This window comes from Phytoactinopolyspora limicola (assembly GCF_011320225.1).
Lineage (GTDB): Bacteria > Actinomycetota > Actinomycetes > Jiangellales > Jiangellaceae > Phytoactinopolyspora > Phytoactinopolyspora limicola.
The window spans coordinates 57672-115342 of the sequence record NZ_JAAOEN010000011.1; the positions used below are offsets into that span (position 1 = coordinate 57672).

Annotated in this window: 52 protein-coding genes and 1 pseudogene (2 of these 53 cut by a window edge); 24 read left to right on the plus strand and 29 right to left on the minus strand. The window is 67.3% G+C overall.

Features of this window, described 5'->3' with window-relative positions:
* Window positions 1–26, minus strand: the beginning of a protein-coding gene (locus G8760_RS21620) for a type IV toxin-antitoxin system AbiEi family antitoxin domain-containing protein (protein ID WP_166354909.1). It extends 1057 nt beyond the left edge of the window; the window shows 26 of its 1083 coding nt (coding positions 1–26); its start codon is at window positions 24–26; its stop codon lies beyond the left edge, outside the window.
* 200 nt (window positions 27–226) lie between these two features.
* Here G8760_RS21620 and G8760_RS21625 point away from each other — a divergent pair, with 200 nt between their 5' ends.
* Window positions 227–1549, plus strand: a complete 1323-nt coding sequence (locus G8760_RS21625) for an MFS transporter (protein WP_166354910.1) — start codon at window positions 227–229, stop codon at window positions 1547–1549.
* A gap of 123 nt (window positions 1550–1672) precedes the next feature.
* Here the strand turns inward: G8760_RS21625 and G8760_RS21630 are convergent, their stop codons facing one another.
* Entirely contained in the window at window positions 1673–2197 is a 525-nt protein-coding gene (locus tag G8760_RS21630) for a hypothetical protein (protein ID WP_207782590.1), read from the minus strand.
* A 172-nt stretch (window positions 2198–2369) separates the two neighbouring features.
* On the opposite strand from G8760_RS21630, the gene G8760_RS21635 reads away from it, so the two are divergent.
* The 4 genes and pseudogenes from G8760_RS21635 to G8760_RS21650 all read left to right on the plus strand — a co-directional run bounded on the left by G8760_RS21635 (window position 2370) and on the right by G8760_RS21650 (window position 3808).
* On the plus strand, window positions 2370–2594 hold the full coding sequence (locus G8760_RS21635; RefSeq protein ID WP_166354912.1) for a hypothetical protein: 225 nt from the start codon (window positions 2370–2372) through the stop codon (window positions 2592–2594).
* Window positions 2570–2878, plus strand: coding sequence for a type II toxin-antitoxin system PemK/MazF family toxin (locus tag G8760_RS21640; protein ID WP_166354913.1), 309 nt, complete (start codon window positions 2570–2572; stop codon window positions 2876–2878). Before G8760_RS21635 ends, G8760_RS21640 begins: the two co-directional genes overlap by 25 nt.
* Before the next feature lie 37 nt (window positions 2879–2915).
* Window positions 2916–3509 (plus strand): annotated as a pseudogene (locus G8760_RS21645) (WYL domain-containing protein); the annotation flags it as partial.
* Complete coding sequence (locus G8760_RS21650; protein WP_166354915.1) at window positions 3506–3808, plus strand: hypothetical protein; 303 nt, start codon at window positions 3506–3508, stop codon at window positions 3806–3808. The pseudogene G8760_RS21645 and the gene G8760_RS21650, both read left to right, overlap by 4 nt.
* Window positions 3809–3874: 66 nt before the next feature.
* On the opposite strand, the gene G8760_RS21655 is transcribed toward G8760_RS21650, so the two are convergent.
* Window positions 3875–4420, minus strand: a complete 546-nt coding sequence (locus G8760_RS21655; RefSeq protein ID WP_166354916.1) for a CGNR zinc finger domain-containing protein — start codon at window positions 4418–4420, stop codon at window positions 3875–3877.
* Between the two features lie 89 nt (window positions 4421–4509).
* Here G8760_RS21655 and G8760_RS21660 point away from each other — a divergent pair, with 89 nt between their 5' ends.
* The 4 genes from G8760_RS21660 to G8760_RS21675 all read left to right on the plus strand — a co-directional run bounded on the left by G8760_RS21660 (window position 4510) and on the right by G8760_RS21675 (window position 8318).
* Window positions 4510–5178 (plus strand): VOC family protein, encoded by a 669-nt coding sequence (locus tag G8760_RS21660; protein WP_166354917.1) that lies wholly within the window; start codon window positions 4510–4512, stop codon window positions 5176–5178.
* A gap of 259 nt (window positions 5179–5437) precedes the next feature.
* Window positions 5438–5695: a hypothetical protein gene (locus G8760_RS21665; protein ID WP_166354918.1), complete on the plus strand. Its 258-nt coding sequence runs from the start codon at window positions 5438–5440 to the stop codon at window positions 5693–5695.
* Window positions 5695–7710: a hypothetical protein gene (locus G8760_RS21670; RefSeq protein ID WP_166354919.1), complete on the plus strand. Its 2016-nt coding sequence runs from the start codon at window positions 5695–5697 to the stop codon at window positions 7708–7710. The genes G8760_RS21665 and G8760_RS21670 overlap by 1 nt, the downstream gene beginning before the upstream one ends.
* A gap of 11 nt (window positions 7711–7721) precedes the next feature.
* On the plus strand, window positions 7722–8318 hold the full coding sequence (locus G8760_RS21675) for a hypothetical protein (RefSeq protein WP_166354920.1): 597 nt from the start codon (window positions 7722–7724) through the stop codon (window positions 8316–8318).
* A 16-nt stretch (window positions 8319–8334) separates the two neighbouring features.
* On the opposite strand, the gene G8760_RS21680 is transcribed toward G8760_RS21675, so the two are convergent.
* Window positions 8335–9729, minus strand: coding sequence for an amidase (locus G8760_RS21680; protein WP_166354921.1), 1395 nt, complete (start codon window positions 9727–9729; stop codon window positions 8335–8337).
* Window positions 9730–9779: 50 nt separating this feature from the next.
* Window positions 9780–10505, minus strand: a complete 726-nt coding sequence (locus G8760_RS21685) for a hypothetical protein (protein ID WP_166354922.1) — start codon at window positions 10503–10505, stop codon at window positions 9780–9782.
* A 161-nt stretch (window positions 10506–10666) separates the two neighbouring features.
* On the opposite strand from G8760_RS21685, the gene G8760_RS21690 reads away from it, so the two are divergent.
* Window positions 10667–11362, plus strand: coding sequence for an HAD family hydrolase (locus tag G8760_RS21690; RefSeq protein WP_166354923.1), 696 nt, complete (start codon window positions 10667–10669; stop codon window positions 11360–11362).
* Here G8760_RS21690 and G8760_RS21695 read toward each other — a convergent pair.
* The 3 genes from G8760_RS21695 to G8760_RS21705 all read right to left on the minus strand — a co-directional run bounded on the left by G8760_RS21695 (window position 11243) and on the right by G8760_RS21705 (window position 13584).
* Window positions 11243–12742 carry a DHA2 family efflux MFS transporter permease subunit gene (locus G8760_RS21695; RefSeq protein WP_207782591.1) on the minus strand — a complete coding sequence of 500 codons (1500 nt, stop codon included), beginning with the start codon at window positions 12740–12742 and terminating at the stop codon, window positions 11243–11245. The two genes, G8760_RS21690 and G8760_RS21695, sit on opposite strands and share 120 nt — an antisense overlap.
* Before the next feature lie 78 nt (window positions 12743–12820).
* Complete coding sequence (locus G8760_RS21700) at window positions 12821–13378, minus strand: TetR/AcrR family transcriptional regulator (protein WP_166354924.1); 558 nt, start codon at window positions 13376–13378, stop codon at window positions 12821–12823.
* A 32-nt stretch (window positions 13379–13410) separates the two neighbouring features.
* Window positions 13411–13584, minus strand: a complete 174-nt coding sequence (locus G8760_RS21705; RefSeq protein ID WP_166354925.1) for a hypothetical protein — start codon at window positions 13582–13584, stop codon at window positions 13411–13413.
* A gap of 104 nt (window positions 13585–13688) precedes the next feature.
* On the opposite strand from G8760_RS21705, the gene G8760_RS21710 reads away from it, so the two are divergent.
* Both G8760_RS21710 and G8760_RS21715 read left to right on the plus strand, forming a co-directional pair.
* Window positions 13689–15467: an alpha/beta fold hydrolase gene (locus tag G8760_RS21710; protein WP_166354926.1), complete on the plus strand. Its 1779-nt coding sequence runs from the start codon at window positions 13689–13691 to the stop codon at window positions 15465–15467.
* A gap of 31 nt (window positions 15468–15498) precedes the next feature.
* On the plus strand, window positions 15499–16683 hold the full coding sequence (locus G8760_RS21715; protein ID WP_166354927.1) for a M20 metallopeptidase family protein: 1185 nt from the start codon (window positions 15499–15501) through the stop codon (window positions 16681–16683).
* A gap of 44 nt (window positions 16684–16727) precedes the next feature.
* On the opposite strand, the gene G8760_RS21720 is transcribed toward G8760_RS21715, so the two are convergent.
* Window positions 16728–18104 (minus strand): FAD-binding oxidoreductase, encoded by a 1377-nt coding sequence (locus tag G8760_RS21720; RefSeq protein ID WP_166354928.1) that lies wholly within the window; start codon window positions 18102–18104, stop codon window positions 16728–16730.
* Window positions 18105–18278: 174 nt separating this feature from the next.
* On the opposite strand from G8760_RS21720, the gene G8760_RS21725 reads away from it, so the two are divergent.
* Genes G8760_RS21725 through G8760_RS21740 form a run of 4 tightly spaced genes read left to right on the plus strand, consistent with a single transcriptional unit; the run spans window position 18279 to window position 23044 of the window.
* Window positions 18279–18731: a MarR family winged helix-turn-helix transcriptional regulator gene (locus G8760_RS21725; protein ID WP_166354929.1), complete on the plus strand. Its 453-nt coding sequence runs from the start codon at window positions 18279–18281 to the stop codon at window positions 18729–18731.
* Between the two features lie 21 nt (window positions 18732–18752).
* Window positions 18753–21818 (plus strand): DEAD/DEAH box helicase, encoded by a 3066-nt coding sequence (locus tag G8760_RS21730; RefSeq protein ID WP_166354930.1) that lies wholly within the window; start codon window positions 18753–18755, stop codon window positions 21816–21818.
* Window positions 21811–22620, plus strand: coding sequence for an SWIM zinc finger family protein (locus tag G8760_RS21735; protein WP_166354931.1), 810 nt, complete (start codon window positions 21811–21813; stop codon window positions 22618–22620). The genes G8760_RS21730 and G8760_RS21735 overlap by 8 nt, the downstream gene beginning before the upstream one ends.
* A 22-nt stretch (window positions 22621–22642) precedes the next feature.
* On the plus strand, window positions 22643–23044 hold the full coding sequence (locus G8760_RS21740) for a MerR family transcriptional regulator (RefSeq protein WP_166354932.1): 402 nt from the start codon (window positions 22643–22645) through the stop codon (window positions 23042–23044).
* Between the two features lie 52 nt (window positions 23045–23096).
* On the opposite strand, the gene G8760_RS21745 is transcribed toward G8760_RS21740, so the two are convergent.
* Window positions 23097–23816, minus strand: a complete 720-nt coding sequence (locus G8760_RS21745) for a TetR/AcrR family transcriptional regulator (RefSeq protein ID WP_166354933.1) — start codon at window positions 23814–23816, stop codon at window positions 23097–23099.
* Between the two features lie 149 nt (window positions 23817–23965).
* Here G8760_RS21745 and G8760_RS21750 point away from each other — a divergent pair, with 149 nt between their 5' ends.
* A complete protein-coding gene (locus G8760_RS21750) occupies window positions 23966–25168 on the plus strand; it encodes an FAD-dependent monooxygenase (RefSeq protein ID WP_166354934.1) in 1203 nt (400 codons plus the stop codon).
* Window positions 25169–25219: 51 nt separating this feature from the next.
* Here G8760_RS21750 and G8760_RS21755 read toward each other — a convergent pair whose 3' ends face one another.
* The 3 genes from G8760_RS21755 to G8760_RS21765 all read right to left on the minus strand — a co-directional run bounded on the left by G8760_RS21755 (window position 25220) and on the right by G8760_RS21765 (window position 27526).
* The gene (locus G8760_RS21755) at window positions 25220–25696 is read right to left on the minus strand and encodes a hypothetical protein (RefSeq protein WP_166354935.1); all 477 of its coding nucleotides are present in this window, start codon (window positions 25694–25696) and stop codon (window positions 25220–25222) included.
* A 90-nt stretch (window positions 25697–25786) separates the two neighbouring features.
* Window positions 25787–26842: a sigma-70 family RNA polymerase sigma factor gene (locus G8760_RS21760; RefSeq protein WP_246222639.1), complete on the minus strand. Its 1056-nt coding sequence runs from the start codon at window positions 26840–26842 to the stop codon at window positions 25787–25789.
* Window positions 26843–27013: 171 nt separating this feature from the next.
* Window positions 27014–27526 (minus strand): TetR/AcrR family transcriptional regulator, encoded by a 513-nt coding sequence (locus G8760_RS21765; protein ID WP_166354936.1) that lies wholly within the window; start codon window positions 27524–27526, stop codon window positions 27014–27016.
* Window positions 27527–27580: 54 nt separating this feature from the next.
* On the opposite strand from G8760_RS21765, the gene G8760_RS21770 reads away from it, so the two are divergent.
* Window positions 27581–27934, plus strand: a complete 354-nt coding sequence (locus G8760_RS21770; RefSeq protein WP_166354937.1) for a VOC family protein — start codon at window positions 27581–27583, stop codon at window positions 27932–27934.
* 352 nt (window positions 27935–28286) lie between these two features.
* On the opposite strand, the gene G8760_RS21775 is transcribed toward G8760_RS21770, so the two are convergent.
* On the minus strand, window positions 28287–29243 hold the full coding sequence (locus G8760_RS21775; protein WP_166354938.1) for a LysR family transcriptional regulator ArgP: 957 nt from the start codon (window positions 29241–29243) through the stop codon (window positions 28287–28289).
* A gap of 91 nt (window positions 29244–29334) precedes the next feature.
* On the opposite strand from G8760_RS21775, the gene G8760_RS21780 reads away from it, so the two are divergent.
* The gene (locus G8760_RS21780) at window positions 29335–29967 is read left to right on the plus strand and encodes a LysE/ArgO family amino acid transporter (RefSeq protein ID WP_207782593.1); all 633 of its coding nucleotides are present in this window, start codon (window positions 29335–29337) and stop codon (window positions 29965–29967) included.
* Between the two features lie 93 nt (window positions 29968–30060).
* On the plus strand, window positions 30061–31965 hold the full coding sequence (gene dnaG / locus G8760_RS21785) for a DNA primase (RefSeq protein ID WP_166354939.1): 1905 nt from the start codon (window positions 30061–30063) through the stop codon (window positions 31963–31965).
* An 8-nt stretch (window positions 31966–31973) separates the two neighbouring features.
* On the opposite strand, the gene G8760_RS21790 is transcribed toward dnaG, so the two are convergent.
* Window positions 31974–33758, minus strand: coding sequence for an AMP-dependent synthetase/ligase (locus G8760_RS21790; protein WP_166354940.1), 1785 nt, complete (start codon window positions 33756–33758; stop codon window positions 31974–31976).
* 66 nt (window positions 33759–33824) lie between these two features.
* Window positions 33825–34262 carry a hypothetical protein gene (locus tag G8760_RS21795; RefSeq protein ID WP_166354941.1) on the minus strand — a complete coding sequence of 146 codons (438 nt, stop codon included), beginning with the start codon at window positions 34260–34262 and terminating at the stop codon, window positions 33825–33827.
* A 212-nt stretch (window positions 34263–34474) separates the two neighbouring features.
* Between G8760_RS21795 and ligD the strand changes: the two genes are divergently transcribed.
* The gene (gene ligD / locus G8760_RS21800) at window positions 34475–37021 is read left to right on the plus strand and encodes a DNA ligase D (protein ID WP_166354942.1); all 2547 of its coding nucleotides are present in this window, start codon (window positions 34475–34477) and stop codon (window positions 37019–37021) included.
* 333 nt (window positions 37022–37354) lie between these two features.
* On the opposite strand, the gene G8760_RS21810 is transcribed toward ligD, so the two are convergent.
* From G8760_RS21810 to aceA, 3 genes are all read right to left on the minus strand, one after another.
* On the minus strand, window positions 37355–38599 hold the full coding sequence (locus G8760_RS21810) for a deoxyguanosinetriphosphate triphosphohydrolase (RefSeq protein ID WP_166354944.1): 1245 nt from the start codon (window positions 38597–38599) through the stop codon (window positions 37355–37357).
* Between the two features lie 120 nt (window positions 38600–38719).
* Window positions 38720–40393 carry a malate synthase A gene (gene aceB / locus G8760_RS21815; RefSeq protein WP_166354945.1) on the minus strand — a complete coding sequence of 558 codons (1674 nt, stop codon included), beginning with the start codon at window positions 40391–40393 and terminating at the stop codon, window positions 38720–38722.
* Window positions 40394–40474: 81 nt separating this feature from the next.
* Complete coding sequence (aceA, locus tag G8760_RS21820) at window positions 40475–41851, minus strand: isocitrate lyase (protein ID WP_166354946.1); 1377 nt, start codon at window positions 41849–41851, stop codon at window positions 40475–40477.
* A gap of 157 nt (window positions 41852–42008) precedes the next feature.
* On the opposite strand from aceA, the gene G8760_RS21825 reads away from it, so the two are divergent.
* Window positions 42009–43493 carry an XRE family transcriptional regulator gene (locus G8760_RS21825; RefSeq protein ID WP_166354947.1) on the plus strand — a complete coding sequence of 495 codons (1485 nt, stop codon included), beginning with the start codon at window positions 42009–42011 and terminating at the stop codon, window positions 43491–43493.
* A 178-nt stretch (window positions 43494–43671) separates the two neighbouring features.
* On the opposite strand, the gene G8760_RS21830 is transcribed toward G8760_RS21825, so the two are convergent.
* From G8760_RS21830 to dusB, 4 genes are all read right to left on the minus strand, one after another.
* A complete protein-coding gene (locus G8760_RS21830; protein ID WP_166354948.1) occupies window positions 43672–44259 on the minus strand; it encodes a class F sortase in 588 nt (195 codons plus the stop codon).
* Window positions 44260–44309: 50 nt separating this feature from the next.
* Entirely contained in the window at window positions 44310–45014 is a 705-nt protein-coding gene (locus G8760_RS21835; RefSeq protein ID WP_166354949.1) for a hypothetical protein, read from the minus strand.
* Window positions 45015–45138: 124 nt separating this feature from the next.
* On the minus strand, window positions 45139–47880 hold the full coding sequence (ppdK, locus tag G8760_RS21840) for a pyruvate, phosphate dikinase (protein ID WP_246222640.1): 2742 nt from the start codon (window positions 47878–47880) through the stop codon (window positions 45139–45141).
* Window positions 47881–48387: 507 nt separating this feature from the next.
* Entirely contained in the window at window positions 48388–49554 is a 1167-nt protein-coding gene (gene dusB / locus G8760_RS21845; RefSeq protein ID WP_166354951.1) for a tRNA dihydrouridine synthase DusB, read from the minus strand.
* A gap of 91 nt (window positions 49555–49645) precedes the next feature.
* Here dusB and G8760_RS21850 point away from each other — a divergent pair, with 91 nt between their 5' ends.
* Together G8760_RS21850 and G8760_RS21855 are read left to right on the plus strand one after the other, a co-directional pair.
* Window positions 49646–50632 (plus strand): ABC transporter ATP-binding protein, encoded by a 987-nt coding sequence (locus tag G8760_RS21850; protein ID WP_166354952.1) that lies wholly within the window; start codon window positions 49646–49648, stop codon window positions 50630–50632.
* Window positions 50629–51432 carry an ABC transporter permease gene (locus G8760_RS21855; protein ID WP_166354953.1) on the plus strand — a complete coding sequence of 268 codons (804 nt, stop codon included), beginning with the start codon at window positions 50629–50631 and terminating at the stop codon, window positions 51430–51432. The genes G8760_RS21850 and G8760_RS21855 overlap by 4 nt, the downstream gene beginning before the upstream one ends.
* A 26-nt stretch (window positions 51433–51458) precedes the next feature.
* On the opposite strand, the gene G8760_RS21860 is transcribed toward G8760_RS21855, so the two are convergent.
* The 6 genes from G8760_RS21860 to G8760_RS21885 form a co-directional block, all read right to left on the minus strand.
* On the minus strand, window positions 51459–52529 hold the full coding sequence (locus tag G8760_RS21860; RefSeq protein ID WP_166354954.1) for a DUF4037 domain-containing protein: 1071 nt from the start codon (window positions 52527–52529) through the stop codon (window positions 51459–51461).
* Between the two features lie 147 nt (window positions 52530–52676).
* Window positions 52677–53585: an ROK family protein gene (locus G8760_RS21865; protein ID WP_166354955.1), complete on the minus strand. Its 909-nt coding sequence runs from the start codon at window positions 53583–53585 to the stop codon at window positions 52677–52679.
* Window positions 53582–55402 (minus strand): dipeptide ABC transporter ATP-binding protein, encoded by a 1821-nt coding sequence (locus G8760_RS30355; RefSeq protein ID WP_166354956.1) that lies wholly within the window; start codon window positions 55400–55402, stop codon window positions 53582–53584. The genes G8760_RS21865 and G8760_RS30355 overlap by 4 nt, the downstream gene beginning before the upstream one ends.
* Window positions 55399–56289 (minus strand): ABC transporter permease, encoded by an 891-nt coding sequence (locus G8760_RS21875; RefSeq protein WP_166355003.1) that lies wholly within the window; start codon window positions 56287–56289, stop codon window positions 55399–55401. Before G8760_RS21875 ends, G8760_RS30355 begins: the two co-directional genes overlap by 4 nt.
* 5 nt (window positions 56290–56294) lie before the next feature.
* The gene (locus G8760_RS21880; protein ID WP_166354957.1) at window positions 56295–57248 is read right to left on the minus strand and encodes an ABC transporter permease; all 954 of its coding nucleotides are present in this window, start codon (window positions 57246–57248) and stop codon (window positions 56295–56297) included.
* A gap of 24 nt (window positions 57249–57272) precedes the next feature.
* Window positions 57273–57671, minus strand: partial view of a peptide ABC transporter substrate-binding protein gene (locus tag G8760_RS21885; protein ID WP_166354958.1) — the 3' end only. Its footprint extends 1428 nt past the window's final position; 399 of the gene's 1827 nt are visible here — the last part of the coding sequence; the start codon falls outside the window, past its right edge; the stop codon is at window positions 57273–57275.

A 57671-nucleotide genomic window follows, 5' to 3' on the forward strand; every position in this document is an offset into this window, starting at 1 on the left:
AGTTGTTCGATGCGGTCAAACGCCATGCGGTACAGCGTGCCGGATCTCCGCCGCGCACACGTCCGGATAGAGAAACCGGACCAACCTCGTTGATCATGTGCGAGTTACACCCCCCATCGTGGGTGTAACTCGCACATGATCATGGAACGCTCGTCGGCGCGCCGCGTACGCGTGCTTTCCGGACCCGTTGAGCCGGAGCAAAACCGGCACCTGGTTACATCCTGGGATGACGTCGCCGCCGAAGAGGCAACTCAACCCGGCTGACAAGCGTGGGCGGATCGCGTGGGCGGTCTGGGACTGGGGCTCCCAGTCCTTCAACTCCATCATCCTGACCTTCGTGTTCACCGTGTATCTCACAGAGGCGGTGGCAGCGGACTCCGACAGCGGATCACGAGACCTGGGTATCGCTCTGGCCATCGCCGGGGCCATCGTGGCGGTTCTCGCGCCGGTCACCGGGCAGCGTAGCGACGCTCGAGGCCGCCGGAAATTGTGGCTGGGAGTGCACAGCGTGCTGGTCATCGGCTGCATGGCTGCAATGTTCTTCGTCCAGCCCGATCCGTCCTACCTGCTACTAGGGCTCATCCTCATCGGCGCGGCCAGCATCTTTTCCGAGTTCGCGGGGGTCAACTACAACGCGATGCTGATCCAGGTATCCACCCGCGAAACCATCGGCCGGGTGTCCGGTTTCGGGTGGGCCATGGGCTACTTCGGCGGGCTCACCGGACTCGTCGTTGTCCTCTTCGCGTTCGTCCAGCCCGACGTCGGCCTGTTCGGCGTGACATCCGACGACGGCATGGACATCCGCGCCGTCGCCGTGTTCTGCGCCGTGTGGTTCGCCGTGTTCGCCGTACCGCTGTTCGTCTACGTGCCCGAGGCTCCAGCGTCCGGCGACCCGCAACGCCAGAACATCCTGGCCAGCTATGCGCTGCTCGGCCGGCGAATCGCGCGGATGTGGCGGGACGAACGGCGCACGCTGTGGTTCCTCGGCGCCAGCGCCATCTACCGGGACGGGCTTGCCGCCATCTTCACCTTCGCCGGGGTGATCGCGGCCGGCACCTTCGGATTCAGCTCCACCGAGGTGATCGTCTTCGCGATCGCGGCCAATCTTGCGGCGGGGATCGGCGCCATGATCGGTGGCCTTCTCGACGATCGGCTCGGCCCGAAGACGGTCATCGTCTCCGGCCTTACCGCGCTAGTACTCACCGGAACCGCGATCGTCGCCGTGCCGGAGCGGCCGATGTTCTGGGCGGGTGGCCTGGTCCTCGCGTCACTGGTCGGACCGATCCAGTCGGCCAGCCGCACCTTTCTCGCCCGGATCACCCCGGCGGGCCTCGAAGGGGAAGCGTTCGGTCTCTATGCGACCATGGGCCGCGCCGTCAGCTTCACCGGTCCGCTAGCGTTCAGCGGGTTCATCGCCCTGTTCGGCGCCCAACGGGCCGGGATGGTCGGCATCCTGCTGGTGCTCGTCGTCGGCCTGGTCGCCATTCTCGGTGTACGCCCACCGCAGCACCCCCTTACGGCCGTCGCGTCGACTCCGGCACCACACTGACGTCCTGCACCGCATGGCAGGGACCCCGCGGTGGCTCACCGCACTGGCCCGGCCGGCCGGTGTCCTCGACTCCCATCAACGGATGACGCCGGCCTGCTCGGTTGTGCTGAAACCTCGATCGTCTCAGTTGTGGGTGTCGTCATCCACCGGCGTCGGGTCACCAACTGAGACGACCCCGACGTGAATACCACCCATAGTGTGCGCGACGGTCCGTAGTCCCCCGCCAATGGGAACCCAGATAAACGGCGGCGGACTGAACAATCCCGCGTGGCTCGGCAGATCCTCTCCGTGATCGATTCGCATGCACCCGATCCTGGCGGTCTTGCCCTGAAAGGCGTCGTAGCGGATGTGGTAATACCTACCGCCGTATGCAACGACCTTGTCGATGTAGCGTTGGTCGTCGCTGCCGCGGATGGCGGCCCAGTGCCTCGAACCCTCAAACTGTTTCACCGACGGCGTATCCCACAGTTGGCGGTTGGTCGGCCCGCCGTCGAGCGACGATGGACAATCGGTGAATCCTGGCAATCGGGGCACTGCCGCCGATGCCGCCGGCGCCGTCGCGGTGAGCGTGGCCGCCATCAACCCGACCGCAGCCAGCGCTGCAGCCATTCGACGCCCCCGCGCCGCCCGCTTCCGTGTCGCTGCCATAGTGTCGCCCTTCTCGTCGTCACTGATTCATCCATCTGATGAACCACTACCGATCGTTGATCGACGGACGCACTCGACGCACGATCTCCAGACAAAGCCAGACATGTGGCGTGGTATCGCCATTCACTTACACGCATACCACCAGCGATAAGGCAGACAGTAGAATGACGGTATGGCACGCGAGAAGATGACGGTGACCATCGACCCGCAGACGCTCCAATATGTCGACGCGAACGCTCGCGCCGACAAGCTGAGCCGCTCGGAATACGTCGAACGTGTACTGCGGCACGAGCACTATCGACGCCTGCTGGCGCAGGCCCCACCCACGCGGCTGCAACGCGACGAAGAGCAGTCGCTCCGTGACCTTCTTGAATGGCAGGACGAAGCCGCCTCGTGAACCCCGGCGAGATCTGGCAACTTGAGCACCGAGGGCTCAGACTCGTGCTGAGCAACGCCACCTACAACACCTCGCAGCTCAACCACGTCATCACGGCCGTAGTCCGGACCACACCGCCTACCGGGTTCCAGCCGTTCGCGATCGAGACGCCGCATGGCGTCCTATTGCCTGACCGGCTCGCTATGCATCCGCGGCACTGGCTCGATGAACACGTCGCCACCATCGATCCCGAACATCTAGCCGCCGTCCGCCAACACCTGGCCTTCCTGATCTGCGACCTGTGAGACGGCGCCGCTATGAGGTCGCTGTAAGGAGGCTTGCCCCGAGATACCTGCCGACACCCTGATGGCCATCGCCGACGCCTGCCGCCGACATGAGGGGCTCCGCTTCGACTACACCAGCCCTCGCGGCGGCGATTCGATCCGGGCCGTGGAACCGCACCGGCTGGTGAACTTCGGCCGGCACTGGTACCTGGTGGCATTCGACACCGACCGCAACGATTGGCGGACCTTCCGCGTCGATCGACTCTCCTTGCGCATCCCCACCGGCCCGCGCTTCTCGCCGCGCGTCCCGCCGTTCGATGACGTCGCCGCCTACCTCGCCCACCAACTCTCCGTACGCACCTGGCCATGCCAGGCCACGGTGACGCTGCACGAGTCCGCCGAAAACATGGCCGGCCGGGTATGGCCGGGTATGGGTGTCCTGGAAGCCGTCGACGACCACAGCTGCCGGCTTCACCTCGGCGCCGACTCGATTTCTTCGCTCGTCTGGATGATCACCTCGGTGGATGCGGACTTCACCCTCGTCGACGGCCCGCCCGAACTGGTCGACGCCCTGCGTCGCCGGGCCGACCGTTGCCGCCGCGCCGTAGCGGATGGCGATCAATCAAACACATGTTCTAGTCTGTCGCCATGACGGGGGAACGTCGAACCGAAACGGTCGATTCACAAGATGTACTCAACATGCATTGGCCGGCCGATCCAGCCGCGTTTCCGATACACGACCCTGGCCTGGCGGTCCGCGTACGGCTGGTATGGGAGCACGACGGCGAGACGTTCATCGAGGGCTGGGCCATCAAATGGGACGCCAGTCATGTCTACGTCGCGGTGGAGGACCACCGCCTTGATCGCTCTGGAGTCTGGGTGAAGCCACACGACGTCTATCGACGCCATCCCACATTGATCATGCGCGGACGGGTGGAACCGGATTTCTGACCACCCGCACGCTCCCTCCCATCCCGGGCGGATGGGCCGGAGTAGTGGCCTGACCAGCCGGTGCGGTCACGGCCGGCTCGTGCGACGTTGGTAGTAGGCGCGGGTCTTGCTGCGGTTTCCGCAGATACGCATCGAACACCACCGCCGGGAGCGGTTCTTCGAGGTGTCGTAGTACACCACCTCGCAGTCGGCGGCCGAGCACAACTTCAGCCGTCGCCATGTGCCCTCGGCCGAGGCATACACGATGACCGCGAGGACCTCGGCAACGAACCGCCGCACACCGGCGCCGGCCGGACACAACGTAGCGGCCCCATCCGGCCCGAACTCGACGATCAGCCCGGCCGGCGCCGCGAGTGCGGTCAGCGCCGGGGCATCCACCACCAGGTCGTCGCCGTGGTGCCGGCGCAGCACGTGCCGCAACTCCGCCCGCAGTTCGCGGACCCACCGCAGATCGGTGCCGGTGAGGTCGCTGCCATCGGCCGCGCGGTCATGGCCGGTCAGCCATCGCTGGAACCCCTCGACATCGTGGAGGTCGTCTGCACCGCTACTCACGTCGACGGAGTTGAGGAACGACTCGACCAGCCAGAGGTCAGGCGGCACGTCGGCGCTCACCTCGCCATACTCTCACACCATCTTGACAGTTTCACCGGTGTCAACAATGCTACCGGTCAAAGCTGTTTGCCGGTGTGAAGGGATGGACGATGCCACTCGCAACCTTCAAAGACCTCGTGATCGACGCCACCGACTCCCCCACTCTCGGTGAGTTCTACGCCACTACTCTCGGCCTGTCCTACATCCCACACGACGACGGCGATGGCCACCTCAAGGGTCCGGCCACCACACACACCGTCTGGATCAACCGCGTCCCAGAACCCAAAACCGTCAAGCACCGAGTCCACCTCGACGTCCACACCACCTCACTCGACGAGCTGACGGCTCGCGGCGCTCGGCCGGTCGAAGAACACGAACACTGGACGGTATTGGCCGACCCCGAAGGCGGCGAGTTCTGCGCGTTCGTCCGCGACAAGGTCGACGACTACCGCCTATACGAGGTGATCGTCGATTCCACGGATCCCACCGCCATCGCCCACTGGTGGGCGGACGTCGTCGGCGGGACACTCGGCCACACCCCTGACGAGCGCGCGTGGTGGATCGAACCGATGCCCAACGCTCCATTCGATCGATTCGTCTTCGTACCGGTACCCGAACCGAAGATCGTAAAGAACAGGATCCATTGGGACGTCAGCACCGACGACCTCGAGACACTCATCCAGCGAGGCGCCACCATGGTGCGTCCCAAGGACGACGACATCGGCTGGCACGTGCTCGCCGACCCGGAGGGCAATGAGTTCTGCGCCTTCACGTCCTGACGTTGCCGAACCCACCCGGGCGGCGTCTTCCTGGCCTCACATGACGGATAGCCGCCAATTTTCCCGGGTGATGCGTCATAGAAGGCCAGGAAGACGCCGGTTACCTGCCCGGCACCCGCTGGTAGCGCGCCCTTCTCCCCAGGTTCATCCAGCCCGCATTGAATGATCCACAACGCGGTGACCTCGCCTATCGACATCGTGCGAGCGCACCCATGTGCTGATCTCCAGGCAGGATGCAAAATTGTGTGACGACGACGCCATGCGCCCGAATCCCGCGCATGAGGCACTGACCGAGATGCTCGAACGGGCCGAGGGACTGCAAGACGACATCAACGAGGCCTTAGACGACGCCGTCGGCATCATGGAGAGCGGTGACGCGTGGACCGGGCCAACCACCGCGGCCGCCTTCCTCGACGACCTCGAAGACCGACAGCGCGACCTTCCCAGCCTCGCCGAGCATCTGGTGGACGATATCCGGAGCGCCTTGCAGTCCACCCCGGCCGAGATTCCGGCCTGATGAGCGACACGTCCAGCGTCAACGTCGACGGTCTCAACCGCCTCATCGGCGCCATGAACCGAGCACACAACGCCTTGAACGGCAACCTCGACGAGCTCCGCGGTCGGATGCGCAGCGAGGGGGTGTCGTTGAGGGCGTTCATCGGCCTCGACCGGATCGCGGACTGGATCGATGACCAAGTGCCCGGCCTACAACGACGGCGGAACATGGCCGAGGCCCTCACCGGAGACCGGCCGAGCACCACCATGGTCGGCTTCACCGAGCCGTTGCCTTTCGCCTCACCCGAAGAAGCCGAGCGGCATGGTCGGGAACTCGCGCGGCAATTCCTCGACCACGAAACCGTCGACGCGGAGATACTCGCGGAGTTGTTCGAGGAGTTCCCGGACTACGTCAACGATCCCGACGTCATGGCCGGTTTCTATCTCGAGCTTGGCCCGGAGCAGACCGAAGTGCTCCCCTCCTACATCGTGGCCACGGGCGCGGACCAAGGCGAGTACTACCTGCGGATGCTGAGCGAGGGCCTTGGCACCGCCCTGAGCACCAACAACAACCACAGCACCACGTCGGACTACTACTCGGAGCTGGCCGAGTTCCGGCGTCACTTCCAGACGCCGACGGAAACACCCGCGCTGGCATGGAACCGGATGGCGTTGCTCCAGCACGGCGATTTCCCGCCCCGGTGGTTAGCCAACGTCGTCCGCGCCAACGTGCTCGACCATTTCGAGGGCGACGAATGGGACCACACCGATTACCGCGGCCATCTGAACCGCACCCTCGGCCTCTCCGGCGACACCCTGGCGCTGGCCTTCAGCGCCCTCGGCAACAATCCGAGTGCCGCTCGGATCGCGCTGAGCGAGCGGGCCGGCATCGACCTGGAGGAATACGCCGAGCGGGTGTACGGCCTCGGCGGAGTGATCGGGACCGGAGACGAGATCCTGGACGGATTCGGGCTGGCGCTCGCGGCCGGATCCGGGGCATTGGACGACCCGCCGGACAAGGGCTCCGCGGCCGCGACGTTCGCCTTCGGCAGCATCCTCGCGCTGGGCCGCTTCGAGGACACGCCACGGCCGATGCGCGAACACCTGGTCTCGATCGCGACCGCCTACGCCGAGGAGCTGCTCGCCGGTGCGTTCACCCTCGACGGGCTGGCCCGTGAGTCGTCGATGACGATGCCCGACAATTTCGACCTGCCGGTTGGCCTCGAGCCGCTCTTCTACCTCAGCCCCGAGGCGGTCTACCGGTTCCTGCACGGCTTCGGGCACGGCGACCTGAAGTGGTTCGACGACGTCGCCGAGGGCGAAGAGAACATGCAGGACATCGCCAAGCCGTTCGACGACGCTGTCCAGGAGCTGTACGAATCGCTCGCTCAGGGGGCCCTCGACGCGGACCTCGAGGCGACCGCGAACGGTGATCGGGACCCGCGTAACTTCGAGAAGGTCATGAACGTCTTCGGTTCGCTGGCTGGCCTCCAGTACCAGGCGCAGCGGTCCGTGCGCGGGGAGCTGGACCGGTTGGACGAAGAGTTCCGCGGCACCGTCCAACAGGTCATCAGCGAGGGTCTCACCCTGTCCCCCACACCCCCGGGGTTGTCTTCTCTCAGCTGGAAGCTGATGAAGATCGGCATCAATCGTCACGTCAAGAGCTGGGCCAACGATGCCGGCGGCCGGGTCGACGAACTAGACATGGAGGTGTATCAGGCTCGTCTCCTCTATGACTACATGGTGGCCGAAACCATGCTCCAGGCCGGTTATCCCTACACCGAGGCGATTCCGCCGAACCTGTTGAACGATGACGGCGACGGGCTACGCGATCCGGCGGAGGTCGTCGGAGATCCCGATCTGTGGACCGAGTTCTACGAGTGGACCGACAGCAACAAGGCCGACTTCGAAGACCACCCGAATCGGCCCCCGTTCGACGAGAAGTTCGACAACAGTCGTCAGTATCTCGACGCCAGTGACGGCAATCAGAGTGAGCGGATCGCCGGGGAGACCGACTGGGAGAGCAGCGTCCGGTGATGCCGTGCCGCATGCCGCGACGTGCCTCGTCGGAACCGGTCAGATCCCGCGTCCTGTCGGCATTCGCGGTTCTAGCCGTGTTCGGGCTGGCTGCCTGTTCCGGGGACGACGCCATCGAATTCGACCTCCACTCCGCGGCACACCAGCTCGCCGAGGACGGTGCGGCCGTCGTCGCCGCACTACAGGCGCCGGCCATGGTCGATAGCCGTGACCAGCGGCTGATCCACGACGCGACGCTGGACGAGCAGTGCGGCGACGGCGGTTTCCGGCGGGTGTGGCGCACTGATCTGGTCCTGATCCTGGCTGCCGGCGACGCCTCGGACGCCCGCCAAGTGAATCGGGAGTTCGACCATTTGTACGTCGGCATCAACGCTGAGCTGGGCGAACGGGGTTACTCAAACCCGGTCTGGTGGGACAGCGACACCGACGCACCGGACTGGAATGTCTTCTACCGCACCCCTGGGTCCGACGGCGACGAGGCGGCGGAAGCCGACGACACCGGCCCGCTGGAGATCAGGACCACCTTCCAGCTGGCGCCCGAGCAGCCTGCGGACGCCATGGCCATCCAGGTCGACGTGATCGGCTCGACCGGCTGCGGCACCTCCTGAGCCGATCTACCCGACGTCACCTCCCCACGGCCAGCGGGCCAGCCCAGGCCCGCTCCACGGCGGCCGCGAGCGGGACGATCGTGTCGTCGGCGCCCCGGTGGCCAACGAGCTGGACCGCTACCGGCAGCCCGTCCGGCGAGACACCAGCCGGTACGGACACAACCGGCATGCCGGTCACGTCGAACAACGACGTCAGCCGGGTCAGCATCCATTCGACCGGCATCTCGACGCCGGAGACGGTGACGTGTGAAGCGCCGATGGTTGGCGCCGGCGCCGGGGTGGTGGCCAGCAGTAACGCGTCGTGCTCGCGTAGTACCTCCTCCACGAGACCGGCTGCCGCGGCCAGCCGGGCGCGGGCCCGGTCCACCAGGGCCGCGTCGGGCGGGCCGAGCCGAAGCCGGCCGGCGGCCTCCTCACCGAACAACTCCGGTGTCCGCTCGAATGCGGGGCGATGGTACACCTCGGCGGCGACGCCGATCACGGTGAAGACGTCGTCGACGATCGGGCCGAGATCGCCGACGTCCACGTCGTGAACGGCCACCCCGGCGTCGCGCAACATGTCAGCCGTTTGATCCACGCCGGCGCGCGCGGAGTCGTCCGCGATCTCCTCGAACCATCCGCGCAGCCGCGCCACCTGCCGCCCCGCCACGTTCTCCGACGTCAGCGACCGGACGCGGTCGAGATCGGTGGCGTGGCCACGCAGCACGTCCAGGACGAGTACGGCGTCGGCCACCGTCCGGGTGATCGGCCCGGCGTGATCGAGCTCAGGGGCCAGCGGGAGCACCCCGGCCATACTGACCGTGCCGTACGTGGGTTTGAATCCGACACAGCCGCACAGAGCCGCAGGGATCCGGACGCTGCCGGCGGTGTCGCTACCCACCGTGATCAGCGCCAGCCCGGCCGTGATGGCGGCTGCGGATCCACCGGACGATCCACCAGGGATACGACTGGGGTCGTGCGGATTGCGGGTGGGACCGTAGTGCTCGTTGTTGGTGGTGCCGCCCCACGCGAACTCGTGGGTCGCCGTCTTGCCCAGCAGCACCGTACCCGCGGACCGCAGCGCGGCGACGACGTCGGCGTCGCGGTCCGGAACCCGGCCGTGCAGGAGACGCGACCCGGCGGCGGTGGTGATGCCAGCAGTGTCGAAGAGATCCTTCACTCCCACCGGAAGGCCGTGCAGCGGGCCCCTGCGGTGGCCGCGAGCTAGTTCCTGATCCGCCCGTGCCGCGTCGTCGTGTGCTCGCTGCGCGGTAACGGTGACAAAGGCATTAAGTTCTGGGTTGAGCTGCTCGATCCGCGCCAGATAGGCCTCAGTGAGTTCCGATGGTAGAAGCTCACCCCGAGTGATCGCCGCGGCGGCGTCTACCGCGCTCATCGCCGTCAGGTCGGAACCGGGCGTCGTTCTCGTCATCGAGCCTCCACGTGATCGGTGTACCAATCACCAGCCAGGCGATTCTAGTGTCAGCGCATGTAGAACAGCAGCGGCAGATTCTCCGCGAGTACGTCCACACCCTCGTCGATGACGGCGCCGTCGGCACCGATGGTCACCTCGCGACGCTCCAATCGGTGATCGAGCCCCTCGACCTCGGCGTCGATCACGTAGAACGTCACCAGCCAGTCGCCATCCGGCCCGGCCTCGACCTCTGGGGCTGTGATCTGACCACCGAACCGGTCCAGGACCTCCTGCCGGTGTTCCTCCTCGTCGGGCTCCAGGCCGTCGCGGAACTTGATGTCGTCCACACTCTCCACGACATATACCACCCGGTACTGCGGGCGGGTCACCTCTGCCCGGGTGATCGCCAGGTCGGTTGCGACGTCGGCGTCCGGCACCCCGGTGCCATCGGCCGCTACCATCGCGTCGAAGGCCTCCTCCGAACGGCTCACCACCGCGGCTTCCGCTGCGTCACGGTGCGCGACGTAGAGGTGTGGCGGGTGAGACACCTGCCAGGCGATGACGTGGATCAGCTCCCATTCCGACAGGAACGACGCCTCCCGCGGGTTGACCTCGGCTTCCTCGTCGTCGATCAATTCCGCTGCCGTGTTCTCGCCGGCTGTTTCCAGCGCTCGTCCGATCTGGCCACGCTGATCACCATCGGACGTGCAGCCCACCATCCCGGCCAGCCCGGCCGCCATCACCATCGCCCCGGCCACCAACCGTCGACGCCGCCCGATCACGTGCACGCTCATACGGCTTCGACGCCGGCCCCTGCGCACCGGTTTCAGCCCGCACACCTCCGGCATGAAACAACCCCGTCGAACTCTGTCGGTGGTTCTGACTATCCTGGAGCGCCCCGGACTCAGCCGCACCCGGCCAGCCGAGATCGCCGCACTTCCCGGACGGAGGGCACGTGCTACCTGTCAAGCAGAACCTCATCTTCGACGCCGACGACACGTTGTGGGAGAACAACATCCTGTTTGAGGTGGCCGTCGACGCCTTTATCGACTACGTCGCCCACCCGACGCTGGGCCGCGCCGAGGTCCGGGAGCGTCTCGACGATGTCGAGCGGGCCAACATTCCGTACCACGGTTACGGGGTCGACGCCTTCCGGCGCAGCCTCGGCGACTGCCTCACCGCGTTGCGGGCCAACGGCCCGCTCACCGAGGCCGACCACCTCCGGCTCAACCAGCTGTGCGAACCCATCCGGAACGCGACGATCGACCTCATCGAGGGGGTAGCGGAGACGCTGCACGAGTTGGCTGGCCGGCACCAACTCTTCTTGCTCACTAAAGGTGACCACGACCAGCAGACGGCAAAGATCCAGGCATCCGGGCTGGCCGGGCTCTTCGCCGAGGCGGTGATCGTCCCGGAAAAAGAGACCACCACGTACACCTCGTTCGTCGCTGAGCGCCAGCTCACCCCGGACACCACGTGGATGATCGGCAACTCTCCGAAGTCGGACATCCGCCCAGCGCTTCAGGCTGGTCTAGGCGCTGTCCTCGTTCCCCATCCGATGACCTGGTCGCTCGAGCACGCCGACGTTCCGCGCGGGCATGACCGCTTCCGCGAGGTTACTCCGTTTGCCTCCCTGACCAGCCATTTCTAGCGCTCGACGCCGGGTGGGCATCCAGAGCATCGCCACGGCGGCAGCCACCAGAGCACCGACCCCAAGCCACAGGGCCGGCACCAGTCCATCGGTGAAGAGCTGGGGCGTCTCGTAACCACCCCGCGCCGCGAACACGGACGCGAGCACCGCGACACCCAATGCTCCCCCCACCTCACGCACCGAGTTGTTCACGCCGGAGGCGATACCCTGCTCGGCCGGCGCCACCGATTCCATCAGGATCGCGCTGGCCGGCGCGAAGAACAAACCCATGCCGAGTCCGGCCAGAACGAAGCCGGGCAGCTGTGACCCGTAGGACACGACGGGGTCCGCAACGAGCGCCAACCAGCCGAGCCCCGCGGCCATGGAGAGGAACCCACCAATAACCAGCGGGCGGCCACCGATGCGATCGGACACGATGCCGGCCAGGGGCGCCACGAACATCGGCATCACCGTCCACGGCAACATCCGCAGTCCCGCTTCCTGTGGGCTGAAGCCCTGGATGAACTGGAGGAACTGGGTGAGCAGGAAGATCGATCCGAACGCACCGAAGAACATCAGCAGGCCGGCGATGTTGATCGCGGTGAACGCCCGCGACCGGAAGAACCGCATCGGCAGGAGCGGTGCCGGTGTGTGTAGTTCCCAGCGGACGAAGCCGATCAGCAGGGCGGCGCCGGCAGTGAACCCGAGGACAACCTGACTGGACGACCACCCCACCTCGTGTCCACGGACGATGGCGAAGACGATGCCGAATAGTCCGGCGCTGGCCAGCGCGGTTCCGACGATGTCGAGACGGCTGTTGGGCCCGCGACTCTCGGCCAAGCGGGTGAGCACGAGTGGGAGCAACAAAACTCCGATCGGCACGTTCAGCCAGAAGATCCAGTGCCAGGAGATGTGCTCGGTGATGGTGCCACCCACGAGCGGACCGCTGGCGACGGCCACACCGTTCACCGCGCCCCAAATCCCGAAGGCCATGCCACGCCGGTTGGCCGGCACCGCCGCCGAGATGAGCGTCAGGCTCAGCGGTAGGAGCGCGGCCGCGCCGGCACCCTGAGCCGCCCGGGCGGCGATCAGGCTCTCCGTGCTGGATGCAAGGGCCGCCCAGGCCGAGGCGGCGGTGAACACGACCACTCCGGCGGCGAAGACCCGGCGCCGGCCGAACCGGTCTCCCATGGCCGCGGCCAGCAAGAGCAGACAGGCGAAGGGCAACGTGTAACCGTTGACCACCCACCCCAATTCACCGATGCTGGCCGACAGATCCTCGCGGATTACCGGTAGAGCGGTGGTGACGACGAGGTTGTCCAGGGCCGCCATGAAGGTGGCCGTACTCGTCAGAACCAGGGTCCAGACGATCCGGCTGCGTGACATCGTCGGTTGTGTCACCTGTTCCTCCGTTGATAGTGATTGATTAATAACTTTCTTCGACAGACGTCAGCCAGAACCATCAGCACACCGTTTGCTTTAGACGATCTCGCCGTACCGACCGAGGTCGCAGCTCACCCACACCGGATGCCCTTGCGGGAAACCCATCGCCACCAGGACGTTGATCAACATGCCGGTCCCGAAAAACGCACCGGTCTGCTCGGCACCCTCGAGTCGCTCGCGCACAACGTCCCAGAGCTCCATCCACGCCCGCCGCACCTCGGCGGCGAACTCGACGTCCCCGGCCTGCTCCAGCGTCGCCGCGGTCACGTACATCTGCATTTGAAAGTGCAACTGGTCCCGATCGGACGCCACCAGTTCGGCGTAGGCCTCGGCCATCGCCTCCTGCGCCTCGACCGGACCCAGTCCCCGGCTCGCGACGTCGAACCGCTCCCGAATCTCATCCGTGCAGCGCTTCGCCGCAGCCAGGAAGATCGCCCGTTTATCCGGGAACAGCCGGAAGAGGTAGGGCTGCGAAACCCCGACCCGGCTGGCGATGGTACTCGTCGATGTGCCCTGATAGCCACCCCGACCGAACTCGATGATGGCGGCATTGATCACCGCCCGGCGGCGCTCGTCCGCACTCATCCTGACCATGGCCAGTAAGTTAGTGGTCAATCACTATCTTGTCAAGATCCGTCAGCGGGCAATACGGTCCGAAGCCGAGCCTGCGCACGTTTCATCCGCTCACCGTCGATAGCCAACCCCGGATCCAGCAAGGCTTGGAAAAGTAGCCCGTTGAACAGGGCCAGCGGCGATGCCAACTGATCTCGGCATGACGTCGCCATGATCTTCGACGTCATCGTCGTGATTTTTCGACGTCATCATTTGGTATGACGCCGCGGAGCGGCGTGACCCGGTAGCGTCGTGTCCGCACAACGACACGTCGCCACGAGGGAGTCCATCGATGTCGGTTCGCCAACCGGGCGCACGCCTACTGGCGGCGGCTGTGGCAGCCGCACTGGCCGGGTCTATCACCGCGCCGGCCGCCACGGCCAACCCCACCTCCCCGGTGGCCCCGGCAACTCAGGTGCAGGCATCCGTACCCGAACTGACCTGGGGCCCCTGCGAGGACGTCCCTGACGAGACGGACGAACCCGACGGCACCCACCCGCCGGACCAGATGGACCAACCCACCGGCACCCACCCGCCGGACCAGGCCAACCGGTTCCGCTGCGCTACCGCCGAGGTCCCCACCAGTTACGCCGAACCCATCGGCGCGGCTACCACCACTATCGCGCTGATCAAGCTGCCCGCCGCCGATCCGGATGCTCGCATCGGCACGTTGTTCACCAACCCGGGTGGCCCCGGCGATTCCGGCGTCGACTTCGTCCGCCGCTTCGCCGACACCGCCTTCACCGACGACGTCCGGGCCCGCTTCGACATCGTGGGCTTCGACCCACGCGGCGTCGGCGCCTCCGACCCCGCGACGTGTTACCGCACCGAGGAGGACGAACACGCGGCCCTCGCGAACCTCCCCCATTTCCCGGGCAATCTCGCAGAACAGCGCCTCTACATCCGCGAGACCGCCCGGCTGGCGGCCCATTGCCGCATCATGTCTCGCAGCCGGATCGAACATGCGTCCACGGCCAATGTCGCCCGCGACATGGACCTCCTGCGTCAGGCCGTCGGCGACGACCAACTCACCTACATCGGGTACTCCTACGGTTCCTACCTTGGTGCCACCTACGCCAAACTCTTTCCCACCCGGGTGCGGGCACTCGCCGTCGATGGCGTCATCGTGCCCGACGACTACGCGGGCCGGCCAGGCACCGAAGACCGCTCCACCGCCGAACGGATGGGCCAAGGACCGGCCGCCTCCGAGACGTTCGGCGAGTTCCTCCGTTTGTGTGCCGAGGCCGGACCGCGGCGCTGTGATCTGGCCGGATTGGGCGACCCGGCGGCCGTCGTCGACGACCTCTTGGAGCGGTTGGCCGCCACTCCGATCGACGTCGACCTACCCGATGGCGGGGCGGCCCGGCTGACGTACGCCGCTGTTGTCGCCCATACCTACATGGCGCTCTACGACCCCCGTGGATGGCCGACGCTGGCCAGCTTCCTGGCGCAGCTTGCCGCTGAACAGCCGAAGCTGAGTGGATCCGCCGCCGAGTTGCTCACCCGGTCCGGCACACCCGGACCGCAGCGACGTCTGCGCGGCCAGGACTACCCGTCCGTCGGCGGCTCGCTCGCCTCCGCCTGCGTCGACACCGGCAGCACCGGCCAACCCAACGGCTTCGCCGAACGCGCCGACCTCGCCGACCAACAGGCACCCCACTTCGGCCGGTACCGGGTATGGCTGGCATTGCCCTGCGAGTATCTACGGCTCACCGACGCCGACACCTACCTCGGGCCGTGGGATCAGCACGTACCCACGCCGGTACTCGTCGTCGGCACCAGATTCGACCCCGCCACACCGTACTCCGGCACCCCCGCCTATGCCGCACACTTCCCCGATGCCCGGGTCCTCACCGTCGACGGCTGGGGCCACACCACAGTGGGCAAGAGCACGTGTGCCACCGACGTGATCGGCGAGTACCTCGTCGATCCGGCCACGGCAGCCGACGGCACCACCTGCCCGCAAGACACCATGCCCTTCAGCCACGTCACCACCGACGGCGACGACGTCAACGTCGATGGGTGGCAGCCGGGCGAATCCGACGGCGGCTGGACCAACAGCCGTGGCTGAGCCCTGGCCCGAGAGCAGGCATACTGCGGACATGACGTCTCTGATCGAAGCGGCCCACGCGCAGTCCGACCGCACCATCTCCTTCCGTCGCACCCTCCATCAGCACCCCGAGCTCGGTCTCGACCTCCCCGTGACCCGCAAGGCCGTGCTCGAGGAGATCAGCGATCTCGGCCTCACCATCCGGCTGTCCGAGTCGACGTCGGCTGTTGTCGCCGAACTAGAGGGCGCATCCGACGGGCCCACCATGATCCTGCGTGGCGACATGGACGCGTTACCGCTGCGGGAAGACACCGGACTGCCGTTTGCCTCGAAGGTGGACGGTGTGATGCACGCCTGCGGCCACGACACCCACGTGGCGATGCTGGCCGGGGCGGCTCGGTTGCTGGCTGCCCGCCGCGACGAGCTGGCCGGCCGGGTGTTGTTCTTCTTCCAGCCCGGCGAAGAGGGCCACCACGGTGCTCGGTATGCGCTGGAAGAAGGTCTACTCGACGCCGATCCGGTGGCCGGCGCGTTCGCCCTGCACATCACGTCCCAGTACACCAGCGGCACCATCAACCTCCGGCCCGGGCCAATTCTCGCCGCCGCCGACGACTTCCGCGTCGTCTTCACCGGCCGTGGCGGACACGCGTCGGCGCCGCACAACGCCAACGACCCCATCCCGGCGGCGTGTGAACTCGTCACCACCCTGCAGGTGGCGCTGAGCCGCCGGGTCAGCGTGTTCGACCCGGCGGTGCTGACGGTCGGCCAGATCACCGCCGGCACCACGAGCAACATCATCCCGGCGACGGCTGAGATACGGGGCACCATCCGCACCCTGTCCGAGGAGAGCCGCGAGGACGTCATCCAGCGTCTCCGTACGGTGGCCGAGGGGGTGGCCGCCGCCCACGAGCTGAGCGTCGAGGTGGAGGTTGTCCCCGGGTATCCGGTCACCGTCAACGATCCCACTTTCGCCGAGTCGGTGCGCGAGACCACTACCTCCCTGCTTGGGGCGGAGCGGGTAGCGCACATCGACGAGCCGCTCATGGGCGCCGAAGATTTCTCCTACGTCCTACAGCGGTATCCAGGAACCATGGCGTTCCTGGGCGCTGCCCCCGACGGCACCGACCCGGAGCAGGCCGCCCCCAACCATTCCAACCTGGTGGTGTTCAACGAGGCGGCGCTGGCCACCGGCGTCGCCGTTTACGCCGCCGTGGCCCTGGACCACCTCCACCCATGATCATGAACACTTTGCCGGGTTATAACCCGGCAAAGTGTTCATGATCATGGGGAGGGTGGGATGTTGTGGTTGGCGTGGAAGACGTTGTCCGGGTCGTAGCGGCGTTTCACCTCCCGGAGCCGATCCCACGTCCGGCCGGGGTAAGCGGCCTGGACCCGGTCCGGGCCCTCGTCGCCGAGGAAGTTCACGTACGGCGGCGCCGAACCGCCGCTCAATCCGGCCGCGAAGCCGCTCACCCAGGTGTCGCACTCGGGTTCCATCTCGGCCTGCTGGAACAACGAGGCCGCCATGACGGCGTAGCCGCGGTCGCGGTGGGCGAACGCGGTGGCGTCGGCGGGTACCCGCGCCACGGCGCCGCCCAGCGGACGGAACTGCACCACCGCGGAGAAGTCCGTCGCAGACCTTACCCCCTCCATGACTAGTTCGGCGGTGTCGTCGCCGATGTCGTCGAGGAACATCGACCGCGTCACGGAATGCACTGCCGGCCGTTCGTCGCCCGCGAACAGGTCCGCGTAATACCCCGGTTGAACCTGGTCCATCAGCGGCGTGGCGATCTTCCGGAACGGCGCCAAGGCCCGTTCGCCGTCGGCACCAGGCCCGGCGTAACACATAAACGCGAAGATGATCGGCGTACCGTGGTGCTCCGGTGGGACGAACGGCATGGGCGGCGCCTTCATCACGACGACCATCATGGACAGCTCTTCCGGGGCCATCCGGGCTTCGGCGGCGAACGCCCGGACGTTGCCGGCCGTGGCGGGCAGGGCGAGGAAACCGCCCACCACTTCCGGCACGTGGTGGAGGCGGAAGGTGAATCTGGTGACGACACCGAAGTTGCCTCCGCCGCCGCGCAGCGCCCAGAACAGGTCGGGATGGTTGGCCTCGTCTACCTCCAGGATCTGGCCGTCAGCGGTCACGACCTCAGCGGCCAGCAGGGAGTCGATGCTCAGTCCCTGCTTGCGGGTGAGCAACCCGATGCCGCCGCCGAGGGTAATACCACCGATGCCGACGCTGGCGGTGTCACCGAAACCAGTGGCCAGGCCGTGTTGTCCGGCTGCGGCGGTGTAGCTGCCCGCGGTGACACCGCCGCCGGCGGTGCCGATACGGCGGTCGGCGTCGATGTGGACGGTGTCGAGCGCGCTGAGGTCGACCACGACGTCGCCGGACACACCATGCCCCGCCAGGCTGTGCCCACCACCTCGCACGGCGAGGTCGATCCCCGCCTCCCTGGTCATGGTGACCACTCGCGCGATCTGGTCCGCGCCGGTGGGACGCACGATCGCCGCCGGGCGCCGGTCGACCAGGGTCGCAGCGACCATCCGGGCGGCGTCGTAGCCAGGATCGGCTGGCGTGAGAACGGGTGCGCCGGCGTCGGCTCGGAGCCGATCGACGACGGTTGTAGTGGCGCTGGTGTGGGTGGTCATCGGCGTCCTTTCGAGCGGAGACGAGACGGCTACGGAGGCCGCTGGCGATAACGATAGACATCTAATCGTTAGATATCAAATCTTATGGTGGCGGTCACGCGAGACGCCGCCTGGGCGCCACGTTCAGACGCACGGATGTCCGGTGCACGACACAAGATGCGCTACTCTCGCGCCATGCCCGCAGCCGGAGGTGAACCACCAATCCCCAAGGTCCTCTGGGGCACCGTCAGCGTCGTCGCCCGAGCATTCGACGACGCCCTCGCCACCGTCGGCGGCTCACGGGCGATGTGGTTCATCTTCCTTTCGCTGAAGGCCCGGCCGGTAGCCAACCAGCGGGAACTGGCCGCGGAGGTCGGTATCCAAGGGGCCACTCTCACCCACCACCTCACCGCCATGGAACAGGCCGGGCTGATCAATCGCCGACGCGATCCCGCGAATCGCCGGGTACACCTGGTGGAGCTCACCCCGGCCGGCGAAGCCACCTTCCTCAAGCTGCGTGAAGTCGCGCTGGCCTTCGACCGCAAACTCCGCGAGGGAATTCCCGACGACGACATCCGGCACCTGCGCCAGACGTTGGCCCGCCTGCAAGCCAACGCAACCGACGACCCCGCCGCACCCACTCCCTGACCCGCCGCAAGGACTACATCGATGCTGGTCATCCATAGCTTCTGGGCACCTACGCTCGGGGTGTGCGGGTGGGCGGAAGACGGCGCTGCCCCCGTGTCCGCCACAACCAAGACGACCGGGCGGGTCCGGCCGCATCCATTCGCCGCCACCACTAACCAGCTCGCCCAGCTCACCTCGGGAGCACAGGCAAACCCGGGGCTATCGGCGACCGCCACGGTACTGCTGCCGTCCACCGGCAGCGCTCCCCTCGACTCACCCGAACTAGTCCGTCAGACACCTCGGCGCAAGCCGTCGCGTCCGCCCCGACTCACCGCGTGGACGGTACCGGCGGTGCGGCTCACCCCCAGCGCTGTGCCGTCACTGCTCGACCAGCCATCCAGTGACGCCCGCCCCGGCGCCTCCCTGCACTACCTGGCCGACGTCGTCGCATTCACCGACGACCTCGTCGAACGCGGGCGTTTCCTCCCCACCCTGCACGCCGATAGCACCGGATACACGGCTCGGTGGCGGCCGGTCTTGCAAGGCCCGGACGCCGTCGCCGCGCAAGATCTGACCGCTGCGATGCCCCCGATCTGCCGGGCTGGCACCGACGATCCCGCCAACCGTCGAGGTGAGGACCCGTCCAGCATCATGGCCGAGCTTCTCGCCACACTCGTCGACGGCGCGGTCCGCAAGCGGCTGACCACCGAAGAGTCCTCGCCGTTGCTGGCCGCACTCCCCCGGCGGCGCGGCCGAACCCCGCGTCAGGACGTACCCGTCGAAGCCTGGCTGACGGCGCTCACCACACCCGACGGACGGTTCGACGCCGACGACATCGCCCCGATTCGGTCAGTCCTCGCCGACTGGGACGACGTCGGCACTGGACCAACCGGACCGGCCCGGGCCACCTTCCGGCTGACCGAAGCCGACTCCGACACCCCCGGCGACACCTGGCGAGTCGAGTTCCTCCTCCAGTCGGTCCAAGACCCCAGCCTGCTGGTACCGGCCGACCAGGTCTGGACCGGCGACAACGGGCTGCACCGCTGGCTGGCCCGTCCCGACGAGCTGCTCCTCGCCGAACTCGGCCGGGCCAGTACCCTCGACGCCGATCTCGCCCAGGCCCTGCGGCAGGCCCGGCCAGAACAGCTCGACCTGGACGCGGACGGCGCCTACCGGTTCTTGTCGACCACCGCACCGAAACTCGACCAAGCCGGTTTCGGCGTGCTACTGCCATCGTGGTGGCGGATGCGGCGAACCCTCGGGCTCACCGCTTCGGCGACCACTCCGCGGGATGCCGACGTCGCGGGCGGCCGGCTCGGCCAGGAGCAACTCATGCGGTTCGACTGGCAGCTCGCCGTCGACGGCGAACCACTCACGCAGGCCGAACTCGACGCGCTGGTCGCTGCCAAGGCTCCCCTGGTTCGGCTCCGCGGCGAATGGGTCGCCGTCGACCCCGACCAGCTCCGGCGCGGTCTGGAGTTCCTCCGGGACCAGGCCGCCGAACCGGCGCAGAAGACCGCGACGGAAATCCTGGCGCTCGCCGCGGCCGGCGCTCGCGACCTCGCCACCCCGCTTCCCGTGACGGCGGTCACCGCCGACGGATGGCTCGGCGACCTGCTTGCCGGTTCCGTAGAACAGACGCTGCAACCGATCGAGCCGCCCGACAACTTCCGGGCCACGCTGCGCCCGTACCAGGAGCGCGGCCTGTCCTGGCTGTCGTTCCTCACCGACGTTGGTCTCGGCGGCTGCCTGGCCGACGACATGGGGCTGGGCAAAACCGTGCAGCTCCTGGCGCTGGAGGCACACGACCGCGCCACCCGCCCGGGCGTCGGGCCTACCCTGCTGATCTGCCCGACGTCGCTGGTCGGCAACTGGCAACGCGAGGCGGCCCGGTTCGCCCCGGCCCTCACCGTCCACGCGCATCACGGGCCGGGCCGACTGCGCGGCGACGCGCTGGCCGACCGCCTCGACCACACCGATCTGCTGATCACCACCTACCAGACGGCGGTCCGCGACACCGACGACCTGACCGCACGGCCGTGGCACCGGCTGGTTCTCGACGAAGCGCAGGCGATCAAGAACCGGCATGCCCAAGCCTCCACCGCGGTACGCGGCTTAACCGCCGGGCATCGCGTCGCACTCACCGGCACCCCCGTCGAGAACCGGCTCACCGAGCTGTGGTCGATCATGGACTTCCTCAATCCGGGCGTGCTGGGATCGCCGGAACGGTTCCGTTCCCGCTATGCCGTCCCCATCGAACGGCACGGCTCAGCCGAGACCGCCGAGCGGTTGCGCACCGTCACCCGGCCGTACGTCCTGCGCCGGCTGAAGACCGACCGGGAGATCATCGACGATCTTCCGGACAAGCTGGAGATCAAGCAGTACTACCAGCTGACCACCGAGCAGGCCACGCTCTACCAGTCGGTGGTGGACGACATGATGGGCCGGATCGAGAACAGCGACGGCATCGAACGCCGCGGCCACGTCTTGGCGACCATGGCCAAGCTGAAGCAGGTCTGCAACCATCCGGCGCAGCTGCTGCAGGACGGCTCGGAGATGGGCCGCCGCTCGGGCAAGGTGATCCGGCTGGACGAAGTCATGGAGGAGATCCTCGCCGAAGGTGACCGCGTGTTGTGCTTCACTCAGTACACCCAGTTCGCGCAGCTCCTACTCCCCCACCTGGCCGCCCGGTTTCAGCAGGACGTGCTGTACCTGCATGGCGGAACCCCGAAGAAACGACGCGACGAGATGGTCGAACGGTTCCAGTCCGGCGACGGCCCACCGATCTTCCTGCTGTCGCTCAAGGCCGGCGGCACCGGGCTGAATCTCACCGCCGCCAACCACGTGCTGCACCTGGACCGATGGTGGAACCCGGCGGTCGAAGACCAAGCCACCGACCGGGCGTTCCGGATCGGCCAGAAGCGCAACGTCCAGGTGCGCAAGTTCGTCTGCATCGGCACGCTGGAGGAACGCATCGATGACCTCATCGAAGAGAAGAAGGCGCTGGCCGGGATGGTGGTAGGCGATGGCGAACGGTGGCTGACCGAGCTGTCCACCAGTGCGTTGCGGGAGATCTTCACCCTGTCGGAGGGAGCGGTCGGTGAATGAGCGTCGCGGGTGGTTTCCACCACCTGCCAAACCGAAGCCGGTGGAGAACGGCATCAAGGCGCGCAGCCAGCGGGGCGCGATCGCCCAGACGTGGTGGTCAGGGCGGTTCGTGACCGTGCTGGAGTCACTGGGTGTCGGTGGGAGGTTGCAGCGCGGGCGCACCTACGCCCGGAAGGGGCAGGTCGCGGAGCTGACCATGGGGGCCGGGCTGGTCGCCGCGTCGGTTCAGGGCAGCCGCGATGAGCCGTATCGGGTGCTGATCGAGCTGCCCGAGTTCGCGGCGGACGACTGGGATCGGGTTATCACCGAGCTGGGCGAGCACGCGTGGTATGCGGCGAAGCTGCTGGCCGGCGACATGCCCGACGACATCGAGAACGTGTTCACGTCGGTTGGGCTGTCGTTGTTCCCGGCCACCGCCGGTGAGCTCGCGATGGATTGTTCCTGTCCGGACTGGTCTGTGCCGTGTAAACACATCGCCGCCGTCTTCTATCTGATGGCCGAGGCGTTCGACGCCGACCCGTTCACCATCCTCGCCTGGCGGGGCCGTGACCGTGCAGAGCTACTCGCGGCACTAGCCGCTCTGCGCGGCGGCGACCAGGTGGAGGTCGACACCGACCACCCTGCCGTGGAGCCCCTGGCGGACTGCCTGGACCGCTTCTACACGTACCGGCCTCCGGCGCCAGCCCGCGCCCCGATGCCGGCACCGGCCGATGCCATCCTCGACCAGTTGCCGGCCCACGGGGTGACCGTCCGCGGCGTGAACGTCACCGACGCGTTGCGCCCCGCCTACGTGCGCCCTTGACCTGGAGCACACTCCAGGTGCGATGATCGGCGCCGTGAACACCTACACCCCGGCACAGGTTGTCGAGCACACCGGGTTCAGCCACGACACCCTTCGGTACTACGAACGCATCGGGTTACTCGGCAACATTGCCCGCACCTCAGGCGGGCAACGCATGTTCACCGACGACGACCTCGGCTGGCTGGGCATCCTCAAGTGCTTACGCGACACCGGGATGCCGATCGCGACCATGCTGCGCTTCGCCGAACTCTGCCGCGATGGCGACCACACCATCGGCGATCGCGTCATGCTGCTGGAGGAGCACGACGACGCGGTCGAGGCGAAGATCGCGTCCCTGCGCACTCAGCAACAACAGATCCGCGCCAAGATCCACTGGTATCGCACCGCGTCGCCCGCCGCCGCCGAACTGTCGGCAGCCAGCTGACCGGTGATCGTTGCCCGGCGAAGGCCGCACCCGCCAGCGGCGGACCACGACGTTAGTGACCGTGCCCACGCTCGATGAACACGGCGAGACCGTCGAGAATGCGGTCGATGCCGAAGCCGAGAGCCTGCTCGCGTCCGGCCTGTGCCGACGACATCGCGGCCAGCACAGCCGGATAGCGGGCACCGTGCTCGCCAAGCACGGCGGCCAGTTCATCCATGACGTCCTGCTCACTCGCACCGCTATGCCCTTCCGGCACGGCAACCGTCTGTTCAGCGAGGCTGCGTACGTGGCCAGTCAACAACGCCACGGTGTCGAACTTCTCGCCACCGCTGAGTCCGGTGTCGGCCAGGGCGGCCAGCCCCGCGTCCAGCCACGCCAGCTCGTTGGGGCCCAGCGGACGGCGGCCGACGGTCACCCCGAGCACCCACGGATGCTGCGCGAAGGCGGACCAGAGCTGAGTCGACCATTCACGCAGTTGGGGTCGCCAGCTGTCGAACGCACCTAGGTCCGGCTGGCCCATGGCGGCGTCGGCCATGAGGGCGACCAACTCGGCTTTGCCCGGCACGTAGCGGTAGAGCGACATCTTGGTGAAGCCGAGCCCCTCCGCCACCCGCTGCATGGAGACCGCTGACAGACCCTCGGCGTCGGCGATGTCGATACCTACCTGGGTGATGCGCTCGAGGGTGAGGGCGGGCCGGGGCCCACGCCGGGGTGGCCGTCTCGGCTTCCACAGCAGGTCGACGACGGTGGGTGCGGCTGACTCCGCTGACATGCGACTACCCCTTTCCCCATCCACCACGTACACGGCCGTCCCGTTGACGTCGGCACATAACTGTGTCTAAGATACACAGAATTAAACTGCGTCCATAAGACACAGTTATTTGTTCGTCAGCCACCGGAAGACGTCGAAACGGACCCCACATGACCAATCCGAAGATCCTGATCTCCGGCGCCAGCGTCGCCGGACCTACCGCCGCCTACTGGCTCGGGCGCTACGGCTTCGATGTCACCGTCGTCGAAAAGGCCCCCGCCCTGCGCGGCGGTGGCTACGCCGTCGACTTCCGGGGCGAAGCACACATGACGGTCCTGGAGCGGATGGGTGTACTCGACCACCTGCGACACTTGGACACCGGCGGCACCGCGATGAGCTTCGTCGACGTATCCGGCCGCGAACACTTCGCCCTACCTCCCGAATTCGCTGGAGGCGACCTGGAAGTGTTGCGGGCGGATCTATCCCGCGTCCTGCATGAGCACAGCCGGGAGCGGGCCAACTATCTCTTCGGCGACTCGATCACCACCCTGCATGACACCGGCGACAGCGTCCACGCCACCTTCGAGCACGCTCCGGACGATACGTTCGACCTCGTCATCGGCGCCGACGGATTACATTCCCAGGTGCGACGGCTCGCGTTCACCCCATCGGTCGACGTCGTCCGGCATCTTGGCTACTACCTGGCCGGATGGGAGATGGACAATCGCATCGGGGTAGGAAGAACCACCCTGATGTGCAATGTCCCAGGCCGGTTGGCCAGCGTCGCCGCCGATCACCACGATCCGAGCCGGGCACACACATTGTTCGCCTTCACCTCACCCCCACTCGACGGCGTCCGGGGCGACACCGAACGGCAGAAACAGATCCTGCGTGACACCTTCGGCGAGCTGGCCTGGCACGTGCCCGCACTCCTCGACGGCCTCTCGAACACCCCCGAGCTGTACTTCGACTCGATCAGCCGGGTCGACATCGAACCATGGACCCGCGGCCGCGTCGCACTCCTGGGCGACGCCGCCCATGGCGCGACGTTGGGGGGTATGGGCACCGGCTCGGCGATCGTCGGCGCCTACATCCTCGCCGGGGAACTCGCCGATGCGGACGGCGATCACCAGCGGGCTTTCTCCCGGTATGAGGAGCGGATCCGGCCATATGCCACCCGCGGCCAGGACGGTGGCCGCCGTGCCGGTGAGTTCCTCGCGCCGTCGTCACCGATCCGGCTGGCCATGCGCAACCGGATGCTCAGCACCCGACTGGCCCGATGGTTGCTAATGAAGGCCAGCGCCGCCATCTCGGACAACATCACACTGGACGACTACCCCGCGCGACACCCAGGCAACGTGGGCTCGGCCTGAGCCTTGCCCGGGCCTGCACCACCCGCGCCGGGTCCGGCGTTTGCCGCGAGGCTATAGCTCCACCTCGCCGCGGATCTGCGCGATCACGGTATCGAGCTGCGCTCGTGTCTCGGCATCGTCGACGTCGATACCCGCGTCGAGCACTGCCTGCCAGACGAGGCCACCGTCGGGGGTGCGCCGCCCGGATACCCGCACACCACGGGTGCCAGCCAACGGGACATGCCGGCTGATCACCACACTGCCGGTGACCTGCTCCCGCACGACATCCACCAGCCGGCCGGGTTCGGTGATGGCAACCCGGTACCGGGCCGCGTGGTCCGACGCCCGGACCGGGACCACGTCGAGCACCTCGTCGTCGCTGTTCCACGACGCCCGCTCGACCTCGAACCAACGGATGGAACCCGCGGGCCAGATCAGCCGGCGGTCAGTGGCGGCCACCTGGCCGTCCGGACCGGTGGCACTGGCCAGGACCCGCTCGCCCGACTCCAGCCCGGCAACGTCGACACCCGCACTCCGCTTGAACAACACACCACCAGCCTATGTGGCTAGTGTGTCGCGCCGGAGACCCGCATCATTCAGACGCACGGGTCTCCGGTGCGACACACTAGGTGTGCTGTGTCAGCGCAGATACTCGAGCAGTTCGACAGTGCTCTCGTCTCGGCGCAGCTTGGTGAGCGTCCGGCGCTCGATCTGGCGGATCCGCTCCCGGGTGACCCCGAGCACGCGCCCGACCTCCTCCAGCGTCCGGGTCCGGCCGTCGTCGAGCCCGAACCGCAGCCGGACCACCCATCGTTCGCGTTCGCTCAGGCAGGACAGCACGGAACTCACTTGGTCACGCAGCATGGCCTGGGCGACGATCTCTCCCGGCGAGAGCTCATCGGTATCCTCGACCAGCTCACCGAAAGACTGCTCGGCCCGCTCCCCCACGGGTGTTTGCAGGCTCAACGGCTCTTCGACGAACGCCAGCAGTTCCGCGACCCGCTCCGGTGACACACCGGACAGCTGAGCAAGCTCATGACTCGTGGGCTCACGTGCCTGTGTCTGGGCGATGGCTCGCCGGGCCCGTAGGATCCGGTTGAGTTCGTCGACGACGTGGATAGGCAGCCGGATGGTCCGGCTCTGTTCCGCCAGGGCCCGGCCGATAGCCTGCCGGATCCACCAGGTGGCGTACGTGGAGAACTTGTAGCCACGCATGTAGTCGAAACGTTCGACGGCCCGCATCAGGCCGACATTGCCCTCTTGCACGAGGTCGAGCAGGGAGAGCCCACGTCGTGCGTAGCGCCGAGCGACCGACACGACGAGACGTAGGTTGGACTCGATCAAGCGTTGCTTCGCGGCCTGGCCGATGAGCACTAGTTCGACGAGGTCGTCGTGGTCTGCATGGCCCATGCCGATGCGGCCGATGCGCTCCTCCGCCAGCACACCGGCTTCGATGGCACGCGCCAGAGACACTTCCTCGTCGGCGGAGAGCAACGGTACTCGGCCGATCTCGTCGAGATACCGTCGCACCAGGTCGGGGCCTGCACCGCCCGCACCGACTTCCCTGATCCTGGTAGGTGTGGCGTCGTCGGCGTCGGACGCCGGCGACATGAGTTCTCGCACCCTGCGTTGCTCTTCGTCTAGGGGCCGTCGCTGAGCTGGAAAGGCTGTACGCGCCGCGGTCGTGAACGCCACCGGCACCACCTCCGGGGGGTCGGGCCTCACCTGGCCGTGTCCCAGTCTGCCGTGATTCGCCCAACCTTTCTACCCCTTGACCGGTAGACGATGTAAGCGTCAAGTTTGACGATCTCTAGTCACATGTCCTTGACCAGCACAAACGTCACCAATCTGGCCCCGGAGGCGAGTTCATTCATGCACGACGAACGCGAGCCCGGCCCGCGCCGACTCCGCCGTAGACCCGTCCGCGACGCATAAGAGGGCGGCCCGCAGAGCCGCGACGAGCACCGGTGCGGCGTCACCTAGTGTGCTCGGGAGCATCGGGCGCAGGGTCGCCTCGATGGAGTCCGTGGCACCCGCGGGAAGCGGTTCACCGAGCAGGCGGCAAGCGTCGAACCGGACGGCGGCATCGAAGGCGACCATCAGCGCGGCCCGGACACCCGACGTGGATCCATCCGCCGACACGCTGGCCGCGGCACCCTCCATCCGGTCGGTGATCCGCCGCTCCATGTCGCCACGCACCACAAGGTAGAGGCCGAGCTTGGAACCGAAGTGGTGGTACAGCGATCCGGTGGTGACACCGGCCTTCGTGGCGACGTCGGCCACGCTCATCGCCTCGAATCCAACCCGCTCGACGTGATGCAGGGTGGACTCGATCAGCCGGGCCTTGGCCGAACCCGGTATGGGGATACCTTCGCGCATAGAAACCTAGCATAACTCATTGACGTTATAACGTAATCGAATTATGGTAACGGCATGAGACTGACGTACTTCTACCAGCCAGTGCCGGACCTCAAGGCCGCACTTGCGTTCTACCGAGACGAGCTGGGCCTGAACGAGGCATGGCGAGAAGGCGATACCACCGTCGCCTTCGAGCTGCCAGGCACCCCAATCCAGCTGATGATCGACGTTGCGCCGGACTCCGGGCAGCAATGGAAGCCGGGGCCGTTCTTCGAGGTCGACGACGTCGAACAGTTCGCCAAAGAACGCAGCGGCGTCACCTGGGCCGGCCCGGTCATCGACGTGCCGGGCGGCAAGACCGCGGCGTTCACCGATCCGGGCGGCAACACCATCCATGTGTTCGACCAAAGCACCACCAGCGACGAATAGCCCGCCCACCTGCCCAGCCAACCCGGCCTACCCAACCAACCCGGCCTACCCAACCCGCCCACCCAACCAACCCGCCCACCCAACCAACCCGCCCACCCAACCAACCCGCCCACCCAACCGGGTCCGCCCAGCCAACCCGCCCACCCAACCGGGTCCGCCCAGCCAACCCGGCCTACCCAGCCAACCCGGCCTACCCGCCCACCCCAGCGCGTGCCCCCACCCCGTGCCCCCACCCCGTGATCATTGCCGGATTTCCGCCCCAACCCCCCGTGATCGTTGCCGGGTTCGCGTCGCCAGAACGACGTAATCCTTGTTTTGATCACCCGAGGGGGCGGCACGAAACCGGCAACGATCACTCGGATGCTCTCCCGGTCGGCATCGGCTGATGGATCAGCTCGCGCGCCGTGCACGCGCGGACACAGCGGGTCAGCGCCGCCAGGGCCGACGACTCCAAACGCCAGCGCTGCCAGTACAGCGGTACGTCGAGTGGCCGGTCCGGGCACAGATCCACCAGATCACCCGCCTCGAGGTCGGCCCGCGCCATACCTTCGGGCACCATGCCCCACCCGAGGCTCCGCCGGGCGGCCTCGACGAATCCCCACGACGACGGTAGATATGTCACCGGCGGCTCACCCACCATGCCGAGCACGTCTCTCAGGAATCGATCCTGCAACCCGTCTTTGCGGTTGAAGATCAGCGCCGGAGCGACCGCAAGCCCGCCCAGGGCCCAGCCCGCCGGTGCCGACCCGCCAGGTGGACGGCCCAGATAACGGTGTGCGAAATCGGGCGCGGCCACCGCGCGATAGCGCATCGCGCCGAGCAGTTCCACCCGACATCCCTGGACAGGGCGGTGTTCCGTCGTCACCGCCGCCATCACCGACCCGTCGCGCAGCAGTGCGATCGAATGGTCCTGGTCCTCCTGTCGGATGTCGAAGGTCAGCGCCTGATCCGCGGGCATGTCCGCCAGAGCCGGCAGGAACCAGGTGGCCAGCGAGTCCGCGTTCACCGCCACCGGCAGCCGGGGCGGCGGCCGCCGCGAGTCCACGTCCGCGCCGCCGGCCACGTCGGCCAGCGCTTCCCCCTCCAGCAGCGCTACCTGGCCGGCCAGCCGTACCAGCACCTGGCCGGCGTCGGTGGCGCGGGCCGGGCGGGTGCGCTGGATCAGCACCCGGCCGACACTGTTCTCCAGGGCCTTCACCCGCTGACTGACCGCCGACGGTGTGACGTGCAGGCGGCGGGCGGCGGCGTCGAAACTGCCCTCGTCGATCACCGCGGCGAAGGCGGCCAACTGATCCGCGTCGATCCTCACGGTGCCACACAGCTTATAGATGAAGTGTTGCTAATGTTCATGAAGAAAGTTTAGCTGGCCTTATTCGCATGAGCCGCCTACGGTCGACGATGTGCTTCACCCCTCCGCTCTGCCCGGCGCCGCACCCGCCCTCGTCGTAGGTTTCGCCACCGGCCTCTCCCTGATCATCGCGATCGGCGCACAGAACGCCTTCGTGCTCCGCCAGGGGTTGCGCCGCGAACATGTCCTGCCGGTGGTGCTCCTGTGCGCCACCGCCGATGCCGCCCTCATCACCGCCGGCATCGCCGGCCTCGGCGCACTGATCACCGCCTATCCGCAGGCTATGGAGGTCGCCCGGTACGCAGGTGCGGCGTTCGTCGCCGGTTACGGGATGCTCGCCGTGCGACGAGCTCTGCGGCCTCAGGGCATGGCGGCCAGCGCTCACCAGCCCGCCCCGTTGCGTGCTGCGTTGCTCACCTGCCTGGCCTTCACCTTCCTCAACCCACATGTCTATCTCGACACCGTGGTGTTACTCGGCAGTATCGGCAGCCAGTACGGCGACGGCCGGTGGGCGTTCGCGGCCGGTGCCACAGCGGGCAGTTTCACCTGGTTCTTCGCCCTCGGCTATGGCGCCACCCGGCTGACCCGCCTCTTCGCCCGGCCCGGATCGTGGCGCGTCCTGGACCTGATCATCGCCGCCATCATGTTCGCCCTCGCCGCACTCCTCCTCTTCTCCTCCCGGTGATCATTGGCTTTTGACTACCGGATCCGGTAGTCAAAAGCCAATGATCACCGGGAGGAAGGAAGCAGGGGCGCGTGGTTCTAATAGACTCGCCGCGTGGCCGGCCGCATTCGTGACGAAGACATCGCCGCCGTACGTGAACGCGCCCGCATCGAGGAGATCGTCTCCCAATACGTGACGCTCCGACCCGCCGGCGGCGGCTCGCTCAAAGGCCTATGCCCGTTCCACGACGAGAAGACCCCCTCCTTCAACGTCCGACCGCAGGTCAACCTCTTTCACTGCTTCGGCTGCGGTGAAGGCGGCGACGTCATCTCCTTCCTCCAGAAACACGAACACCTCTCATTCACCGAGGCGATCGAACGGCTGGCGGACAAGGTCGGCATCCAGCTTCGGTACGACGACACCGGCTCCGGACGGGCCGGCCCACGGCAGAACCGGGAGCAGCGCACCCGCCTCATCGAGGCGCATCGGCTCGCCGCCGAGTTCTACGCCGAGATGCTGGCCGAATCGCCGGAAGCCACCACCGGGCGGCAGTTCCTCGACGAGCGCGGCTTCGACCGCACGGCGGCTGAAGCCTTCGCCGTCGGATACGCCCCCAAGGGCGGCGAGGTCCTGCGTCAACACCTGCTGCAGAAGGGCTTCACCGACCACGAACTCGTCACCGCCGGGCTCACCGCCCAAGGCCGCAACACCCCGTACGATCGCTTCCGTGGCCGGCTCGTGTGGCCCATCCACGACCTCCTCGGCGACGTCGTCGGGTTCGGCGCCCGCCGCCTCTACGACGACGACCGCATCGACGCGAAGTACCTGAACACCCCCGAGACCACCATCTACAAGAAGAGCCACCTTCTCTACGGAGTGCAGTTCGCCAAACGCGACATCGCCCGCAGCGCCCAAGCCGTCGTCGTCGAGGGCTACACCGACGTCATGGCCTGCCACCTGGCCGGTGTCACCACGGCGGTGGCCACCTGCGGCACCGCCTTCGGTGAAGACCACGCCCGCATCCTGCGCCGGCTCCTGCGCGACCAGGACGAATATCGCGGCCGGGTCATCTTCACCTTCGATGGCGACGACGCCGGCAAGAAGGCGGCGCTGCGCGCGTTCGAGGGTGACCAACGCTTCGTCGGGCAAACCTACGTTGCTATCGATCCCGACGGCCTCGACCCTTGTGACCTCCGGCAACGCTCTGGAGATGCCTCGGTCCGCGAGTTGATCGCCCGGCAGCGGCCGCTCTTCGAGTTCGCCATCCGGACCATGGTCGACGAATTCGACCTCGACCACCCGGAGGGCCGAACCCACGCCTTGGAGAAGGCGATCCCCCAGGTCGCCCGGATCCGCGACCGCGCGTTGCGGGATGAATACGCACGCCGGCTGGCCGGGTGGGTCGGTGCCCCCGACGAGATGTCAGTGGTGCGCCGGGTCCGCTCCGCCGCCGGGGCGCCGGAGCGGGCTAGCAGCCGACGGCCGGTGGCCACCACGCAGGCCGGAGGTCAGCAGGCCATCGGGGTTCCGCACCACGGCACCGCCGATCCGCAGTCAATCGCCCTGGAACGTGAGGTCCTGCGGGTGGCGGTGCAACGGCCGGCGCTCGCCGGCCCCGCCTTCGACACGATCGAACCGGAGGCGTTCCTCTCGCCGGTCTTCCGGGCGGTGCGGGTCGCCATCACCGAGGCCGGCGGCTGCGCCACCCAGGGCGGTGGTCCGGCCTGGATCGCCGCGCTGCTCGGTGCCGCCACCGACGACGTCACCCGGCATGTGTTGTCGGAGCTGGCGGTCGAGCCGGTCCCCACGGACGAAGCCGGCCTGCCTCGCTACGTCGAGTCGGTGGTGTTGCGGCTGACCGAGGTTTGGGTGTCCCGGCGCTTGGTCACGTTGAAGGCCAAGCTGCAACGCACCGATCCGTCGGCGGAAGTCCAGCTGTACAACCGGCTGTTCGGGGAGTTGATGACTCTCGAGGCGCACCGCCGCGACCTCCGCGAACGCGGCGTCGGCACCACGTAGCCTGCCGGTCAACCACCGGATGTCCGTTCCACGTCCTCAGTGCGGTAGAGAGCGTCGATCTCATCGGCGAACCGTTCGGCGATGTCGCGCCGGCGCAGCTTCAACGTCGGTGTCAGCTCACCGTCCTCCACGGTGAACTCCCGGTCGAGGATGGCGAACTCACGGATCGACTCGGCCCGCGACACCAACCGGTTGGCGTACTCAACAGCCTGGCTCACCTCGGCGCGCACCCGCTCATGGTCTTTCAACCGGTCTCCACGCAGGCCATGCCGGTCGGCGAAACCAGACAGCTCGTCTTCGTCCAGAGTGACGAGTGCCGCGACGAACCGCTGTCGGTCGCCCACCACCATGGCCTGCGAAACCAACCGGTGTTCGGCCACCGCCTCCTCCAGCGGCGCCGGGGCGACGATCTTCCCGCTGGCGGTGACGATGAGCTCCTTCTTCCGGTCCTTGACGTACAGGTAGCCCTCGTCGTCCAGCTCACCGAGGTCGCCGGTGCGGAACCAGTCGCCGTCGAAGTCGTCGCTGGTGCGAGCGTCGTCGTGGAAGTAGCGCTGGAACACGTTGCCGCCCTTGACCAGGATCTCGTCGTCGTCGATCCGCACCGACACACCGGGCAACGGCCGGCCGACCGAACCAATCCGGGTGGCGGCCGGCGTGTTCACGGTGGCCGGCGCGGTGGTTTCCGTCAGCCCGTATCCTTCGAGGATCGGCACACCCGCGCCCCGGAAGAAGTGAGCGAGGTCGGGTGCCAAAGGTGCCCCGCCGGAGACGCAGTAGCGCACCCGTCCGCCCAGCGCTCGGCGGAGCTTGGTGTACACCAGCGGCTCGAACAGCTGACGGCGAAGACGGACCAATGGCCCCGGCCGTTCCGCCGTCGACCACGACCTCGCCGCGGATGCGGCAGCACCGAACAGCGCACCGCCAACACCCCCACCAGCTTGCCGGCGGGCCGCTTCGTAGACCTTCTCGAACACCCGTGGTACACCGAGCAGAAAAGTCGGCCGGAACGAGCGGAAGTCCTCTCGCGGGTCGTCGGGCGAACTCGGAAACGCCACGACGACGTCGCGGTCGAGACAGACGAACTGGATGAGCCGGGCGAAGATGTGCGCGAGCGGCAGGAATTGCACCAACGACCCGCCGGCGGCCAGGACCGTGCCCAGGTGATCTCGGGTTTGACGCACCGTCCAGGCGAGGTTGCCATGGGTGATCACACACCCTTTGGGATCACCGGTGGTTCCGGAGGTGTAGACGATCGTGGCGATGTCGTCGACGGTCAACGCCTCAAGACGCCGCCCGACCTCGTCCTGCTCGGCGGATCCCCCGCGCCCGCCGAGCTCGGTCAGGCCACCGTCGTCGAACACCACCACGTCGGCGTCACTGACGTCATGTACCCGCTGCGCCAGCTCTTCGTCGGCCACGAAGACGAGTCGCGCACCGGAGTCGGCCAAGATTGCTCGGCACTGGTCCGTCGAGCTGGTGTCGTACAGCGGGACGGTCACCGCTCCAGCAGCCAGGATGGCCAGGTCGGACACGGCCCACTCCATCCGGGTAGGACTCATGAGACCAACTCGGTCTCCCGGCGCCACGCCGGCTGCCACCAGCGCAGCGGCGGTGCGCCGAACGGAGTCCGTCAGCTCGCTCCACGTCACCTCTCGCCATAACCCCTGCTCCGGGACGCTAAATATGGTTCGGTCCGGTGCGTCATCGGCGCGCGACCACAGCCGGGCCAGCACGTGCTCATCCGCACCAAGCGGCGCCGGCTCAGAGCCTTCGACAAATGTGCGTGCCATGGCCGTGGATTACCCACGAGGCCGGCGAGAATGCGTCCCGGCGTGGCTGATGGCGGGTGGCCGCGGTCAACGCGGCTCCAGGTACTGCCGAGGGTCGAGTCGGTCCGGCCGGTCCGCCAGCCACCGGTCGACGGCTTCGGCGTCTCGTCGTTCCATCTCCGCCAACAACAACTCCCGCAACTGGACGTGTGCTGACACCGTCGCAGGTAGGAAGGCTCGGCGCAGGATCCGGCTGGACTGCTCCCACAGCTCACCGAGCTGGTGAGTGGAGGCGCGTGCCACGATGGGTTCGACGTCCTCCTGCGGTAGGCCCACGATCTGGTCGATGTCCAGGGGTACGGCGCCTCGCGGCTGCTGCCGAATCAGCCCCACGACGAGCCAGCCCACCACGACGGCTAGCACCGGGAACCAGCCGACCTGCACGGTGAGGACAACCACGGCTGGCGCCAACATCGGTGTCCACACCCACCAAGGGATCTGCCCAAGGCGTTCGTTCAACGACATGACATCCCTACCTTTCGCGTCCTTCCGGCGAACTCCGACCATGAACGACTTCTGCCTTGGCAGCCGCCGCGCAGCGACCACTCATCGGTGCGGATACCCGACCCGGCGGACCTCACACAACCGGTCCGGACCCCCGCTGTACGCCTGGCCCAGGCCCGCGTTTCCACCCCCGCAGGCCACATCGGGCAGCCGAATTCAGGTATGAACGACGTATGGCCCCGCCCGAGAAGCTCAACGAATATCACAACAAACGCTCGTTCGAGAACACACCCGAGCCGCGCGGGCGGGATACCTCCGGGGCGGGCAACCGGTTCGTCATTCAGGAGCATCATGCCCGTCGGCTGCACTGGGACCTGCGCCTGGAACACGACGGTGTGCTCGTGTCGTGGGCGTTGCCCCGCGGTCTGCCCGACGACCCCGAGCAGAATCATCTCGCCGTCCACACCGAAGACCACCCCTTGGAGTATCTGACCTTCGCGGGCGAGATCCCCGCTGGTGAATACGGTGCCGGGAGCATGACGGTCTGGGACCATGGCACCTACGAGGCGGAGAAGTTCGAGCGGGACAAGGTCGTCGTCCGGCTGTACGGGCAGCGGGCCACGGGCCGATTCGCGTTGTTCCGCGCCGGGCGTGGACGCTCCGACCGCGACGAGAAAAACTGGTTGATCCATCGCATGGACCCGCCGGCAGCCGACCAGGCACCGATGCCCGACGCCGTCGAACCAATGAAGGCCACGTTGTCGCGGCTGCCTCCGGACGAGCGGGCCTGGGCCTTCGAGATCAAGTGGGACGGCATCCGGGCCCTGGCCTACGGAGAGCGCGGCGCTTTGCGCCTGATCAACCGGAACGGCCGCGACATCACCCGGCAATACCCGGAGATCGGTCCACTCGTGCGCCAGCTCGGCGCGCACCGGGTGGTGCTGGACGGCGAACTGGTCGCTTTCGACGGCGACCGGCCCAGCTTCGAACGGCTCCAGCCGCGTCTACACCTGACCGAGGATGCCCGGATCCGGCAGCGGCAGACCGAGATCCCGGTCACCTATGTCATCTTCGATCTGCTCTACGTCGACGGCCGCTCGCTGCTCCGCCTCGGCTATGAGCAACGCCGCCAGGAGCTGGAATCACTCGGCCTGGGTGGCCGGAGCTGGCAGGTGCCGGCGTTTCATCGCGCGGACGGAGCGGCGTTGCTGGAGGCCAGCCGTCGGCAAGGGTTGGAGGGCATCGTCGCCAAACGGCTGGACAGCACCTACCAGCCTGGCCGGCGCAGCCGGGACTGGTTGAAGGTGAAGAACGTGTACCGCCAGGAGGTGGTGATCGGCGGTTGGACCTCGGGTCAGGGGCAGCGCGAGCGTGACCTCGGCGCCCTGCTCACCGGGTACTACGAAGGTGACCACCTCCGTTATGCCGGCAAGGTGGGCACTGGGTTCGACGCGAAGACGCTGCGGATGCTCCGAGAACGGCTGGAGCATCTGCGGCGGGACAGCAGCCCGTTCGACGGCCGGCAGCCGCAGACGAAAGACACCGTGTTCGTCGACCCCGTGGTGGTGTGTGAGGTGGAGTTCGGGGAGTGGACCGAGTCCGGCACCATGCGCCACCCCACCTACCGCGGCCTTCGCGACGACAAGCCTGCCTCTGAGGTGGTCCGCGAGCGGCCAACTGATCCGTCGTCCACCAGCGCCGGCATCAACGACCCGAGCCTCGACGACGGGCGAAGTGGTAGTGGCGATGACCAGGTCGACCCGGCGCGCGTCCCAGCCAACGACACGGACCCGGCGCGCGTCCCAGCCAACGACACGGATCCGGCGCGCGTCCCCACCAACGAGGACGACTCCGGTCAGCTGACCGACGTACAGGTCAGCGTGGATGGTCGGCGGCTCAAGTTGTCTAACCTCGGCAAGGTGTTGTATCCGGTGCCTGGTACCACGAAGGGTCAGGTCATCGAGTACTACCGCGCGGTGGCCCCGGCACTCCTATCCCATCTCGACGGCCACCCACTCACCATGAAGCGTTACCCCCACGGCGTCGACGGAGAGTACTTCTACGAGAAGCAGGCACCCCGGGGTCGGCCCGACTGGATCACCACGGCACCGATCTGGAGTGAAAGCAACCGGCGCACGGTGGAGTACGTCGTCGTCGATAGCCTGCCGACGCTGATCTGGGCGGCCAACCTCGCCGACCTCGAATTGCACACCATGCTGGCCCGCGGTGACGACGTCGAACGCCCCACCATGATCGTGTTCGATCTGGACCCCGGCGAGGGCGCCGGGTTGAGCGAGTGCGCGCGGGTAGCGGTCCGGATCCGGGACCTACTCGGACATCTCGGGTTGGAGGTGCTGGTGAAGTCGTCGGGGTCCAAGGGGCTGCATCTGGCGTTGCCGCTCAACACGCCGGTCACCTACGCCGACACCAAGCCGTTCGCCCATGCGGTCGCCCAACTCGTCGAACAGGAACACCCCGACGAGGTGGTCTCCCGGATGACGAAGGCGCGACGCCGCGGCAAGGTGTTCGTCGATTGGAGCCAGAACTCACGGCACAAGACGACGGTGGCCCCGTTCTCCCTACGCGCCCGCGAACACCCGACCGTGGCCGCGCCGCTGTCATGGTCTGAGGTCGAGGCGGTAGCCGACGGCGACACGTCGGCGGAAACGTTGGTGCTGCTGGCCGACGACGTAGTCGAGCAGCTCGACGAGCGTGCCGACCTGTTCCGACCGTTGTTGGAACGTGTCCAGCAGCTTCCCGACCTCGTGCCTAGCGACTAGACGGCCATGTCCCGGCCACTACCGGCCTGGCAAAACGGGCAAACAAGTGGCCTGCTCGAATCGGCACGTGTTAGACAGGCTGAAACAGGGTATGCATACTCGGCGCTATACACGGTTCGTGGACTCGCCCGATCACCCGACGAGGAGGCGGTTGTCATGGCCGGCCGGTACAGGGGCAGGCACGTAGCGGGAAACACCGAACGCCCGGCTGCGGAGCCGGTCGAGGAGATCCCGGAGGACGAGCTGTTAGAGGCGGAATCCAAGGGTCACTACAGCGCCACGAGCGTCAAAGAGGGCGGTGAACGGCTCAAAGACCGATAACCTGCGCCGCGCTCAGCTGCTGGTCAGCTGGCGGTGCCACTGGTAGGCGGATATGTCGGTCAGGGACGCCACCTGGTCGACCACCACCCGCAGCCGGGCATCGTCGGTTCCCGCCATGTTCCAGTCGACCCGGAACGTCGGCTCGAGAGCCTCCGGCGCCCGGTCGAGCAGCCGCTCCACCAGTTCGGCGACCAACGCACGCTGGTCGCCGTAGGTCTCGGCGCGATCTCTGGCCGTCATGACATAGGTGGCGGCCAACCCTTTCATGATGTTCACTTCCAGCCGCGTCGAGCGGGGGACGCAGAGGTCGGCCGCGTACCTGGTCAGCCGGCCACCGCCGTAGGCGTCGTGGGTGGCCCGCTGAGCATGCTCGGCGAACCGGCCGATCATCTGGCTGGTCATGTCTTTGAGCGCGGCCAACGCGGACCGTCGCCCGTCGTATTCGTCGACCCAGAACGGCGTGGCCCGCATCCGGTCGAGGGTCTCGAGGATCTCGTCGATCTCGGCGTCGGGCAGATACCACGAGCGGGTCAGCTCGGCGAACCGCTTCCGCTCGGCTGGATCGTCGAGCACCCGCGCCGGTTCGAGACGGCCGGCGACGATCGCGTCCTCCACATCATGGACGCAGTAGGCGACGTCATCGGCGAAATCCATCACCTGGGCTTCCAGGCAGCGACGCTCGTCCGGTGCCCCCATCCGCAGCCAGGTGAAGACGTCGAGATCGTCGTCGTACACACCGAACTTGCGTGGATGCCGCGCGCTGCGTCCCCATGGGTACTTCGTGGCGGCGTCCAGACTCGCCCGGGTCAGGTTGAGTCCGGCCGAACGACCAGCCAACGCACCCGTCTCGGCGTGTACGGCCTTGGCCTCCAGCCGGCTCAACAGCCGCAACGTTTGCGCGTTCCCCTCGAAGCCGCCAATGTCGGCCGCGATCTCGTTGAGCGCGGCCTCTCCGTTGTGTCCGAACGGTGGGTGCCCGAGGTCGTGGGCCAGGCAGGCCGTGTCGACCACGTCGGGGTCACACCCCAACGCCTTGCCTACCTCGCGACCCACCTGTGCCACTTCCAGCGAATGGGTGAGCCGATTACGCACGAAGTCGTCGCTGCCTGGGGAGACCACCTGGGTCTTCGCCGCAAGACGGCGCAACGACGCCGAGTGCAACACCCGCGCGCGGTCGCGCTCGAAGTCGGTGCGTGCGGCCTGCTTGACCGGTTCTCGCGCCCACCGTTCGCGGTCGGCCTCCTCATACCCATCCATCGAGGCCGAGCGTACCCACTGTGCAGGAACTATGCACTTCCCGACCCTCTCCCCCATGATCATGAACACTTTGCCGTGCTATCGCCCGGCAAAGTGTTCATGATCATGGGAGGGGTGGGGTTAGACGTGGTAGGCGTAGGCCGGCACGGTCAGGAAGGTCGGGTAGTCCGGGCCCAGTGCGACCTGCTCGAACAGCTCCCTCGCCTGCTCCACCCGGGCGGAGCGAGAAGCGTCGTCACCGGCCTCGGCCAGCAGCCGGTCAGTCTCCTCCGCGACGACGTCGGCCACCAGCTGATGGGTGATCAGCGTGCCGTCCTCGATGGCCGCCTCGGAGTCGATCCACTGCCAGATCTGCGAACGGGAGATCTCCGCGGTGGCCGCATCCTCCATCAGCCCGAAGATCCCAACCGCACCACGGCCACCCAGCCACGCCTCCAGATACCGCAGCGCAACAGCGACGTTGGTGCGGAGCCCCGCCTCGGTGATCCGGCCTGGCGTCGCCTCGATGCGCAGCAGGTCGGCCGCACGAACGTGCACGTCGTCGCGCTGCCGCTCGACCTGGTTCGGCCGCTCGCCCAGCACCTCGTCGAACACCTCTCGGACGGCCTCGACCATACCCGGGTGCGCCACCCACGAGCCGTCGAATCCGTCCCGCGCTTCCCTGCTCTTGTCTTCCCGCACCTTCTCGAAGACCTCGGCGTTCGCCTCGGGATCCTTCGACGGAATGAACGCCGACATACCGCCGATAGCGTGCGCCCCGCGCCGGTGGCAGGTGCGCACCAACAACTCGGTATAGGCCCGCATGAACGGCACGGTCATGGTGACCGCACCCCGGTCCGGCAGCACGAACCGTCCACCACGGGTCCGGAAGTTCTTGATCAGGCTGAAGATGTAGTCCCACCGGCCCGCGTTCAGCCCGGCCGAGTGCTCCCGCAACTCGAAGAGGATCTCCTCCATCTCGAACGCCGCCGTGATCGTCTCGATCAGCACGGTCGCCCGGATGGTCCCGCGGGGCAGGCCCAGCGCCTCTTGAGCGTAGAGGAAGATGTCGTTCCACAACCTCGCTTCGAGGTGGCTCTCCAGCTTCGGCAGATAGAAGTAGGGACCGACGCCGCGGCGGATGAGTTCGTGGGCGTTGTGAAAGAAGTACAACCCGAAGTCCACCAGCGCCCCGACCATAGGCTCGCGATCGGCCCTAAGGTGTTTCTCCGTCAGATGCCAACCGCGCGGGCGCACCACGATCGTGGGTGTGGTCTCCCCGAGTTCGTACCGCTTGCCCTCCGGGCTCGTGTAGTCGATGGTGCGCCGGACCGCGTCGTGCAGATTGACCTGTCCGCCGACGACGTTCTCCCAGTGCGGGGTGTTCGCGTCCTCCAGATCCGCGAGCCAGACCTTGGCGCCGGAGTTGAGCGCGTTGATGGTCATCTTCCGCTCGGTCGGGCCGGTGATCTCCACCCGCCGGTCGGTCAGCCCGGGTGCCGGCGGCGCGACCCGCCAGCTGGGTTCGTCGCGCACCGGGCGCGTCTCACGCAGGAAGTCGGGATCCTGTCCGGCGGCGATTCGCTCGCGTCGGTCCTGACGTTCCCGCAGTAGGTCGGCACGGCGGCCAGCGAACCGGACGTGCAGATCGCCCAGGAACCGCAGGGCGTCCGGGGTGAGGATCTCGTCCTGTCGCGACACCGGCGGGCCGGCGATCTCCACCTGCGGCGTGCGCCCGGGATGCCCCGGCTGCGGTCGGACGGCGGCCTCAGGCTCGTGGGTGGTGGTGTCCTGAGTCATCAGCTCGGAGGTCATATCGTCGTCACTTTCTCGTCGTCGTCATCCTGTATCCCCGGTGATCGTTGGCGAAAGTCTGCCAACGATCACCGATCCACGTCAGTGGAACTGTTCTTCCTCGGTGGAGCCGCGCAGCGCCACCGTCTCGCCGTCCGGGTTCAGTGCGGTGGCCACCAGGTCGAAGTAGCCCGTACCCACCTCACGCTGGTGTTTGACACCGGTGTAGCCACGTTTTTCGGCGGCGAACTCCTGCTCTTGCAACTCCACGTACGCCGGCATTCCCTGCTGCGCGTAACGCTGGGCCAGGTCGAACATCCCGTAGTTGAGCTGGTGGAACCCGGCGAGAGTGATGAACTGGAACCGGTAACCCATGGCCCCGAGTTCCCGCTGGAACCGGGCGATCTCGGCATCATCCAGGTTGGATTTCCAGTTGAACGACGGTGAGCAGTTGTAGGCCAGCATCTTCCCGGGGTACCGAGCGTGCACCGCCTCGGCCACCTGCCGGGCGAAGGCGAGGTCGGGGGTCCCGGTCTCCACCCAGATGAGGTCCGCGTACGGCGCGTAAGCCACCGACCGGGCGATGGCCGCGTCTGGGCCGGGAGTCACCCGGTAGAAACCTTCCGCGGTGCGCTCACCGGTGAGGAACCGGGCGTCGTCAGGGTCGACGTCGCTGGTGATCAGCTTGGCGGCCAGCGAATCGGTACGGGCGACGACGACGGTCGGCACCCCGGCGACGTCGGCGGCCAGCCGCGCCGCGTTGAGTGTGCGGACATGCTGTCCCGTGGGAACCAGGACCTTGCCGCCCAAGTGGCCACACTTCTTCTCCGACGCCAGCTGGTCTTCGTAGTGGACGCCGGCGGCGCCCGCGGTGATCAGCGCCTTGGCCAGCTCGTAGGCGTTCAGCGGTCCACCGAAACCGGCTTCCGCGTCGGCGACGATCGGCGCCAGCCAGTCGAACCCGGGGTCAGTACCTTCCGAGAAGGTGATCTCGTCGGCTCGGAGCAAGGCGTTGTTGATCCGCCGGACCACCGACGGCACCGAGTTGACCGGATACAGGCTCTGGTCGGGGTAGGTGTGCCCGGAGGTGTTCCCGTCGGCGGCCACCTGCCAGCCGGACAGGTAGATCGCCTCGAGTCCACCGCGGACCATCTGCACCGCCTGGTTACCCGTGATGGCACCGAGTGCGTGCACATAGTCCCGGGTCCGGAGCAATTCCCAGAGCCGCTCGGCACCGCGGCGGGCGAGAGTGTGTTCCTCCCGCACGGTGCCGCGTAGCCGGACGACATCCTCGGCGGTGTAGGTGCGGCGCACCCCTTGCCACCGTGGATCCTCGGCCCATTGCCGCTCCAGCTCGGCCGTCTCGGCGGCCAGCCGCTCCTGCGGGGTACCAACCGGGCCCGATCCGTTCTTGCCGGCAGGCGTGCCTCGCTCGGGGCGTGTCGCCTCGTCTTGATGCTCGTCGAGTGCAACCGTCATGTCGTTCCAACTCCTCGGTCCGGCCACCTTGGAGGACTAGACCTCTGGCGGCCCGCTTAGCTGAAAACCTTCACTACTGACACTCTGAACGTCGCTACAGGGACTCTTCCAGGGGTACAGTGTGTGAAATCTTCCAAATCTTCACTCAGGAGAAAGAATGACGGTTGCCGACGGCGAGATCGATCTTGTGACGCTTGGGCAGCGGATCCGGCACGCTCGACGAACCAAAGGAATGACGCTCGGCGCCCTGGCCGCCGCGGTGGACCGAGCACCGTCGCTGCTCTCTCAGATCGAGAACGGCAAACGCGAGCCGCGGCTGGCGCTCATCCAGTCGCTAGCCAGCGTGCTAGATGTCCAGGTCACCGAGTTGATCAAGCAGGAAGCGCCCTCCTACCGAGCCGGATTGGAGATCGCGCTGGTCCGCGCTCAACGCAGTCCCCTGTACGCGTCTCTTGGGCTGCCAGCGGTCAACGTCAGTAGCAAGCTGCCCACCGAGGCGCTCGAAGCACTCGTCGGCCTGCACGACGAACTCGAACGACGGGCCATCGAACAGGCCGCCACCCCGGAGGAAGCCCGGCGGGCCAACGCCGAACTACGCCAGCGGATGCGCGATCGAGACAACTACTTCACCGAACTCGAAACGGTCGCCGCCGGCCTGTCCGCCGCCATCGGGCACACCAGCGGCCCCCTCACCGAACGCGCACTCAACGACCTCACCGCACACCTCGGGTTCACGTTGCACCGCACCGCGGACCTCCCACGCGCCACCCGGTCGATCACCGACCTACGCAACCGCCGGATCTACCTGCCACCACCCAGCCACATCAGCCACGATCCGCGCACCATCGTGCTCCAAGCCCTCGGCCACTTCGCGCTCGAACACCAAGAACCGGTCAACTACGCCGACTTCCTCCGGCAACGGGTAGAGGCCAACTACTTCGCCGCCGCACTCCTGATGCCGGAATCCGCCGCGGTCGACTTCCTCCAGCGCGCCAAGACGGCCAAAGCGCTGGCCATCGAAGACCTCCGCGACATGTTCGCCGTCACCTATGAGACCGCCGCCCATCGGTTCACCAACCTCGCCACCCACCACCTCGGCATCCCTGTGCACTTCATGCGGGTCGGCGAGGACGGCATCATCTACAAGGCGTATGAGAACGACGACGTCACCTTCCCCACCGACGTCACCGGCGCCATCGAGGGCCAGATCGTGTGCCGGTACTGGGCGGCTCGCGCCGTGTTCAACGCGGCCGACCGGTACGCGTCGCACTATCAGTACACCGACATGGGCCGGGGCACCTACTGGTGCACCACCCATGTCGAGCGGACCGTCGACGGCGACTTCGCTATCGATGTCGGCGTGCCGTATGCGCACGTCAAATGGTTTCAAGGCCGCGAGACCACCAACCGGGCGACGTCCGCGTGTCCGGATCCGTCCTGTTGCCGGCGTCCACCGGCCGACCTCGCCGGGCGGTGGGCCGACCACGCCTGGCCAAGCGCACGGGTGCACTCACATCTGCTGGCCGCGCTGCCGCCGGGTACCTTCCCCGGGGTGGACGACACCGACGTCTACGCCTTCCTCGACCGGCACGCTCAAGCCGCCAACGGCACCACCGGGCCGTCGCCTCAGATTGCCCCATAACCACGCTGTCAACACCAGCACCTCCCTTCCCGGTGATCGTTGCCGGCATTCGGTCGCTCCTCTCTCGTGATCGTTGCCGGCATTCGGTCGCTATAGCGACCGGATGCCGGCAACGATCACCGGGCTTGGGGGCGGAAAACCGACAACGATCACCGAGGGCAGCGACGCTGCACGACGCTCAGAGAGGGACCGCCGTCACGACGATGTTCGCCGCGAACTCGTCGCCGTCCCAGTCCTTGCACGTGACCAGGACCAACTGGGCCGGACCGCCCTGATCGAAGAGCTCGTCGGCCCGTTGGGCGAGCTCAGCAGGAGACAGCTCGACGCGGGACGTGACGCGATGGGCCACTACCTCGTCGCCGGTCACCACAACCAGATCACCGGCGCGCAGCGAGGCGACCCCGTTGAAGACCGCCTCACCCCCCTCGACCGCGTGTCCCACCACCAACGCTGCCCCACGCTCCGCCCCAGGCGCCGCACCCTCAGCCCACCAACCGGCCAGCAACGGATCGACGGGAGGCTCGAGGACCCGGTCGGCGTCGCTCGCCACCTCGACGACCGGGGCGCGGATCCCGAGACGTGGAAAGAACAGGGTGTAGCGGCTCTCCGCCGTCCCGTCTGGTTCACCCGGCGTCGGCCCCTGCTCAACCGGTTCGACGCCGACGGGCAGGTTCTTCAACGCCGATGAGCTTCCGCCACCGAAGACCGAGCTGACCCCCCACGCGGCCCCCACGAGCATCAGCACGCCGCACACGAGGAGCACCATTCTGGCCGACGCGCCTACCCGTACCCTCCGGTGTCGCGGAACCCATCCGGTCACGCCGTACGCCGCCGCAGCAGGAGCGCGATCGCGCCGCTCACCAGAGCACCGGCGCCCACCACGGCCAGCATTCCCCACGGCGACGAAGCCGGCGGGGGCGGGCCGCCGGCGGGGATCGCCGTCGGCACCGGGACCGCGCTGGTCGGGAGGTCGCTCGGCTCCGGCGAGCCGGTCACTGTCGGGTCCGCCTCCGGCGTCTCCTCAGGGTCGGTGGGGTCGGCGGTGCGGGGTGGATCCGTCGGCTCTGATGTCACCTCCGGGGTACCAGTCGGACTGCCGGTTGGCGTTCGGGTGGGCTCGGTGGTCGGGGTAGGCGATGGGCTAGGTGGCGTCGAGGTCGGACTAGGACTCCTGGTGGGGACGTGGCGCCGCTCACCACAGGCGTACCAGTCACTGATCCGGGGCAGCTGACCACCACGGTTTTCCGGCGCCGTGAGATTCGAGTACGACCCACTCGTGTACACGGCGTACGCCCCGCCGCCCCGGACGCCTACGGCCGAAATGACGTACGCCCGGTCCGGCGTGGTGACTGTCAGCCGACGACCGTCATCGGACAGAGCTCCGTGAACCGAGCCGGTGATGTCGCTCCCCCGCCCAGCGTCCGCGCAGTTCGACGGCGCCGCAGCCGCCTGCTGCACAGTGCCGACGAACACCGTCGCCAGCAGCACAGCCGCGGCGCCGAGCCACACCAAGCCACGCATCACGCCCCCCGGCGTTGCCGATATTCATGGTGTTGTGCACGAGATCTACCAAACGAGCTGAAATGTACCAGAGTGGTGCGACGCCCCGCCGTCCCGTGATCCCTACCTGAGGACGGCTCGATCCTCAGCCGCTAGCCTCGCGCTGACCGGCGTCAGATCGGGCTCGGCCGGCCTCCAGCCGGGCGACGGGAACCCGGAACGGTGAACACGACACGTAGTCCAGCAGGATCTTCTCGAAGAAGTGGATGGACGCAGGGTCGCCCCCATGTTCTCCACACACCCCCACCTTCAGATCGGTCCGGCTCTCCTTGCCTTCCCACGCCGCGATCGACACCAGCCGGCCGACGCCTTCCTCGTCGATCGACTCGAACGGACTGACCCCGAAGATGCCCTTCTCCAGGTAAGCCGGGAAGAATGCCGCCTCGACGTCGTCACGCGAGAAGCCCCATGTCGTCTGAGTGAGATCATTGGTCCCGAACGAGAAGAACTCCGCCACCTCGGCGATCTGATGGGCCGTCATGGCCGCCCGCGGCAGCTCGATCATGGTCCCGATCGGGATGGACAACTCGATCCGGTGCGCCCGCGCCACGTCGGCGATCGTCGTCAACGCCATCTCGCGGACCGACTCCAGCTCCTGGACGGCCGCCACGAGCGGAACCATGATCTCCGGGCGCGGATCACGGCCCTGCTGCCGGAGGTCGGCCGTCGCCTCCGCGATAGCCCGAACCTGCAGCGCGAACAGTTCCGGAATAACCAGCCCCAGCCGTACGCCGCGCATACCCAGCATCGGGTTGGTTTCGTCGAGCCGGCGGACCTCCGCGAGCAACTCCGCGGCTTCGGTGTCGTGTTGTCCGGTTGCTTCAGCCACCGCGACCCGGACCGAGAGGTCGGTGAGATCCGGAAGGAACTCGTGCAGCGGAGGGTCGAGCAGCCGGATGGTCACCGGGAGCCCGTCCATCGCCTCGAGGATCTCGGTGAAGTCGGCCCGCTGCACTGGGCGCAGTTCGTCCAAAGCCTCGGTGCGCTGTTCATCGGTGCGAGCCAAGATCACCCGCTCGACGACCTTACGCCGCGGCCCCAAGAACATGTGCTCGGTTCTGCACAGCCCGATTCCGCCCGCACCTAGCTGACGGGCCCGGCGGGCGTCGTCGGGGGTGTCGGCGTTGGCCCGTACACCCAGCCGTCGTCGCCCATCGGCGTGTTTCATCAGGCGCAGTACCGCAGTGACGACCTCGTCGTCCTGATCGATGGCCGCGTCGTCGCCGTGCAAGGCGTCGACCACGGCCGACGGCACCACCGGCACCTCACCCAGGTACACCTCGCCGGTGCCGCCGTCGATCGAGATCACATCGCCTTCCACCACGCGGGTGCCGTCGGGAGTGGTGAACGCCCGCTCGCCTGGATCTACCCGCAGGGCCTCGACCCCCACCACGCAGGTACGCCCCATCCCCCGGGCCACCACGGCCGCGTGGCTGGTCTTGCCCCCACGTGAGGTGAGGACACCGCGTGAGGCCACCATGCCCCGCAGGTCGTCCGGGTTGGTCTCCCGCCGGACCAGGATGACGTCGTCGCCCGCGTCCGACCAGGCCACCGCCGTGGCGGAGTCGAAGGCAGCTTTGCCGACCGCGGCCCCCGGACTGGCCCCCATGCCGCGAGCCACGAGGTCCCGAGGCGCGGCCGGGTCGAACTGCGGAAACATCAACCGGGCGAGTTGCTCACCGGTAACCCGCTGTAGCGCTTCGTCCTCGTCGATCAAACCCTCGTCGGCCAACTGACCGGCGATCCGGAAGGCCGCGGCCGCGGTGCGCTTGCCCACCCGGGTCTGCAACATCCACAGCTTGCCGCGTTCGATGGTGAACTCGATGTCGCACAGATCGCGGTAGTGGCGTTCGAGGGTCGCCATGATGTTCAGCAGTTCGTCGTAAGATGCCTGGTCAAGGTGTTCGAGGTCGGCAAGTGGCAATGTGTTGCGGATACCAGCGACGACGTCCTCACCCTGCGCGTTGGACAAGTAGTCTCCGTACACGCCTTGCTCTCCGGTGGCTGGATCGCGGGTGAAGGCGACGCCGGTGCCGGAGTCCGGGCCGAGATTGCCGAACACCATGGCACACACGTTGACCGCGGTGCCGAGCTCGTCCGGGATACGCTCCTGCCGCCGGTAGATCCGGGCCCGCTCGGTGTTCCACGACTCGAAGACGGCGCGAATGGCGAGGTCGAGTTGCTGGCGGGGATCCTGCGGGAAGTCCCGCCCGGACTCGACCAGGACGATGTCTTTGAATTCTTCGACGAGCATCCGTAGGTCGCCGGCCTCGAGTTCGACGTCGGCCTCGGCCTGACGGGCCTTCTTCCGGGCCTCGAGCCGCTCGTCGAATATCTCTCCGTCGATACCGAGGACGGTTTTGCCGAACATCTGAATCAGCCGGCGGTAGGAATCCCAGGCGAAGCGGTTGTCTCCCGATCGGGCGGCGAGACCAATCACCGATATGTCGGTGAGGCCTACGTTCAAGACGGTCTCCATCATGCCGGGCATCGAGTGTTTGGCACCCGAGCGCACCGACACCAGCAACGGATCCTCCGGGTCGCCGAGGCGTTTTCCGGTCTTTTCTTGTAAGGCCGCAAGGTGGGCGCCGACCTCCTGAGCCAGCGATTCCGGTTCGGCTCCGGTGTCGAGGTAGTGGCGGCAGGCGGCGGTGGTGATGGTGAATCCGGGCGGCACCGGCAGCCCGAGTCTCGTCATTTCCGCGAGGTTGGCGCCTTTCCCGCCGAGAAGGTCTTTGTCGTCCTTGCTTCCCTGGGAAAAGTCGAATACGTACTGCTGCACTGGCCGGCCCTCCAGTTCGTCACTGCGGTCGCGTGGATCGGTCACGTGGTCTCGGTCGCGTGGATCGGTCGCGTGGTCTCGGTCGCGTGGCTGAGTGCGGCCCCGTGGTTCGCTGGCACGAAGGCCACGTGGATCTGTCGATTGAGTTGGCGTACGTCGACACTGAGTACGAATCGATTGCGCGGAGCTTAACTCTGCGTGAGGAAAGGCCGAGATGACCAAATAGACCTTTTCTAGACCAATCCTCCGCATTGAACCGGCCCTTGAGGATCATGGTCCGGCCTGACCGCGCCGAATACCGGTACAGGTGGCCGTTTCCACGTGACCGAGCACACAGAATCCGGTACGTACCAGTAAGGACCAATCACTATGACCGGCCGTCCATCATGTGGTCACGCCACCCACAGTGACCAGTGATCGTTAACCGATTCCAGCCCGCCCGTTCCGTGATCATCGCCCGAATCCGGTCGCTATAGCGGCACCATCCCGCTAACGATCACCGGGTGGGTAGGCGGAAAATGGCTGACGATCACGGGGAATGGGGGAAGTGGTTCAGCCGCCGGAGATACCCAGCTCGGCCGCCGCCAAATCCTCGTCCGGACAGTCCGTGCTGTCCAGCCATCCTGCCGGCAACGCCACCCTGCGCGGGCTGCCCTGCCGGCCACGAGCGGTACCCACCTCACCATCGGGAAACGGCTGCGCCGGGTCGAGCTCGGCCAGCAATCCATCGAGCTGGCTAAGGTCTTCCACCATCCCCAACGCGGCCCGGGTACGGCTGCCCACCACGAAGCCTTTGAGGTACCACGCCATGTGTTTCCGCATGTCGCGAAGGCCGCGTTCCTCACCCATCAGTTCAGCCAACAGCTCCGCATGTCGACGGATCATCGCCGCCACCTCGCCGAGAGTGGGCAGCGGCGGTGCCGGCTGACCGGCGAACACCGCCGCCAGATCGCGAAACAACCATGGCCGCCCCAGGCAACCCCGACCCACCACAACCCCGTCGGCTCCGGTATGCCGCATCATGCGCAGCGCGTCGGCAGCCTCCCAGATGTCGCCGTTGCCCAGCACCGGTATCGCCGCATGTTCCTTCAGCCGGGCGATGGAATCCCAGTCGGCCACGCCGGAGTAGTGCTGCGCGGCGGTTCGCCCATGGAGGGCTATCGCGGCACACCCGGCGTCAGCGGCGATCCGGCCGGCGTCGAGGTAGGTGAGGTGATCGTCGTCGATACCCTTGCGGGTCTTCATGGTGACGGGGATGCCATAGGGTTCGGCAGCCCCCACCGCCGCCCGCAGGATCCGCTCGAGCAGCACCCGCTTGTACGGCAAGGCCGCGCCGCCACCCTTGCGGGTCACTTTGGGCACCGGGCAGCCGAAGTTGAGGTCCACGTGCGCCACACCGTAGTCACCGGCGAGAATCTTCACCGCCTCGCCGACATGATGCGGATCGACACCGTAGAGCTGCACCGACCGAACCGCTTCGGCCTCCGCGAACACCAGCATCCCGAGTGTCTTGTCGTCGCGCTCGACGATCCCACGGGACGTGATCATCTCGCAGACGTACAGTCCGGCCCCCTGCTCGGCGCAGAGCCTCCGGAACGCGGCATTGGTGACGCCGGCCATCGGCGCCAACACCACGGGAGGGTCGACAGTCAGCCGGCCCAGCCGCAGAGCACGGGCCGACGCAGCCGGGGTCGCGGTCGTGTCAGTCATCGCTGCCATTATCCCTGCTCCTCAGGAAAGGCGGCGGGCGATGCTAGAGCCGGGCCCACGTGGGTACCTGTAGCGTGATCAACGACGAGAGGAGCCCACCGTGGCTGATCCACCACCCGTCGAGGTCAGCCAGCTGACCAAACAATTCGGCCCGCTGACCGCCGTCCAAGATCTCAACCTGCATGTCGACGCCGGCGAAGTCTACGGTCTGCTCGGCCCCAACGGCGCCGGCAAAACCACCACCATCCGCGCCCTGTTGAGCTTCATCAACCCGACCAGTGGCCGGGTCGCCGTCCTCGGCCGACACGCTCGCGATCTCGACATACGACGGCGCATCGGCTACGTCGGAGGCGACGTCACACTTGATCGCGGCCTCCGCGCCCGCTCCCTGCTGACCTGGTATGCCGACCTACGTGGCGGCCTGCCGTGGGCGAAGATCGATGCCCTGTGCGAACGGCTGAACCTCGACCACTCCCGCAAGATCGGGCAACTGTCCACCGGAAACCGGCGCAAGGTGGCGATCGTGCAGGCGTTCATGCACGATCCCGACGTCCTCATCCTGGACGAACCCACCGCCGGGCTGGATCCGCTGCTGCAACGAGATGTTCTGTCCCTGGTCCGAGAACGACGTGACGCCGGGGCCAGCATCCTCTACTCCTCCCACACACTGCCAGAGGTCGAAGACATCGCCGACCGCATCGGCATCCTCCGCCGTGGCGTGCTGGTACACGAAGACACTCTGGCCAACCTGCGTGAGGTCACCCGACAGCGCCTGGAGCTGCGGTTCGCCGACGACGTCCCACCCGGGCTGCTCGACGGGGTCGACGGGGTGTCCACCGTGGAGATCGACGGATCACGGGCGCGCCTGGTGATCGACGGCAGCGTGGGCCCACTCCTGGACCGGATCAGCGGGCACGGCGTCGAGCGCATCGTCAGCCACGACGACGACCTCGAGGACGTGTTCTTCGAGTTCTACCGCGACGACGTTCAGCACGACGACGGCGACGACGACCGCGGCGAGGGCGACGACGGCGACAACCGTGCCGACGACCATGACGATGGCGACGACGTTGGCGAGACACGATGACGCACTTCACCATCCTCAAACAGATGCTCCGAGAGCGCCGGCGCGGCCTGATCTGGTGGTCGCTGGCCGTCGCTGCGCTCGCGACGATCACGGCGGCCAGCTACCCGGCTGTGCGGGATGCCGGCGAAGGCTTCGAGGAGTTCATGGACGGGTTACCGGAAGGAGTCACCCAGATGATGGGTGCCGCCGACGGTATTACTACTCCATCGGGCTACCTGAACAGCCAGTTCTTCTCCAACGTGTTCCCGATCCTGCTGCTGATCTACGGAATCGGCCTCGCCGCGTGGAGTATCGCCGGGGCCGAACGAGAAGGCACTCTGGAACCGCTGCTGGCCAACCCGGTCCATCGGTGGCGGCTGGCGGTAGAACGGTTCGCCGGGGTGGCCATTCTGGTGACCGTGGTGTCGCTGGTCGCGACGGTGGTCCTCGTGGCGTTGCGATCACCGTTCGAGCTCGACGAGCTCAGCGTGAGCAACCTGGCCGCGGCCGGGGTGGCGGCGCTGCTGATGGCGTTGCTGTTCACGGCGTTGACCTTCGCCGTCGGTGCCGCGTCGGGGAGTCGGGGGGCCGCCATCGCCGCCGGCGCCGGGCTTGCGACGGCTACCTACGTCGTCTACGGGTTGTCGGCCTTGGTCGATGTGTTCGAGAACCTCCGCTGGACATCGCCGTGGCACTGGTTGCTCCAGCCGTCTCCGCTCACCGACGGGTGGACCTTTCAGGCGATCGGCGCACCGGCGGTTGTTCTTGTTCCATTCGTCGTTGTCGGCGTCGCCGTCTTCAACCGTCGCGACCTCACCTGATGCGCGGTCACCTTCGCCGATCGAGCTCAACCGCCGAGCGGCGGACCTGCGATGTAACGACGGCGCACCTCGGCATACGTCCCGCCGGTGAGGTCGGTGCTGTCAACGTACTGATCGATCGCACCGACCGGGGGCAGCGCCCGGATGGCCGGATCGCTGATCGTCGAGACCAGAGCGTCGGTGAACCGGTAGGCATCCAGAACCAGGAACGGCCGGTCGTGGAAGTAGCGGACCGTCACGTCCAGCGCCTCGGTGAGGCCGAGATCATTGTGCAGCTCGGCGGCGATCTGGTAGGCAGGAGAAAGATGTTGCTCTCGTTCCTGCCAGCCGCGTGCGGATAGAGCGCCCGCCAGGTGCGGAGTCAACACCCCAGCGGATGGCAGCGCGGCGAAGGCGGTGCCCAGCCATTTGCTGTAGGGCGGATACACCCGGTCCATCAACAGGCACAGTCTCATAAGGTCGCGGACCTGCCGGGCGGCGACCACAGCTGAGCCCAGGTCGTCGCCGACCTCACCGCAGCGGCCGACGAACGGCTCCTCCTGCGACAAACGCATCCACTGGCATGCCAGGACGTAGCGCCACACGTCATCGGGATACCACGTGAGGTGCCGCCGGTAGGGCTCCAGCAGGCCGAGTCCGTCGTGGAAGACCACGCCACCGGTGAGCTCACGCAACACCTGCGCCGGAACGGTCAGCCAGGCCGTCAGCGGCAGACCGGCCGCCGGATCCACGCCCAGGTGTTCGGTGAAGAAGGCCGGCAGGTCCGTGACGTGGACCCAATGCCGGGCCAGCGCGTCCGATGGGAAGGCGAAACGAACCGGGTAGCCACGGAACTCCCGCGGGAGCTCGCGGTCGAGCAAGGCGTCCAGCTCACGGGCGCGCGCGGCGGAGTCCTCGCTGCCGAGGAACAGCTGCATCCGCGGGCCCCAGGCATGGTCCGTGGAACGCTGCGTGTCGAACCCTTGCACCTCCGAACCCCAGCCGATCAACGCCGCCGAGTACGGCACCCCGGCCAGGGCCTTCTCGACGATCGGCGCGACGATCTCGGCATAGAACAGTCCGGCCAGCTCAAGACCGGGAAGGAAAGATCGCTCCACGCCGGCCACCCTGGCATGAGGGCACAACGACCGGCCAGTGAATATTCCGCGCAGCGGCCGGCGACGGTTCTTGATCAAGTGCGAGAAACTCCCGTCATAGCGGTGTTTTCTCGCACTTGATCAAGGCCGGATACCTCCCCACCGGGATCACGGGCCGCGTAAGGCCAGGGCGGCGGCACCGATGGCGGCCGCATCCCCACCCAGTTCCGCGCGCCGGATGCTAATGGGGTGCCCACCGATGGGTTCGGTGACCGCCAGCTCCTTCGAGACGCTGGCGCCGAGCACGTCCCACGCTTTGGCGACACCACCACCGATCACGACGTCGTAGACGTCCAGGATCCCGGCCAGCATCAACGCCGCGTCCGCGACCGCCCGCCCGGCGTCGGCCAACACCTGGGTCGCCGCCGCCTCACCCGCGCGGGCCAATGCGGCGATGTGGCCCGCCTCCGCTGCCAGCCCGGTCAGTTGCTCGTATCGGCGCGCTATCGACCGCCCGGACGCTACCGACTCTAGGTGTCCCCGCTGCCCGCACGTGCACATCTCGTCGCCGAATCCGGGCACGTGCCCGATCTCCCCGGCGCCACCCTGTTGGCCCCGATACAACTCACCGCCCAGCACCAAGGCTCCACCGACACCGGTGCCCAGGCTGATCCCGGCGACGTCGGGGCGATCGAGGGCCGCACCTCGGACATACTCCGCGAACAGGAACGCGTTGACGTCGTTCTCGAGTGTCACCGGAACATTTAGCGCGTCTTGGAGTCCGCCGACGACGTCCGTGCCCACCCACCCGGTGAACGAGTCGCTGGCGGCGACGATCCGGCCGGTGCCATGGTCGACGACGCCGGCCGTGCCGATCCCGACCGCCATCACTCGCCGGCCGGGTGGCACCAGCTCCCGCACCCCGCGGACCACATCGGCGAGCATCGCGGCACCACCGTCGCGGGCCGGGGTCGGGCGGGTGAGAGCGGCCTCGACCTCTAGCGCCTGGTCGGCCAGAACGAACCGGGTCTTGGTACCACCGAGATCGACCCCGACAACACCTGCTGCCATGCTCATGCGGCCGACGTCCGATGGGCGGCCAGCCAGGCCTGCCGGCGGTCGTGTTGCTCGACCGGGTCCGGGACCGGCGCCGCCGTCAACAACCGGTGGGTGTACTCCGCCTGCGGTTTCGTCAGCACTCGCCGGGTCGGCCCGTGCTCGACGATCCGCCCCCCGTGCATGACGGCGATCCGGTCGGTCAACGAGTCGACGACGGCGAGGTCATGACTGATGAACAAGCAACCGAACGAATAACGTTCTTGCAGCTCAGCCAGCACCGCCAAGACGCTGGCCTGCACCGATACGTCCAGTGCGCTGGTCGGCTCGTCAGCGATCAGCAGCTCCGGATCCAGCGCCAACGCCCGCGCCAGGCTCACCCGTTGCCGTTGCCCGCCGGACAACTCGTGCGGATAACGGCTCGCCGTGGTGGCCGGTAGGTGCACGCTCTCCAGCAGCTGCGCCACGCGGGCGGCCCGCTGCCGGCGCCGGTGGGTTCGGTGCACCACCATCGGCTCGGCGATGCTGTCACCTACGGACATCCGTGGATCGAGCGACGCGGCCGGGTCCTGCAAGATGACCCCGAGTCGACGGCGGGCCGCCCGCGCTGTCCGGCCGCGGAACGACGCCGGGTCAGCGCCGAACAGCCGGACCGTCCCGGCCGATGGGCGCACCAGGCCAAGTGCGCAGCGGCCGATGGTCGACTTACCCGAACCCGACTCACCGACCAGGCCGACGAACTCCCCGGCATCGATGCGCAGGCTCACCTCGTCCACCGCGGTGAACCGCCGCCCTTTGGCACCGAACTCCACCACGACCTGCGCGAGCTCCAACGCCGGTGCTGCGGCCCCGGTGCCAACGCCGGCATCGGCACCAACGTCGGCGTCAGTGCCGATGCGGGTGTCACCGCCGGCACCGGAGTCACCGTCGACACGAGTGTCAGCGTCTGCGGTCGGTTCCGCACCCCGGCTCGAGGGTGCGGTCACCTCGAGCCGGGGCAGCACTGGAACGGCGCCCAGCAGTGAGCGCGTGTACTCGTGCGCCGGGTCCAGTAGCACCGTACGGGCCGGGCCGGTCTCTACCAGGTCGCCGCGGTACATCACCGCCACCCGGTCGGCGATGTCGGCCACCACACCCATGTTGTGGGTGACCATCAGGATCGCCACACCGTGCTCGCGGCGTAGGTCACGCAACAACTCCAGGACACCCGCCTGCACGGTGACGTCGAGCGCGGTGGTGGGTTCGTCGGCCACGATCACGTCCGGGTCGCACGCCAGCGCCATCGCGATCATGACTCGTTGCCGCTGCCCACCGGATAGTTCATGGGGGAACTGTCCAGCGCGCCGGGCCGGCTCAGGGATGTCCACTTGGCCCAACAGCTCCACCGCCCGCGCCGCCGCGGCGTCCTTCGCCAGGCGGGTGTGGTTGGTCAACACCTCGGCGATCTGGCGGCCCACCCGCATCAGCGGGTTGAGCGCGGTCATCGGCTCCTGGAAGACCATCGACACCTCGTCGCCGCGCAGCCTGCGTAGTTGCTCTCCCCGCAGCTCCATGACGTTGCGTCCGTTGAGTTCGACGCTGCCGGTGACCCGCGCGGACGCGGGTAGCAGCCCGAGGGCGGCCAGCGACGTCACGGTTTTCCCCGAACCGGACTCCCCCACCAGCGCCAGCACCTCACCGGGGTAGAGGTCGAGGTTGAGGTCGCGGACCGCCTGCACATCGCCGTGTTCGGTGGAGAAGGTGACGCTGAACGACCGGTAGCGCAGAACTGGCGGAGGTGTAGGCGTCGTGTCCTCGTCCGGGGTGCCGGCCGGCTCGTCGGCCCGGTGGTTCGTCATCGGTTCTTCCCCCTGACCTCGAACATGTCCCGCAGGCCGTCGCCGATGAAGTTGAACGAGGCGACGACGAGCACGATCAACAGCCCGGCCGGCACGATCAGCCACCACGCACCCGAGTACGCGTAGGTGACACCCTTGGACAGCATCGCGCCCCAGTCGGTCGCCGGCTGTTGTACTCCCATACCGAGGAAACTCACGTAGGCGACCAGCAGGATCGCGTCGGCCACCTGAAACGTCGCGTTCACCATCATGGTGCCGACGGTGTTCGGCACGATGTGGCGCACGATTGCCCGTCGGTGGCTGCCGCCGATGGCGCGCAGGGTCAGCACGTAGTCACGTGTCTTCAGCGACATCGCCTCGGCCCGCACCAACCGCGCGGGGACCAGCCACGACACCAAACCCAAAACAACGATCATCATCGGCACACTCGGGGTGTAGATCGCCGACGCCACGAGCAGCAGGAACAGCGCCGGGATGGCGATACCCGCGTCCACCACCCGCATCATGACCGCGTCCATCCGACCGCCGACATATCCGGCCACCGCACCCCACGCGGTACCGATGACGGTCGCCAACACACCTGCGGCCATCCCGATGATCAGCGACGTCTGCCCGCCAACCATCAACCGCCCCAGCACGTCGTAGCCGACGTCGTCGGTGCCTAACGGGTGCCCGTCGGTCCCTGGTCGCAGGTTCGCGCTGGCTAGATCGGTGTGAACCTGATCAGTCTGGTATACCAATGGCCCGACGAAGCTGAACAGGAACAGCAATGCCACGACCACCAGGCCGGCCACGGCCAGCCGGTTGCCGGTGAACCGCCGCCACGCCTGCCCGCGGCGTGGCCGGACCGGAGGCTCGGCACCAGTAGGCACCGCCACCTGTGTCATCGTCGTCACAGCGCCACACTCCTCACCCGCGGGTCGACCAGTGCCTGCGCGACGTCGGCCAACAGCGATCCCACGACGGTGGCGATCGCGATCACGAGCACCACTCCCAACAGCACGGGGAAGTCCGACGTCTGTGCGGCGTTCCAGAAGAGGAACCCGATGCCCGGGTAGTTGAACATCGATTCCACGACGAGACTGCCGCCGAACATCACCGGTACGAAGTAGCCCAGCATGGTGATCACCGGCACCAGAGAATTACGAGTGACGTGTCTCAGCAGCACCGCCCGCTCCCCCGTACCTTTGGCGCGGGCGGTGCGTACGTAGTCCTCCGCCAGGTTGTCCAGCGTGGCCGAGCGCATGTACCGGCTGAACGCCGCGATGGTGGCCAGCGCACCGGTTACCACCGGTAGCACCAGCCCACGTGGCTCCCCGAGGATGTCCCCCAACGAGTCACCCTGTGGCGCCTGCGCCGGGAACAGTGGGATCCCCTGGGCGAACGCCATGATCAGCAGCAGCCCGAGGAAGAACACCGGCGTCGAGTACACGATGATCGCCAGCGCGGTGGCCGCGTAGTCGAAGGCGCCGTTGCGCCGAGCGGCCTGCCGGATCCCGAGCGGGATCGCGATGACCAGCGCCAGCAGCGTCGAGGCCAGCGTGAGGACGAGGGTCTTGGGCAGCCGAGCCGCGAGCAGGTCGGACACCTGGGCGTTGAGTGTGTACGACGTGCCCAGATCGCCGCTGAACAGCCGGCCCAGGTAGTGCCAGTACTGCACCCAGATCGGTTGGTCGAGGCCCTGCGCGGCGTTGAACGCCGCGATCTGCTCGGGGGTCGCCTGCTGCCCGAGGACCCCACGGGCCGGGCCGCCGGGCAGCGCGTGCAGCAGGACGAACACGATCACCGTGACGATCAGGATGACCACGACTGCCTGCAACACGCGCCGCACGAGATAGCGGGTCATGGTGCCGAGAACTCCGGTTCCGGGTCAGTCCGCCCAGGACCAGCGCTGCGGCAAGAAGACCGCCAGCGGGTCCTGACCAGTGCCTTCGAGGCCATCCCGGAAGGCCGAGACCTGGTAGGCCGGCGAAGGCAACCACACGACGGGCAAGTCGAGCGCCAGCGCCTCGCTGTAGTTGTGCATCGCGTCCGGGTCGTTGCCGGTCAGCGTCCCGTCGATGTACTCGTCGACCTCAGGATTGGAGTAGTTGCCGAAGTTGGCCGTCGCCCCGGTGCCGAACAGCCGCTCCCCGGTCGGATATGCGTTGAAGTACCAGCTTCCCTGGGTACCGAAGAACGACAGCTGCCACGAGCAGGCGTCCTCATCTGGCTCACACGGCACACTCTGGCCGAGCACCTGGTTCAGCGGCTCGGATGCGATGTTGAG

Bases quoted from the DNA above. Each gene is read 5' to 3' on its own strand.
- G8760_RS21625 (WP_166354910.1), top strand. From the start codon at position 227: ATGACGTCGCCGCCGAAGAGGCAACTCAACCCGGCTGACAAGCGTGGG.
- G8760_RS21630 (WP_207782590.1), bottom strand. From the start codon at position 2,197: ATGGCAGCGACACGGAAGCGGGCGGCGCGGGGGCGTCGAATGGCTGCA.
- G8760_RS21635 (WP_166354912.1), top strand. From the start codon at position 2,370: ATGGCACGCGAGAAGATGACGGTGACCATCGACCCGCAGACGCTCCAA.
- G8760_RS21640 (WP_166354913.1), top strand. From the start codon at position 2,570: ATGGCAGGACGAAGCCGCCTCGTGAACCCCGGCGAGATCTGGCAACTT.
- G8760_RS21650 (WP_166354915.1), top strand. From the start codon at position 3,506: ATGACGGGGGAACGTCGAACCGAAACGGTCGATTCACAAGATGTACTC.
- G8760_RS21660 (WP_166354917.1), top strand. From the start codon at position 4,510: ATGCCACTCGCAACCTTCAAAGACCTCGTGATCGACGCCACCGACTCC.
- G8760_RS21665 (WP_166354918.1), top strand. From the start codon at position 5,438: ATGCGCCCGAATCCCGCGCATGAGGCACTGACCGAGATGCTCGAACGG.
- G8760_RS21670 (WP_166354919.1), top strand. From the start codon at position 5,695: ATGAGCGACACGTCCAGCGTCAACGTCGACGGTCTCAACCGCCTCATC.
- G8760_RS21675 (WP_166354920.1), top strand. From the start codon at position 7,722: ATGCCGCGACGTGCCTCGTCGGAACCGGTCAGATCCCGCGTCCTGTCG.
- G8760_RS21680 (WP_166354921.1), bottom strand. From the start codon at position 9,729: ATGACGAGAACGACGCCCGGTTCCGACCTGACGGCGATGAGCGCGGTA.
- G8760_RS21685 (WP_166354922.1), bottom strand. From the start codon at position 10,505: ATGAGCGTGCACGTGATCGGGCGGCGTCGACGGTTGGTGGCCGGGGCG.
- G8760_RS21700 (WP_166354924.1), bottom strand. From the start codon at position 13,378: ATGGTCAGGATGAGTGCGGACGAGCGCCGCCGGGCGGTGATCAATGCC.
- G8760_RS21705 (WP_166354925.1), bottom strand. From the start codon at position 13,584: ATGACGTCGAAGATCATGGCGACGTCATGCCGAGATCAGTTGGCATCG.
- G8760_RS21710 (WP_166354926.1), top strand. From the start codon at position 13,689: ATGTCGGTTCGCCAACCGGGCGCACGCCTACTGGCGGCGGCTGTGGCA.
- G8760_RS21715 (WP_166354927.1), top strand. From the start codon at position 15,499: ATGACGTCTCTGATCGAAGCGGCCCACGCGCAGTCCGACCGCACCATC.
- G8760_RS21720 (WP_166354928.1), bottom strand. From the start codon at position 18,104: ATGACCACCCACACCAGCGCCACTACAACCGTCGTCGATCGGCTCCGA.
- G8760_RS21725 (WP_166354929.1), top strand. From the start codon at position 18,279: ATGCCCGCAGCCGGAGGTGAACCACCAATCCCCAAGGTCCTCTGGGGC.
- G8760_RS21730 (WP_166354930.1), top strand. From the start codon at position 18,753: ATGCTGGTCATCCATAGCTTCTGGGCACCTACGCTCGGGGTGTGCGGG.
- G8760_RS21740 (WP_166354932.1), top strand. From the start codon at position 22,643: ATGATCGGCGCCGTGAACACCTACACCCCGGCACAGGTTGTCGAGCAC.
- G8760_RS21745 (WP_166354933.1), bottom strand. From the start codon at position 23,816: ATGTCAGCGGAGTCAGCCGCACCCACCGTCGTCGACCTGCTGTGGAAG.
- G8760_RS21750 (WP_166354934.1), top strand. From the start codon at position 23,966: ATGACCAATCCGAAGATCCTGATCTCCGGCGCCAGCGTCGCCGGACCT.
- G8760_RS21765 (WP_166354936.1), bottom strand. From the start codon at position 27,526: ATGCGCGAAGGTATCCCCATACCGGGTTCGGCCAAGGCCCGGCTGATC.
- G8760_RS21770 (WP_166354937.1), top strand. From the start codon at position 27,581: ATGAGACTGACGTACTTCTACCAGCCAGTGCCGGACCTCAAGGCCGCA.
- G8760_RS21790 (WP_166354940.1), bottom strand. From the start codon at position 33,758: ATGGCACGCACATTTGTCGAAGGCTCTGAGCCGGCGCCGCTTGGTGCG.
- G8760_RS21795 (WP_166354941.1), bottom strand. From the start codon at position 34,262: ATGTCGTTGAACGAACGCCTTGGGCAGATCCCTTGGTGGGTGTGGACA.
- ligD (WP_166354942.1), top strand. From the start codon at position 34,475: ATGGCCCCGCCCGAGAAGCTCAACGAATATCACAACAAACGCTCGTTC.
- G8760_RS21810 (WP_166354944.1), bottom strand. From the start codon at position 38,599: ATGGATGGGTATGAGGAGGCCGACCGCGAACGGTGGGCGCGAGAACCG.
- aceB (WP_166354945.1), bottom strand. From the start codon at position 40,393: ATGACCTCCGAGCTGATGACTCAGGACACCACCACCCACGAGCCTGAG.
- aceA (WP_166354946.1), bottom strand. From the start codon at position 41,851: ATGACGGTTGCACTCGACGAGCATCAAGACGAGGCGACACGCCCCGAG.
- G8760_RS21825 (WP_166354947.1), top strand. From the start codon at position 42,009: ATGACGGTTGCCGACGGCGAGATCGATCTTGTGACGCTTGGGCAGCGG.
- G8760_RS21830 (WP_166354948.1), bottom strand. From the start codon at position 44,259: ATGGTGCTCCTCGTGTGCGGCGTGCTGATGCTCGTGGGGGCCGCGTGG.
- G8760_RS21835 (WP_166354949.1), bottom strand. From the start codon at position 45,014: ATGCGTGGCTTGGTGTGGCTCGGCGCCGCGGCTGTGCTGCTGGCGACG.
- dusB (WP_166354951.1), bottom strand. From the start codon at position 49,554: ATGGCAGCGATGACTGACACGACCGCGACCCCGGCTGCGTCGGCCCGT.
- G8760_RS21855 (WP_166354953.1), top strand. From the start codon at position 50,629: ATGACGCACTTCACCATCCTCAAACAGATGCTCCGAGAGCGCCGGCGC.
- G8760_RS21865 (WP_166354955.1), bottom strand. From the start codon at position 53,585: ATGAGCATGGCAGCAGGTGTTGTCGGGGTCGATCTCGGTGGTACCAAG.
- G8760_RS30355 (WP_166354956.1), bottom strand. From the start codon at position 55,402: ATGACGAACCACCGGGCCGACGAGCCGGCCGGCACCCCGGACGAGGAC.
- G8760_RS21875 (WP_166355003.1), bottom strand. From the start codon at position 56,289: ATGACACAGGTGGCGGTGCCTACTGGTGCCGAGCCTCCGGTCCGGCCA.
- G8760_RS21880 (WP_166354957.1), bottom strand. From the start codon at position 57,248: ATGACCCGCTATCTCGTGCGGCGCGTGTTGCAGGCAGTCGTGGTCATC.